50 protein-coding genes (1 of these 50 running past the window's edge) are annotated in these 56,318 nt (G+C 66.1%); 22 read left to right on the top strand and 28 right to left on the bottom strand.

Annotation, left to right across the window (positions count from 1 at the left end; translation table 11 throughout):
* The first annotated feature begins 17 nt into the window (after positions 1-17).
* From A9513_RS02145 to A9513_RS02155, 3 genes are read left to right on the top strand one after another with little or no spacing between them, the layout of a single operon-like run.
* Positions 18-653 (top strand): ankyrin repeat domain-containing protein, encoded by a 636-nt coding sequence (locus A9513_RS02145; protein ID WP_065083865.1) that lies wholly within the window; start codon positions 18-20, stop codon positions 651-653.
* 25 nt (positions 654-678) lie between these two features.
* Positions 679-1,134: a nucleoside deaminase gene (locus tag A9513_RS02150; RefSeq protein ID WP_024762281.1), complete on the top strand. Its 456-nt coding sequence runs from the start codon at positions 679-681 to the stop codon at positions 1,132-1,134.
* Positions 1,135-1,148: 14 nt separating this feature from the next.
* A complete protein-coding gene (locus A9513_RS02155) occupies positions 1,149-2,351 on the top strand; it encodes a CynX/NimT family MFS transporter (protein WP_051445545.1) in 1,203 nt (400 codons plus the stop codon).
* A 50-nt stretch (positions 2,352-2,401) separates the two neighbouring features.
* Here the strand turns inward: A9513_RS02155 and A9513_RS02160 are convergent, their stop codons facing one another.
* The 6 genes from A9513_RS02160 to A9513_RS02185 all read right to left on the bottom strand — a co-directional run bounded on the left by A9513_RS02160 (position 2,402) and on the right by A9513_RS02185 (position 10,513).
* Positions 2,402-2,602, bottom strand: coding sequence for a hypothetical protein (locus tag A9513_RS02160; RefSeq protein WP_024762279.1), 201 nt, complete (start codon positions 2,600-2,602; stop codon positions 2,402-2,404).
* A gap of 118 nt (positions 2,603-2,720) precedes the next feature.
* The gene (locus tag A9513_RS02165) at positions 2,721-2,915 is read right to left on the bottom strand and encodes a hypothetical protein (RefSeq protein ID WP_024762278.1); all 195 of its coding nucleotides are present in this window, start codon (positions 2,913-2,915) and stop codon (positions 2,721-2,723) included.
* A gap of 236 nt (positions 2,916-3,151) precedes the next feature.
* Positions 3,152-4,579 carry an efflux transporter outer membrane subunit gene (locus A9513_RS02170; protein ID WP_065083889.1) on the bottom strand — a complete coding sequence of 476 codons (1,428 nt, stop codon included), beginning with the start codon at positions 4,577-4,579 and terminating at the stop codon, positions 3,152-3,154.
* Between the two features lie 5 nt (positions 4,580-4,584).
* The gene (locus tag A9513_RS02175) at positions 4,585-7,785 is read right to left on the bottom strand and encodes an efflux RND transporter permease subunit (RefSeq protein WP_024762276.1); all 3,201 of its coding nucleotides are present in this window, start codon (positions 7,783-7,785) and stop codon (positions 4,585-4,587) included.
* A 248-nt stretch (positions 7,786-8,033) separates the two neighbouring features.
* Complete coding sequence (gene mexE / locus A9513_RS02180) at positions 8,034-9,269, bottom strand: multidrug efflux RND transporter periplasmic adaptor subunit MexE (protein WP_024762275.1); 1,236 nt, start codon at positions 9,267-9,269, stop codon at positions 8,034-8,036.
* A 329-nt stretch (positions 9,270-9,598) separates the two neighbouring features.
* On the bottom strand, positions 9,599-10,513 hold the full coding sequence (locus A9513_RS02185) for a LysR family transcriptional regulator (protein ID WP_017517481.1): 915 nt from the start codon (positions 10,511-10,513) through the stop codon (positions 9,599-9,601).
* A 314-nt stretch (positions 10,514-10,827) separates the two neighbouring features.
* Between A9513_RS02185 and A9513_RS02190 the strand changes: the two genes are divergently transcribed.
* From A9513_RS02190 to A9513_RS02200, 3 genes are all read left to right on the top strand, one after another.
* Complete coding sequence (locus tag A9513_RS02190; RefSeq protein ID WP_037009194.1) at positions 10,828-11,847, top strand: zinc-dependent alcohol dehydrogenase family protein; 1,020 nt, start codon at positions 10,828-10,830, stop codon at positions 11,845-11,847.
* Positions 11,848-12,150: 303 nt separating this feature from the next.
* Positions 12,151-12,609, top strand: coding sequence for a (2Fe-2S)-binding protein (locus A9513_RS02195; protein WP_024762273.1), 459 nt, complete (start codon positions 12,151-12,153; stop codon positions 12,607-12,609).
* 11 nt (positions 12,610-12,620) lie between these two features.
* Positions 12,621-14,864 carry a xanthine dehydrogenase family protein molybdopterin-binding subunit gene (locus tag A9513_RS02200; protein ID WP_065083866.1) on the top strand — a complete coding sequence of 748 codons (2,244 nt, stop codon included), beginning with the start codon at positions 12,621-12,623 and terminating at the stop codon, positions 14,862-14,864.
* 71 nt (positions 14,865-14,935) lie between these two features.
* Here the strand turns inward: A9513_RS02200 and ptrC are convergent, their stop codons facing one another.
* Entirely contained in the window at positions 14,936-15,133 is a 198-nt protein-coding gene (gene ptrC / locus A9513_RS02205) for a type III secretion system co-regulatory protein PtrC (protein WP_024762271.1), read from the bottom strand.
* Positions 15,134-15,339: 206 nt separating this feature from the next.
* On the opposite strand from ptrC, the gene A9513_RS02210 reads away from it, so the two are divergent.
* Positions 15,340-15,675 (top strand): ribonuclease E inhibitor RraB, encoded by a 336-nt coding sequence (locus tag A9513_RS02210; RefSeq protein WP_024762270.1) that lies wholly within the window; start codon positions 15,340-15,342, stop codon positions 15,673-15,675.
* A gap of 203 nt (positions 15,676-15,878) precedes the next feature.
* Here A9513_RS02210 and A9513_RS02215 read toward each other — a convergent pair whose 3' ends face one another.
* A complete protein-coding gene (locus A9513_RS02215) occupies positions 15,879-16,538 on the bottom strand; it encodes a DsbA family oxidoreductase (protein ID WP_024762269.1) in 660 nt (219 codons plus the stop codon).
* 457 nt (positions 16,539-16,995) lie between these two features.
* On the opposite strand from A9513_RS02215, the gene fusA reads away from it, so the two are divergent.
* Entirely contained in the window at positions 16,996-19,104 is a 2,109-nt protein-coding gene (gene fusA, locus A9513_RS02220) for an elongation factor G (RefSeq protein WP_024762268.1), read from the top strand.
* Between the two features lie 409 nt (positions 19,105-19,513).
* Here fusA and A9513_RS02225 read toward each other — a convergent pair whose 3' ends face one another.
* Positions 19,514-20,989 (bottom strand): ATP-binding protein, encoded by a 1,476-nt coding sequence (locus tag A9513_RS02225; RefSeq protein ID WP_065083867.1) that lies wholly within the window; start codon positions 20,987-20,989, stop codon positions 19,514-19,516.
* Between the two features lie 359 nt (positions 20,990-21,348).
* Here A9513_RS02225 and A9513_RS02230 point away from each other — a divergent pair, with 359 nt between their 5' ends.
* The 10 genes from A9513_RS02230 to A9513_RS02275 all read left to right on the top strand — a co-directional run bounded on the left by A9513_RS02230 (position 21,349) and on the right by A9513_RS02275 (position 29,674).
* Entirely contained in the window at positions 21,349-22,500 is a 1,152-nt protein-coding gene (locus A9513_RS02230) for an acyl-CoA dehydrogenase family protein (protein ID WP_065083868.1), read from the top strand.
* A gap of 30 nt (positions 22,501-22,530) precedes the next feature.
* Positions 22,531-22,902 (top strand): hypothetical protein, encoded by a 372-nt coding sequence (locus tag A9513_RS02235; RefSeq protein ID WP_017516776.1) that lies wholly within the window; start codon positions 22,531-22,533, stop codon positions 22,900-22,902.
* A gap of 18 nt (positions 22,903-22,920) precedes the next feature.
* Positions 22,921-23,406 carry a nuclear transport factor 2 family protein gene (locus tag A9513_RS02240; RefSeq protein ID WP_065083890.1) on the top strand — a complete coding sequence of 162 codons (486 nt, stop codon included), beginning with the start codon at positions 22,921-22,923 and terminating at the stop codon, positions 23,404-23,406.
* On the top strand, positions 23,403-24,554 hold the full coding sequence (locus tag A9513_RS02245; protein ID WP_065083869.1) for an amidase: 1,152 nt from the start codon (positions 23,403-23,405) through the stop codon (positions 24,552-24,554). The genes A9513_RS02240 and A9513_RS02245 overlap by 4 nt, the downstream gene beginning before the upstream one ends.
* Before the next feature lie 10 nt (positions 24,555-24,564).
* Complete coding sequence (locus A9513_RS02250) at positions 24,565-25,848, top strand: aromatic ring-hydroxylating dioxygenase subunit alpha (RefSeq protein ID WP_024762262.1); 1,284 nt, start codon at positions 24,565-24,567, stop codon at positions 25,846-25,848.
* Positions 25,845-26,342, top strand: a complete 498-nt coding sequence (locus A9513_RS02255) for an aromatic-ring-hydroxylating dioxygenase subunit beta (protein WP_024762261.1) — start codon at positions 25,845-25,847, stop codon at positions 26,340-26,342. The genes A9513_RS02250 and A9513_RS02255 overlap by 4 nt, the downstream gene beginning before the upstream one ends.
* A 10-nt stretch (positions 26,343-26,352) precedes the next feature.
* Positions 26,353-27,093, top strand: coding sequence for an SDR family NAD(P)-dependent oxidoreductase (locus tag A9513_RS02260; RefSeq protein ID WP_065083870.1), 741 nt, complete (start codon positions 26,353-26,355; stop codon positions 27,091-27,093).
* A 410-nt stretch (positions 27,094-27,503) separates the two neighbouring features.
* Positions 27,504-28,454: a PDR/VanB family oxidoreductase gene (locus A9513_RS02265; RefSeq protein ID WP_065083871.1), complete on the top strand. Its 951-nt coding sequence runs from the start codon at positions 27,504-27,506 to the stop codon at positions 28,452-28,454.
* Positions 28,455-28,601: 147 nt separating this feature from the next.
* Positions 28,602-29,306, top strand: coding sequence for a ferric reductase-like transmembrane domain-containing protein (locus A9513_RS02270; protein ID WP_065083872.1), 705 nt, complete (start codon positions 28,602-28,604; stop codon positions 29,304-29,306).
* Positions 29,303-29,674: a cytochrome c3 family protein gene (locus A9513_RS02275; protein ID WP_065083873.1), complete on the top strand. Its 372-nt coding sequence runs from the start codon at positions 29,303-29,305 to the stop codon at positions 29,672-29,674. The genes A9513_RS02270 and A9513_RS02275 overlap by 4 nt, the downstream gene beginning before the upstream one ends.
* A gap of 141 nt (positions 29,675-29,815) precedes the next feature.
* Here the strand turns inward: A9513_RS02275 and A9513_RS02280 are convergent, their stop codons facing one another.
* The gene (locus tag A9513_RS02280) at positions 29,816-30,604 is read right to left on the bottom strand and encodes a carbon-nitrogen hydrolase family protein (RefSeq protein WP_065083874.1); all 789 of its coding nucleotides are present in this window, start codon (positions 30,602-30,604) and stop codon (positions 29,816-29,818) included.
* An 88-nt stretch (positions 30,605-30,692) separates the two neighbouring features.
* Positions 30,693-32,375, bottom strand: coding sequence for an NAD(P)/FAD-dependent oxidoreductase (locus tag A9513_RS02285; RefSeq protein WP_065083875.1), 1,683 nt, complete (start codon positions 32,373-32,375; stop codon positions 30,693-30,695).
* 79 nt (positions 32,376-32,454) lie between these two features.
* Between A9513_RS02285 and A9513_RS36370 the strand changes: the two genes are divergently transcribed.
* Positions 32,455-32,580, top strand: coding sequence for a hypothetical protein (locus tag A9513_RS36370; protein WP_255302811.1), 126 nt, complete (start codon positions 32,455-32,457; stop codon positions 32,578-32,580).
* Between the two features lie 17 nt (positions 32,581-32,597).
* Positions 32,598-33,026 (top strand): Lrp/AsnC family transcriptional regulator, encoded by a 429-nt coding sequence (locus tag A9513_RS02290; protein WP_037006486.1) that lies wholly within the window; start codon positions 32,598-32,600, stop codon positions 33,024-33,026.
* 182 nt (positions 33,027-33,208) lie between these two features.
* On the opposite strand, the gene lysA is transcribed toward A9513_RS02290, so the two are convergent.
* From lysA to A9513_RS02350, 11 genes are all read right to left on the bottom strand, one after another.
* Positions 33,209-34,453, bottom strand: a complete 1,245-nt coding sequence (gene lysA / locus A9513_RS02295; RefSeq protein WP_024762253.1) for a diaminopimelate decarboxylase — start codon at positions 34,451-34,453, stop codon at positions 33,209-33,211.
* A gap of 79 nt (positions 34,454-34,532) precedes the next feature.
* On the bottom strand, positions 34,533-35,468 hold the full coding sequence (locus A9513_RS02300) for a LysR family transcriptional regulator (RefSeq protein ID WP_024762252.1): 936 nt from the start codon (positions 35,466-35,468) through the stop codon (positions 34,533-34,535).
* 114 nt (positions 35,469-35,582) lie between these two features.
* Positions 35,583-36,185, bottom strand: a complete 603-nt coding sequence (locus A9513_RS02305; protein ID WP_065083876.1) for a hypothetical protein — start codon at positions 36,183-36,185, stop codon at positions 35,583-35,585.
* A 296-nt stretch (positions 36,186-36,481) separates the two neighbouring features.
* Entirely contained in the window at positions 36,482-39,574 is a 3,093-nt protein-coding gene (locus A9513_RS02310) for an error-prone DNA polymerase (protein ID WP_065083877.1), read from the bottom strand.
* Positions 39,571-40,980 (bottom strand): DNA polymerase Y family protein, encoded by a 1,410-nt coding sequence (locus A9513_RS02315; protein WP_024762729.1) that lies wholly within the window; start codon positions 40,978-40,980, stop codon positions 39,571-39,573. Before A9513_RS02315 ends, A9513_RS02310 begins: the two co-directional genes overlap by 4 nt.
* A gap of 7 nt (positions 40,981-40,987) precedes the next feature.
* On the bottom strand, positions 40,988-41,602 hold the full coding sequence (gene imuA / locus A9513_RS02320; protein ID WP_024762730.1) for a translesion DNA synthesis-associated protein ImuA: 615 nt from the start codon (positions 41,600-41,602) through the stop codon (positions 40,988-40,990).
* Positions 41,603-41,936: 334 nt separating this feature from the next.
* Positions 41,937-44,252: an ATP-dependent DNA helicase gene (locus A9513_RS02330; RefSeq protein ID WP_065083878.1), complete on the bottom strand. Its 2,316-nt coding sequence runs from the start codon at positions 44,250-44,252 to the stop codon at positions 41,937-41,939.
* Positions 44,249-45,898 (bottom strand): VRR-NUC domain-containing protein, encoded by a 1,650-nt coding sequence (locus A9513_RS02335; RefSeq protein ID WP_065083879.1) that lies wholly within the window; start codon positions 45,896-45,898, stop codon positions 44,249-44,251. The genes A9513_RS02330 and A9513_RS02335 overlap by 4 nt, the downstream gene beginning before the upstream one ends.
* 190 nt (positions 45,899-46,088) lie before the next feature.
* Positions 46,089-47,027: a class I SAM-dependent methyltransferase gene (locus A9513_RS02340; RefSeq protein WP_065083880.1), complete on the bottom strand. Its 939-nt coding sequence runs from the start codon at positions 47,025-47,027 to the stop codon at positions 46,089-46,091.
* A gap of 57 nt (positions 47,028-47,084) precedes the next feature.
* Entirely contained in the window at positions 47,085-47,570 is a 486-nt protein-coding gene (locus tag A9513_RS02345; RefSeq protein ID WP_065083881.1) for an ATP-binding protein, read from the bottom strand.
* Entirely contained in the window at positions 47,567-47,971 is a 405-nt protein-coding gene (locus A9513_RS02350; protein WP_024762736.1) for an SgcJ/EcaC family oxidoreductase, read from the bottom strand. The genes A9513_RS02345 and A9513_RS02350 overlap by 4 nt, the downstream gene beginning before the upstream one ends.
* A 271-nt stretch (positions 47,972-48,242) precedes the next feature.
* Here A9513_RS02350 and A9513_RS02355 point away from each other — a divergent pair, with 271 nt between their 5' ends.
* Positions 48,243-48,863 carry a DUF4157 domain-containing protein gene (locus tag A9513_RS02355; RefSeq protein ID WP_024762737.1) on the top strand — a complete coding sequence of 207 codons (621 nt, stop codon included), beginning with the start codon at positions 48,243-48,245 and terminating at the stop codon, positions 48,861-48,863.
* Between the two features lie 2 nt (positions 48,864-48,865).
* Here A9513_RS02355 and A9513_RS02360 read toward each other — a convergent pair whose 3' ends face one another.
* From A9513_RS02360 to A9513_RS02380, 5 genes are all read right to left on the bottom strand, one after another.
* Positions 48,866-50,353: an efflux transporter outer membrane subunit gene (locus A9513_RS02360; protein WP_065083882.1), complete on the bottom strand. Its 1,488-nt coding sequence runs from the start codon at positions 50,351-50,353 to the stop codon at positions 48,866-48,868.
* A 10-nt stretch (positions 50,354-50,363) separates the two neighbouring features.
* Entirely contained in the window at positions 50,364-51,467 is a 1,104-nt protein-coding gene (locus tag A9513_RS02365) for an ABC transporter permease (protein ID WP_065083883.1), read from the bottom strand.
* 147 nt (positions 51,468-51,614) lie between these two features.
* Positions 51,615-52,745 (bottom strand): ABC transporter permease, encoded by a 1,131-nt coding sequence (locus A9513_RS02370; protein WP_024762740.1) that lies wholly within the window; start codon positions 52,743-52,745, stop codon positions 51,615-51,617.
* Positions 52,742-54,541, bottom strand: a complete 1,800-nt coding sequence (locus tag A9513_RS02375) for an ATP-binding cassette domain-containing protein (protein ID WP_065083884.1) — start codon at positions 54,539-54,541, stop codon at positions 52,742-52,744. The genes A9513_RS02370 and A9513_RS02375 overlap by 4 nt, the downstream gene beginning before the upstream one ends.
* Positions 54,541-55,542 carry an HlyD family efflux transporter periplasmic adaptor subunit gene (locus A9513_RS02380; protein ID WP_024762742.1) on the bottom strand — a complete coding sequence of 334 codons (1,002 nt, stop codon included), beginning with the start codon at positions 55,540-55,542 and terminating at the stop codon, positions 54,541-54,543. Before A9513_RS02380 ends, A9513_RS02375 begins: the two co-directional genes overlap by 1 nt.
* A 255-nt stretch (positions 55,543-55,797) precedes the next feature.
* On the opposite strand from A9513_RS02380, the gene A9513_RS02385 reads away from it, so the two are divergent.
* The gene (locus tag A9513_RS02385; protein ID WP_024762743.1) at positions 55,798-56,028 is read left to right on the top strand and encodes a hypothetical protein; all 231 of its coding nucleotides are present in this window, start codon (positions 55,798-55,800) and stop codon (positions 56,026-56,028) included.
* Between the two features lie 237 nt (positions 56,029-56,265).
* Here A9513_RS02385 and A9513_RS02390 read toward each other — a convergent pair whose 3' ends face one another.
* On the bottom strand, positions 56,266-56,318 hold the end of the coding sequence (locus A9513_RS02390) for a hypothetical protein (protein ID WP_065083885.1). The gene runs 136 nt beyond the window's last position; the window shows 53 of its 189 coding nt (coding positions 137-189); the start codon falls outside the window, past its right edge; the stop codon is at positions 56,266-56,268.

The raw sequence follows: 56,318 nt of genomic DNA on the forward strand, positions 1-56,318 counted from the left end.
ATCGCGGGGGAGCGCCCATGGACATGCCGACCATCCAGACCGAGGACGTGCACAGCCGTGCCGCCGCGGACGCACTGCTGGGCGCCGCAAGCGACGGCCGGGAAGCCGAGGTGGCGACGCTGCTCCAACGCGGTGTGCCAGTGGATGTGACCGACGGGCAGGGCAACACGCCGCTGCTGCTGGCCACCGCCCAGAACCGCGTGGAAGTCGCGCGGCTGCTGATCGCCGCCGGCGCCGACGTCAACCGGCAGAACCGCATCCACGACAGTGCCTACCTGCTGGCCGGTGCCGCGGGACGTCTGGATATCCTCCAGCTGACCCTGGCCCACGGCGCCGACCTGCGCAGCACCAACCGCTATGGCGGCACGGCGCTGATACCGGCCTGCGAGCGTGGCCATGTGGACGTGGTAGCGACCCTGCTCAAGGCCGGCGTCGACCCCGATCACGTCAACAAGCTGGGCTGGACCGGGTTGCTCGAAGCCATCCTGCTCAGCGACGGCGGCCCGCGGCACCAGGCCATCGTGAAACAACTCATAGAAGCCGGGGCGAACCTGAACCTGGCCGACAACGACGGCGTCACGCCGCTGCAACACGCCCGCCAGCGCAACCAGACCACCATCGCCAGGATGCTGGAAGTCGCCGGCGCGCATTGATCGAACCGATTCGCTGGAAACTGCCATGTCACACGAAGTCTTCATGCGCGAGGCCCTGCAACTGGCCCGCGACAACATCGAGGCCGGCGGCCGCCCGTTCGGCGCCGTGCTGGTCAAGGACGGCCGGGTGATTGCCCGCGCCGCCAACTCCATCCACCTGGATTTCGACCCCACCGCCCATGCCGAGCTGCTGGCGATCCGCCGCGCCTCGGCGGTGCTGGGCATGTCGCGGCTGGACGGCTGCGTGATCTACGCCAGCGGACACCCTTGCCCCATGTGCCTGGCGGCCATGCACCTGTGTGGCGTGGAAGGCGCGTACTTCGCCTATTCCAACGACGATGGCGAGCCGTTTGGGCTGTCGACTTCCGCCGTGTACCAGCAGATGACCCAGCCGCCGCAATGGCAGGCGGTGCCGCTGCGGGCCCTGCGCCCGAGCGGCGAGGAAGGCCTCTACGATCACTGGCAGGAGCTCCGCTCGTGAGTCGCAGCATCGCCATGGCGAGCGCGCAGAGCGGCAGCGAGCAGAACGTGCGCGCCGGCTGGATCGGCTTGCTGGTGATCGTCGCGCTGGGCATCAACCTGCGGCCGATCCTCACCTCCATCGGCCCGCTGCTGGCCGACATCCACGACGCCACCGGCCTGGGCTTCCAGGGCCTGTCGATGCTGACGGTACTGCCAGTGCTGTGCATGGGGCTGTTCGCCCTGGGGCTGCCGTGGGTCGGCCCGCGCCTGGGCGAGAGCCGGGGCATGGTGCTCGGCCTGCTGGCCATCGGCGCGGCATGCTTCTGGCGGCTGCTGCTGGACAGCGGCTTCGCGCTGATCGCCAGCGCGGTGCTGGCGGGCTGCGGCGTGGCGGTGATCCAGGCGTTCGTGCCGGGGGTGATCAAGCGCTGGTTCCCGCACAAGGTGCCGTCCGCCATGGGTCTCTACTCGGCATCGCTGATGGCTGGCGGCGGTAGCGCCGCAGTCCTGGCTCCGGTGGTTTCGGAACACTTCCATCGCTGGCAGGACGGTCTCGGCGCCTGGCTGCTGCTGGCCATTGTCGGCCTGGTGCTCTGGGCGCTGGCCCGCCCGCGGGAAACGCCGGTGGCGGCGCCGCCCCGGCAGAAGGCGCAGCACTATTTCGGCAGCCGTCGCGCCTGGCTGCTGGCGCTGTACTTCGGCCTGATCAATGGCGGCTACACCAGCATGGTGGCCTGGCTGCCGGTGTATTACCGCCAACTGGGCTGGACGGCCCAGGCCAGTGGACAGCTGATCGGCCTGATGACCATCTTCCAGGTGATCGCTGCGCTGACCATCCCGTTGCTGATCCGCCGCTCGCTGGATCGCCGCGGCTGGCTGTGTCTGTGCCTGCTGATTCAACTGGCGGGCTTCATCGGGTTGATCTCGGCGCCGCTGTACCTGCCGGGTATCTGGGTGGCGATGATCGGCTACGGCCTGGGCGCCTGCTTTGCGCTGAGCCTGACGCTGACCCTGGATCACCTCGCCGATGCCGGCGCGGCCGGTCGGCTGGCGGCCTTCGTACAGGGCATCGGCTTCATCGTTACCGGCATCGTGCCCTACGTCACCGGTTGGCTGCGTGACAGCACCGGGAGCTTCCAGGCGTCGTGGATCCTGCTGGCGGTGTCGGTGGTGCTGATGCTGGGCGTGACGTTGCGCTTTTCGCCCAAGGGATACGCGCGGGCAATGCAGCGCTGAGGCTGGAAGAAATGGAAATGGCGCGGGAGGGCGCCATTTTTTTGCCTGCGTTACACGGAGGTAGCGATGTAGATGCGGTAGGCGATGATCGACAGCATGCTCAGTGTGCCGACCCACATCAGGAACACACCCACCGGGCGCTGGCGGATGGTGAAGCCGATCCCCAGCATGAACATGCCGAAGACGAGGATGCCGAGGGTGATGAAGAGGGACGTGGGGTCCAGGGGGATGAAGTGGGCGGTGGCGTCCATGGCGAATCCTTGTCTGAAAATTCCGATATAGAAAGTCTAGGCCAGGGCGAGGGCGAACTCTTTTGATCCCTGGCAAGTCGCGCTGGATCATAACGGCACGAACTGCTCAGCCCAAGGCTCAAGACTGCGCCAGCAGTTGCCCCTTGTTCGTCAGCACCAGTTGCAGGCCGCGGAACTCAGCCAGCTGCAGGTGCACGAGCCATCTTTTCAGGTCCGGGTGAAAAACGTCGCCGCGCCGCACGCGCCGCAGGAGATCATTCAACTCGTTACCGCGGCGAGGGGCTGGGATTCTGGTTTCATCGGCGTCGGACACTGAGCGGTATTCCTTAAACCTGGCGTCAGTGAATTCTGAATTCGAGCGAGCTTCAGCTTATTTTCTATTGCTATCAGAAAATACTGATCAGCATCTAAGTATCTGACAGATTCCGGAACCGGGTTGCCAATAGCTAGGAAGCGCCGCTGAAGCATGGCCATAAAAAAGCCCCGCGGTCCGGAGCGTCAGACCGCAGGGCCAGAACGGTCGAGAAACTCTCGACCGGGGAGGATCGATCAGGCCGCAGGCGTCGGCTGCCAGCCGCCGCCAAGGGCCTTGTAGATCGCCACGATGCCGCGGTACACGTCGACTTCCGCGAGGGCCTGGGCGTCCTCTGCGGCCAGCTGTTCGCGCTCGGCGTCCAGCAGGTTGAGGAAGTCCACGGTGCCCTCGCGGTATTGCAGGCCGGCCTGTTGCGCGGCATTGCGGCTGGCTTCGGACTGGCGCACCAGCGAGACCAGGCGCTGCTGGCGCTTGCCGTAGTCGCTGAAGGCGTTCGACGACTCTTCCAGGGCCAGCAGGACCTGCTGCTCGTAGGTCGCCAGGGCGCCGTCGGCGTCGGCCTTGGAGGCGCGCAGGCGAGCTCGCACACTGCCCAGGTCGAAAGCCGCCCAGGTGATGCTCGGGGCCACGCCCCAGGCGCTGGCGGCGGACGAGCCGATCTGCGAGCCACGGCCGGCGGTGTAGCCGAGGAAGCCGCCGAGGCTGACCTTCGGGAACAGGTCGGCGGTGGCCACACCGACATCCGCGGTGGCGGCCGCCAGGCGGCGTTCGGCGGAGGCCACGTCCGGCCGACGGCGCAGTAATTCACCCGGATCGCCGATGGGCAGGGCCTTGGCGATGGCGGGTAGCTTTTTCGGCGACAAGTCCACCGTCAGCGCATCCGGGCGCTGGCCGAGGAGGGTGGCGATGCGGTTGCGCTGGCGCACTTCCTCGGCTTGCAGTTGCGGCACGCTGGCTTCGGTGGAAGCCAGGCGCGCTTCGGCGCGTTGCACGTCCAGTTCGCTGCCGACGCCGGCGTCGCGCAACTGGATGGTCAGGTCGCGGGATTCGCGCTGGTTCTCCAGGTTGCTCCTGGCAATGCTCTCGCGAAGCTGCGCACCGCGCAGTTGCCCGTAGGCATCGGCGAGCTCGGCGATCAGGCTGACCTGTAGCTGCTGCAGGTCGGCCACGGTGGCTTCGCTCAGCGCGTCGCTGGATTCCAACTGGCGGCGCACGCGGCCGAACAGGTCGACTTCCCAGATCATGTCCAGGCCCAGGTCGTAACGCTCCTGGTTGACCCGGTCCTCGGTCTGGCCGGGCACCTGGCCCTTGCCGACCTGGCCTTCGGCGCGGCTGGTGACCGTGGGGAAACGGTCATTGGCGACGTCGTCGCGGATCGCCCGTGAAGCCAGCACGCGGGCGTAGGCCACGCGCAGCTCGCGGTTTTCCTTGAGGGACTGGTCGACCAGCTGGGTCAGCACCGGGTCGTCGAACTGTTTCCACCAGGCGTCTTCGTAACGGCTGCGGTCGTAGTTCTGTACCTGGGCATTGCTGTCCAGTTGCGCCGGCGCGGTGTCCGGCTTCTGGTAGTCGGGGCCGACCATGCACGCGCTGAGGGCCAGCGCGAGCAGGGAGGGGACGAACAGTTTCACGGCACTCTTGCTCACAGCATTGTTGATCATGACGCTCATGCCTGATGGGCCTCGTGGTTCTGGGCGATGCGCGCTTGCTGCGCCTGTTTCTTCGCTTCACGGGCTTCCATGAAGCGGCGGATCAGCACATAGAAGACCGGGGTCAGCAGCAGGCCGAAGAAGGTCACGCCGAGCATCCCGGAGAACACTGCGACACCCATGGCATGGCGCATTTCGGCGCCGGCGCCGGACGACAGCACCAGGGGCACCACGCCCATGATGAAGGCGATGGAGGTCATCAGGATCGGCCGCAGACGCAGACGGCAGGCTTCCAGTACCGCGCTCAGGCGATCCATGCCTTCGTCCTGCTTGTCCTTGGCGAACTCGACGATCAGGATCGCGTTCTTGCACGCCAGGCCCACCAGTACGATCAGGCCGATCTGGGTGAAGATGTTGTTGTCGCCACCGGACAGGATCACGCCCGCAATGGCCGACAGCAGGGTCATCGGCACGATCAGGATCACCGCCAGCGGCAGGCCCCAGCTCTCGTACAGCGCGGCCAGCACCAGGAAGGCGAGCAGCACGCAGAGCGGGAACACATAGATCGCGGAGTTGCCGGCGAGGATCTGCTGGTAGGTCAGCTCGGTCCATTCGTAGGTCATGCCATTGGGCAGCTCCTGCTTGAGCAGGCGCTCGATGGCGGCCTCGGCCTGGCCGGAGCTGTAGCCCGGTGCAGCGGCGCCGTTGATCTCGGCGGTGATGAAGCCGTTGTAGTGCATCACGCGGTCGGGGCCGGCGGTGTCGCTGATCTTGATGAAGGTGGCCAGCGGGACCATTTCACCCTGGTTGTTGCGCACCTTCAGCTGGCCGATCTGCTCGGGTTCGAGGCGGAACTGCTGCTCGCCCTGGACGTTCACCTGGTAGGTGCGGCCGAAGCGGTTGAAGTCGTTCGCGTACAGCGAACCCAGGTAGACCTGCAGGGTGTCGAAGATGTCGCTGATCGCCACGCCGTGGGTCTTGGCCTTCTCGCGGTCGATGGCGGCATCCACCTGCGGCACGTTCACCTGGTAGCTGGTGAACACCGACATGGGGTTGAGCTCCGGCAGTGCGCGGGCCTTGTTGAGGATGTTCTGGGTCTGTGCGTAGAGCTCCTCGTAACCGGCGTTGCCGCGGTCTTCGATCTGCAGGCGGAAGCCACCGATGGTGCCCAGCCCCTGCACTGGCGGCGGCGGGAAGATGGCGATGTAGGCGTCCTGGATGTCGGCGAACTGCTTGTTCAGCTCGGCGGCGATCTCGTTGGCCGACATGCCCGGGCCTTTACGCTCGCTGAAGTCTTTCAGCGGGGTGAAGACAATGCCGCTGTTGGGGCTGTTGGTGAAACCGTTGATCGACAGACCCGGGAAGGACACGGTGTGCTCGATGCCCGGGTGCTTGCCGGCGATGTCCGACATGCGCTTGATCACCGCTTCGGTGCGGTCCAGCGTAGCCGCGTCGGGCAACTGGGCGAAGGCCACCAGGTACTGCTTGTCCTGTTGCGGCACGAAGCCGGTGGGGGTGCTGGAGAAGCCCAGGTAGGTCAGGCCGATCAGCCCCGCATAGAGCAGCAGCGCGATGGAGCTGCCACGCAGCACGCGGGTGACGGTTCCGACATAGCCATGGCTGGCGCGGTCGAAGAAACGGTTGAACGGACGGAACAGCCAGCTGCCGAGCAGCTTGTCGAGGATCACCGAGAAGCGGTCCTTCGGCTCGTGGTGACCCTTGAGCAGCACGGCGGACAGCGCCGGCGACAGGGTCAGCGAGTTGAACGCCGAGATCACCGTGGAGATCGCGATGGTCAAGGCGAACTGCCGGTAGAACTGCCCGGTGAGGCCGGAGATGAACGCAGTGGGGATGAACACGGCGCACAGCACCAGCGCGGTGGCGATGATCGGCCCGGTCACTTCCTTCATGGCGCGCTTGGTCGCCTCGACGGGCGTGAGGCCCAGCCCGATGTTCCGCTCGACGTTCTCCACCACCACGATGGCGTCGTCCACCACGATACCGATGGCCAATACCAGGCCGAACAACGACAGCGCGTTGAGCGAGAAGCCGAAGGCGTGCATCACCGCGAAGGTGCCGATCAGCGATACCGGTACGGCAGCCAGCGGGATGATCGAGGCGCGCCAGGTCTGCAGGAACAGCACCACCACCAGCACCACCAGGATCAGGGCTTCGAACAGGGTGTGAACCACCGCTTCGATGGAGCCGCGAACGAAGATGGTCGGGTCATAGACGATGGAGTAGTCCACGCCCTGCGGGAAATCCTTCTTCAGCTCGGCCATCTTCTCGCGCACCAGGTTGGAGATGGCGATGGCGTTGGAGCCGGGACGCTGGAAGATCGGGATGGCGACCGCCGGCTGGTTGTCCAGCAGCGAGCGCAGAGCGTACTGGCTGGAGCCGAGTTCGACGCGGGCGATGTCCTTCAGGCGGGTGATCTCGCCGTCCGGGCCGCTGCGGATGATGATGTTCTCGAACTCTTCCTCGGTGACCAGGCGACCCTGGGTGTTGATCGACAGCTGGAAGCTGGTATCGCTCGGCGAGGGCGGGGCACCCAGGGCACCGGCGGCGACCTGGCGGTTCTGCTCGCGGATCGCGGCGACCACGTCGGTGGCGGTCAGGTTGCGCGAGGCGACCTTGTTCGGGTCCAGCCACACACGCAGCGAATAGTCGCCCATGCCGAACAGCTGTACGTCGCCCACGCCGTCCAGGCGCGCCAGCTCGTCCTTGATGTTGAGGATGGCGTAGTTGGACAGGTAGAGCATGTCGTAGCGGTTATCCGGCGAGGTCAGGTGCACGACCATGGTCAGGTCGGGCGAGGCCTTGTCGACGGTGATGCCGATCCGCGTGACTTCCTCGGGCAGCTTGGGCTGCGTGCGGGTCACGCGGTTCTGCACCTGCACCTGCGCGTTGTCCAGGTCGGTGCCCAGGGCGAAGGTGATGGTCAGGGTCATCTTGCCGTCGGCGGTGGATTGCGAGGACATGTAGAGCATGTTCTCGACGCCGGTGATGGCCTGTTCCAGCGGCGCGGCGACGGTCTCGCCGATCACCTTGGGGTTGGCGCCGGGGAAGTTGGCGCGTACGACCACGGTGGGCGGGACGACTTCGGGGTATTCGCTGATCGGTAGCTGGAACAGCGAGATGGCCCCGCCGATCAGGATGATCAGCGAGAGCACGGCGGCGAAGATCGGCCGCTGGATGAAGAATTGCGAAAAGTTCATGGCTGGTTCCTGTCGCGAACGCTCGGTTCGCCAAACCCGGGACAAAGGTCACCCAAGGCCCTGGTGGGAGAAGGGCCTGGTACATCGATTCAGGGTGAGTTCGTCGATGATCCGCCTGCGCTTGCCCAGGCTGCGTTGGAAGCCGGCTCGGAATGCTCATTCACTACAGTGAACTGCGCTTCCTCACCGCCTTCCGCCTTGCCTGGCCTGCGCTCGGCAGGATCCTCGCTGAACTCGTACGGGTTGGGTCAGCCGCGAGGCGCGCCCGGTTTGACGGACTTTTCGGCCACCTTCGGCGCCTCGAAGCTCTCCAGCGCACGGCGCTGATTTTCGAGGTTGGCGAGGGTTGACTGGCTGGCCATCTCGACACCCTGGGCGTCGACCTGGGCACCGGGGCGAACCCGTTGCAGGCCGTTGACCACGATGCGGTCACCCTTGACCAGGCCGCTGCGGACGATGCGCAGGCCTTCGAGTTTCGGGCCCAGCTCGATGCCGCGGTACTGCACCTTGCTGTCCTTGTCGAGCACCAGTACGAACTTCTTGCCCAGGTCGGTGCCGACCGCTTCGTCCTTGATCAGCGCGGCGGGGTAGGTGCCGCTGCCGACCAGCTTGATGCGGGCATAGAGGCCGGGGGTGAACTGGTTGGCGTCGTTGTCGAACACGGCGCGGCCACGGATGGTGCCGGTCTTGGGGTTGACCTGGTTGTCGAGGAAGTCCAGGCGGCCCTGGTGGGGGAAGCCGTCCTCGCCGGTCAGGCCCAGGTACACCGGGCTGCTGCCACGAGCGTCCGGACCACCCTTGCGGGCGAGGTCGACGTACTTCAGGTAGACACGCTCGTCGGCGTCGAAGTAGGCGTAGACCTTGTCGGTGGAGACCAGGGTGGTCAGCACGCTCTGGCCGCTGTTCACCAGGTTGCCGGCAGTGACTTCGGCCCGCGAGACGCGGCCGTCGATGGGCGCGGTGATCTGGGTGAACGACAGGTTCAGGCGGGCGTTGTCCAATTCCGCCTGGGTCGCGGCGACCACGGCCTTGGCCTCGGTGGCGGCGGCGGTACGGGCGTCGGCGAGTTCCGCGGAAATGGCGTTGGTGGCGCGCAGGCGATCGCCCCGGGAGGCTTCGTTGACGGTACGGGTCTGGTTGGCGCGAGCCTGCTGCAGCTGGGCTTCCAGGCGATGCACCTCGGCCTGGAATGGCCGTGGATCGATCTGGAACAGCAAGTCGCCTTTCTTCACCAGGGCGCCTTCACGGAAGGCGACGCGGTCGATGTAGCCGGAGACGCGTGGGCGCAGTTCGACGGATTCCGGCGCCTCCAGGCGACCGGTGAATTCGTCCCATTCATTGATTGGCTGCTCGATGACATCCGCCACGCTGACCTTGGGCGCGGCCATGTTCTGGGCCGCGTCCTGGCCTTTGCCGCAGGCGCTGAGAACCAGCACGGCGGCCAACGCCAACGGAATACGCAAGGTGTTCAGATTTCGCTCCATGGAAAAGACTCCGGCGATCTAATTGGTTTTGGGATTTCTGATGGAGCGGAGTCTGCGCAACAGGGCGCTTGGGAACTAATCGAACGAGCAGATTTTGATTATCACGCGCAGTGATAAATGCTTTTGCACTATGCGCAGGAATAGATAGAAGGAGTGGGCACGGGGATTGCCCGAAAGCGCTACTGGATAGTTTGGCGTGCTCGGGCTGCCCTCACGCTAACCCTCTCCCTCGGGAGCGGGGCGCGCAGCCAGCGCCGGAGTGAGGGAGTCGCCTCGCACCGAGGTACGGCCTAAGAGGGTTTCTGGAGGAGCGAGTTAGGTGGGCGGTGTCAAAGGCTGTCCGGGTCACCCACGAACATGGTGATCCGCGAACGCAGCCAGCGCTCGGCCGGGTCCTGGTCCTGGGCGCCACGCCAGACCATGGACAGTTCGGCCAGGCGGGTGGGGAAGGGCGGTTCCTCTGCGCGCAGGCCGCCGGCGGCGGTGAGGGCCAGGGCCACGTACTCGGGGACGGTGGCGATGATATCGGTGCCGGCCAGCAATTGGGCGAGGCCGACGAACTGCGGCACCGCCAGCACCACCTGGCGCTTGCGGTCCATCTCGGCCAGGGTCTGGTCGACGAAGCCGTCCAGGTCGCCGGCGTAGGACACCAGCGCGTGTGGGCGCGCGCAGTAGTCATCGAGGGTCAGCGCGCCGGGGATCGAGTCGGCCCGCAGGATCTTCCAGGTACTGCGGCGCAGGGTCTTGCGCTTGGCGTTGGCCGGCAACTCGTCGGTGTAGCTCACACCCACGGAAATCTCCCCGGACGACAGCAGCTGCGGCATCAGCAGGTAGTTGGCGCGGCGCACCACCAGGGTGATGCCCGGCGCCTCGGAGCGCAGGCGGCGCAGCAGCGGCGGCAGCAGGCCGAATTCCACGTCATCGGACAGGCCGATGCGGAACACCGCCTTGCTGGTGGCCGGGTCGAAGTCGGCGGCGCGGCTCAGCGCGGTGGAGATGGAGTCCAGCGCCGGCGAGAGGTGGCCGAAGATTTCCTGCGCCCGCGCGGTGGGCTCCATGCTGCGCCCGGTACGCACGAACAGCGGATCGTCGAACAGACCGCGCAGGCGCGCCAGGGCCGCACTGATCGCCGGCTGGCCGAGGAACAGCTTCTCGGCGGCGCGGGTCACGCTGCGTTCATGCATCAGCGTCTCGAAAACGATCAACAGGTTGAGATCAACCTTGCGAAGGTCGTTGCGGTTCATGGGGACTCCCTGGCGATGGGGGAAAAGTGAGGCCGAGCGTGTCCTGAGTCAAGTCTGTCAGATAAGTCCTTGATCAATTTCTACTTTTTTAATGAGAATCTCGTCCCGGCGGTGTGGTCTGACTCTGTATGAACAGAGCCACCCCGGTCCCGTGGACAGTCCCGGCGCAGAGCCTTGCAGCCGCGCAGGGCAAGGCTTGTAGCGCGGGCCGAATCATCGCCATTTATGTCAACTATCAATGGTGAACGGTGGCGTCACCCCTAAAGCCCGGATAGAGTCCGTGGCTATGAAGCACTACAAAGGCGAGGTATGTGATGTCCCGCATGATCCGTTTCCACCAGTTCGGTGACGCCTCGGTCCTGAAGATCGAGGAGATGCCGACCCCGCAACCGGGGCCGGGTGAAGTACTGATTCGCACCCAGGCGTTGGGCGTCAGTTGGCGCGACGTGCTTTGGCGGCAGAACCTCGCCCCGGATCAGGCCAAGTTGCCGGCGGGCATCGGCTATGAACTCTCCGGTATCGTCGAAGCCGTGGGCGAGGGTGTGGAAGACCTCGAGCCCGGCGTGGCGGTGGCCAGCTTCCCGGCGAATTCGCCGAACCTGTATCCGGCCTGGGGTGACCACGTCATCCTGCCGCGTACGTCGCTGACCCGCTATCCGGATGTCCTGACCCCGGTCGAGGCGGCGGTGCACTACACCGGCCTGATGTACTCCTATTTCGCCCTGGTGGAGCTTGCCCAGATCAAGCCCGGCCAGCGCGTGCTGATCACCGAGGCCGGCCATTGCCTGGCCCCGCAGGCGGTGCAGCTCGCCAAGGCGCTCGGCGCCCAGGTGATCGCCACCACCAGCCATGAGGAAACCCGCGAGTTCCTCAAGGGCCTGGGGGCGGACAAGGTCATCTATACCGAGGAGCAGGACCTGGTCCTTGAAGTCGAGCGCTTCACCAAGGGTGAAGGCGTCGAGATCGTCCTCGACCAGTGCGCCGGCCCGCAGATGAAACTGCTGGGTGACGTCGCGGCTCCGCGCGGCAAGCTGATCCTGTACGGCATCAACGGTGGCAATGACGCAGCCTTCCCGGCCTGCGCGGCCTTCAAGAAGCACCTGCAGTTCTTCCGCCACTGCGTGCTGGACTTCACCGGGCAGCCGGAGATCGGCCTGACCCGCAACGACGAAGCCGTGCAACGGGCGCTGACCGCGATCAACCAGATGACCGCCGACCAGTTGCTCAAGCCGAGCATCGACCGGGTGTTCGATTTCGCCCAGTACCTGGACGCCAACACCTATATGGAAACCTGCCCGGGCGGCGGCCGTGTAGTCATCAAGATGCCGGAGTGATCCGGCCTCCCTGAGGCGAGAAAGCCACTCTTCGGAGTGGCTTTTTTGTGCACACGAGATTCTGCGTTGTCCCAGCGGGAATTGGCCTGCCCGCTAGCCCTCGATTCAGGCCGCACGGCTCATATGCCGTCACACCCTGAGCAGTATCAGGCAAGCCTCAAGAGAACCAGGCAAACCGCTCGGCGCCTTCCTGGCGTATCGTCGCGGCACTGGTCGGCGCTTGCGCCTAGGCTGAATCCATTGCGTGACGAAGCGGCTGTGCTTCGCCCCATCCCATCACCCGCAGAAGAGGTGAAACCCCTGATGATTACCGTGAACCTGAACGGCAAGGACCATGAACTCGATGCCCCCGGCGAGATGCCGCTGCTCTGGGCCATCCGCGACGTCGCCGGCCTGACCGGCACCAAATACGGCTGCGGCATGGCGCTGTGCGGCGCCTGCACCGTACACATCGACGGCCAGCCGACGCGCTCCTGCGTCACCCCGCTGGCAGCGGTGGCCGGCAAGAAGATCACCACCATCGAGGCGGTGGCCGAACAGCCCGCCGGCAAGGCGGTGCAGGAAGCCTGGCGCAAGCTCGATGTGGTGCAATGCGGCTACTGCCAGTCCGGGCAGATCATGTCGGCCACCGCGCTGCTGGCCTCCAACAAGGCGCCCAGCGATGCGGATATCGATGCCGCGATGAGCGGCAACATCTGCCGCTGCGCCACCTATGCGCGGATCCGTGCGGCCATCCACGACGCCGCCCAGACCTTGGCCTGAGGACCGACACCATGCTCGAACCCCGTATCGACCAGCAGCCGGCCGAGGCCGGCAGCATCCTCAACGTCAGCCGCCGCAGCTTCCTGCGCGGCGCCGGCGGCCTTGCGCTGGGCATCTACTTCGCACCGTTGCTGGGAAAATTGGGCGACGCCCAGGCGGCCAGCGACTTCGAACCCAACGCTTTTGTCCGTATCGCCCCTGACGGCACCGTCACCGTGATCGCCAAGCATGTCGAAATGGGCCAGGGCAGCTACACCGGTCTCGCCACCCTGGTGGCCGAGGAGCTGGATGCCGACTGGAATCGCGTGCAGGTCGAAGGCGCTCCGGCCGATGCCAAACGCTACGCCAACCTGGCTTTCGGCAATCTGCAGGGCACTGGTGGCAGCAACGCCATGGCCAACTCCTTCGAGCAGATGCGCAAGGCCGGCGCCAGCGCCCGCGCCATGCTGGTGGGCGCGGCGGCGGAGCAGTGGAAGGTGCCGGCGGCCGAGATCGAGGTGCACGACGGCGTCGTCAGCCACGCTGCTTCCAGACACAAGGCCAGCTTCGGCGAGTTGGCCGAGGCGGCGGCGAAACAGCCCGTGCCGACAGACGTTAAGCTCAAGGACCCGAAGGACTTCAAGCTGATCGGTCAGGTGCAACTGCCACGCAAGGACAGCCCGTCCAAGACCGACGGCACCGCCCAGTTCACCCAGGATGTGCACCTGCCGGACATGCTGGTTGCCGTGGTCGCCCACCCGCCGCGTTTCGGCGCGGTGCCGGCCAAGGTTGATGCCAGCAAGGCCAAGGCGGTGCCAGGCGTGGTCGATGTGGTCCAGTTTCCGGGGAGCGAACGCCGTTTCGCTGGCGTTGCCGTGCTGGCGAAGAACACCTGGGCTGCGCGTCAGGGCCGCGATGCGTTGCAGGTCGAGTGGGATGAGAGCAAGGCCTTCAAGATGGGCAGCAAGGAAATCTTCGCCCAGTATCGCGACATGGCCAGCAAGCCGGGCCTGGTGGCGCGCAATGACGGGGATGTCGCCAAGGCGCTGGAGAAACCGGCGCACCTGATCGAGGCCGAGTATCAGTTCCCCTATCTTGCCCACGCCGCCATGGAGCCGCTGAACTGCGTGGTCTTCCTCAAGGAAGACGGCTGTCAGATCTGGAACGGCGAGCAGTGGCAGACCGGCGACCAGATGTCGGTGGCGCAGTTACTGGGCATGCAGCCGGAGCAGGTGAACATCACGCAGCTGTACGCCGGCGGCAGCTTCGGCCGCCGCGCCAACCCGCACTCGGACTATGTGCTGGAAGCGGCAGCCATCGCCAAGGCGGCTCGCGACCAGGGTGTGAAGGTGCCGATCAAGATGGTCTGGACCCGCGAAGACGACACCCGTGGCGGCTATTACCGTCCGGCCTTCCTGCACCGCGCGCGACTGGCGGTGGACGCCCAGGGCAATCTGGTGGGCTGGGAGCAGCGGTTGGTGGGGCAATCCTTCATCGTCGGCACGCCGTTCGAGAAGTTCATGGTCAAGGATGGCGTCGACAAGATCGCCGTGGAAGGCGCCGCCGATCTGCCCTACGCCGTGCCCAACCTGCGTGTCGAGCAGGCGCTGGCGGATAACGTGACGGTGCCGACCCAATGGTGGCGCTCGGTGGGCCACACCCACACGGCGTTCTCCACCGAAACGCTGATCGACGAAGCGGCCATAGCCGCCAAGCAGGACCCCTACGAGTTCCGTCGCAAGCTGCTGGAGAAACACCCGCGGCATCGCGGCGCGCTGGAGCTGGTGGCGCAGCGGGCCAATTGGCTGGCGCCGCTGGACAAAGGCAAGGACGGCGAGCAGCGGGGCCGCGGCATCGCCGTGCACGAGTCATTCGGCAGCTTCGTCGCCCAGGTGGTGGAGGTGACCTACAAGGCGGACAAGAGCTTCAAGGTGGACCGCGTGGTCTGCGCAGTGGACTGTGGCCTGGCGATCAACCCGGACGTGATCAAGGCGCAGATGGAGGGTGGCATCGGCTTCGCTCTGTCGGCGGCGTTGCACAGCGCCATCACCCTGACCGACGGCAAGGTCGACCAGTCCAACTTCCACGACTTCCAGGTATTGCGGATCAACGAGATGCCGGTGGTGGAGGTGCATATCGTGCCATCCGCCGAGCCGCCCACCGGCGTGGGTGAACCGGGGGTTCCGCCGCTGGCGCCTGCATTGGCCAATGCGCTGTTCGCGGCGACCGGCAAGCGCATCCGCAACCTGCCGATTGGCAATCAGCTACAGGCGTGATGCCTGGCTGGTAACACAAATGCCCCGCACGAGCGGGGCATTTGCTTGGCAGGGTCTAGACTTTCCCGAGATCAGGCGACCAGGGCCTGCTGTTCGTGCCCTTCGCAGATCAGTTCGCGCAGCACCCGGCGTTCTTCGGGCAGGGTGGCGGCGTTGTGCAGCGCCAGGCCGCCTTCCTCGTCGAGCACAGCGATCTGGGTCTCGAAGTGCAGCTGCAGCTCGTCCAGAGTGATGTAGGTGATGCGGTACGCCGCCTCGGTGCTGTGCATGGTCGCAGGCTCGATGTGGGAGGGCGCAGGCCCGATGGAGGCATCGTCGCGCCGAGCGGGCAAGGGCGGAAGTGAAACACCGTGATGGTGAACATCACCAAAGGCGATGGTGTCGGCGAGATTTTCCGGCATCTGTCATGCAGGACGGGTATCCTGCGCGGGCGTGCCCACACCGGGCATTTTGTAAATCGAATTGGAGCAGTGACATGAGCCGCGACAAGCAGCTTTTCCCGGAAGACGAAATCGGCGATGCCCTGTGGGCCCTGCAGGAAGACGGCGAAGACCTCTCCCTCGAGCATGAGGTGGAGTTCGCGGTGATCTTCCCGGACGAGCAGTCCGCCCTGGACTTCGCCATCATGCTGCTGCAGAACGGGCAGAAGGTGGCGTACTCCGAGTACGACGGCAACGACAAGCTGCCCTGGCAGGTACTGGCCTACCCGGTGATGGAGCTCTCCCACGAGCACATCAGCGGCTACGCGGCGCTGCTGTCCGAGCACTCCGCTGACCTGGGCGGTCAGATGGACGGCTGGTCGGCGCTCTGATTGGTTGATGCAGCATGAAAGACGGCGCCTTCGGGCGCCGTTTTTCTTTGGTCGTTTGAGCATTGGCAGTGGGACCACTCTCCCCTCAGAGAGAGGGTGGGTAAGTGGCTGGCCCGGGGTACAAATCTTCCCGCATGAGACGAACGTCCGTATGCGGCGCATCACCCGCCAGCGTTATCCCTCCTACGTTCCTGCAAAGGTAGTCACTCCGGTAGTGGCGCCTGCCGCGCGACCTGGCGCAGTGCCTGCTCGTAGTAGTCGGTGCTCTGCGCCCCGGATATCAGCTGGCGGCCATTGAGGATCACCGCTGGCACGGCGCGAATGCCTCGACTGGTGTAGAAATCTTCTTCGGCCACCACCTCGTCGCCATAGGCGTCGCTATCGAGGATTTCCCGGGCGCGCACGGCGTCCAGGCCGACGCTGACAGCCACTTCCAGCAGCACTTCCGGGTCGCTCGGGTCGCGGCCTTCGCCGAAGTAGGCATGCAGCAAGGCCTGTTTCAACGCCACGTCGCGATGCGACTCGGCGGCCCAATGCAACAGGCGGTGGGCGTCGAAGGTATTGTAGATGCGGTTGCGCTTCTTCAGATCGAAGTGCATGCCGACTTCCTCGCCCATGGAACGCAAATGCTCCTGGTTGCGGGCGATTTCCTCGGCGCTGCTGCCGTACTTGCGCTGCAGGTGCTCCACCAGGTCTTCACCCTCGGCAGGCATGTCGGCGTTGAGTTCAAAGGGCTTGATGTGCAATTCCACGGTCAGTTCGCCATCCACCCGGCGCATGGCCTCCAGCAGGCCATTGAGGCCGATGGCGCACCAGGGGCAGACGATATCGGAGACGAAATCAATGGTGATGGCGTCGCTCATGGGGGCGAACTCCGGCAAATGGGCGAGCGCCTAGCATGGACCCGGATGGGCGTTCCAATCCAGTGGCGATAGCGCCGGGCGGTGATTCGGCCCGTTGGCCAGGCCTTGGCGCCCTTGTCTCGGGCGTGGGTCTTCCATCGGGGCGACATCCCTGTCGCGAAGGGAGTATCAGGGGGCGGGAGAGGGCGACGACGAACGCATTGGCTGCTTCGGGTTATCACCTGAGAACTACAATCATTTCATGGGTTTCCCGCCATGCGGTGAAATGCCGGAGCGACGCAGCCGGTCGGACTGCGACATCCGCGACGCTCCGGCACTGGAATTGCCACGAAGACGCGCTACCTTGAGCCTGTTGCGCTCAGAAAATTCTGATGCCGCACTCCCTCCCGCCGTCCCGCGCAGGCAACGGACCCGCAGCAGCAGGCCCGGCAGTCAACCAGCAGAAACGGAGCACACCATGGCTCGCAATACGCCCATCGAGCTTTACCGCAATATCGGCATCGTCGCCCACGTCGACGCCGGCAAGACCACCACGACCGAGCGCATCCTTTTCTATACCGGTGTGAACCACAAGATGGGCGAGGTGCACGACGGCGCGGCGACCATGGACTGGATGGTGCAGGAACAGGAGCGTGGCATCACCATCACCTCGGCGGCCACCACGGCGTTCTGGCAGGGCTCCTCCAAGCAGTACCCCAACAAGTACCGCTTCAACATCATCGATACCCCCGGGCACGTCGACTTCACCATCGAGGTGGAGCGCTCCCTGCGCGTGCTCGATGGCGCGGTGGTGGTGTTCAGCGGCGCCGATGGCGTCGAGCCGCAGTCCGAGACCGTCTGGCGCCAGGCCAACAAGTACCACGTGCCGCGCCTGGCCTACGTGAACAAGATGGACCGTCAGGGCGCCGACTTCCTCCGGGTGGTGGCACAGATCAAGCAGCGCCTGGGCCACACCCCGGTGCCGATCCAGCTGGCCATCGGCTCGGAAGAAACCTTCTCCGGGCAGATCGACCTGGTGAAGATGAAGGCCATTGTCTGGAACGACGCCGACCAGGGCACCAGCTACACCGAGGAGCCGATCCCGGCGGAGTTGCAGGCGCTGGCGGACGAGTGGCGCGCGCACATGGTCGAGGCTGCCGCCGAAGCCAACGACGATCTGATGAACAAGTACCTCGAAGGCCAGGAACTGACCGTCGAGGAAATCAAGGCCGGCTTGCGCCAGCGCACCCTGGCCAACGAGATCGTTCCCGCGGTGCTGGGCTCCTCGTTCAAGAACAAGGGCGTGCCGCTGGTGCTCGACGCGGTGATCGACTACCTGCCGGCGCCCACGGAAATCCCGGCGATCAATGGCACCGATCCGGACGACGAAGAGAAGCACCTGGAGCGTCACGCCGACGACAGCGAGCCGTTCTCCGCGCTGGCCTTCAAGATCGCCACCGACCCCTTCGTCGGTACCCTGACCTTCGCCCGCGTCTATTCCGGCGTGCTCAGCAGCGGCGACGCGGTGCTCAACTCGGTGAAGACCAAGAAGGAACGCGTCGGCCGGATGGTGCAGATGCACGCCAACCAGCGCGAGGAAATCAAGGAAGTGCGCGCCGGCGACATCGCCGCGTTGATCGGCATGAAGGACGTCACCACGGGCGACACCCTGTGCTCCATCGACAAGCCAATCATCCTCGAACGCATGGACTTCCCTGACCCGGTGATCTCCGTGGCCGTGGAGCCCAAGACCAAGGCCGACCAGGAGAAGATGGGCATCGCGCTGTCCAAGCTGGCCCAGGAAGACCCCTCGTTCCGCGTCAAGACCGACGAGGAAACCGGGCAGACCATTATCTCCGGCATGGGCGAGCTGCACCTGGACATCATCGTCGACCGCATGCGCCGCGAGTTCAACGTCGAGGCCAACATCGGCAAGCCGCAGGTGGCCTACCGCGAGGCGATCCGCAGGAAGTGCGAGATCGAGGGCAAGTTCGTCCGCCAGTCCGGCGGCCGTGGCCAGTTCGGTCACTGCTGGATTCGCTTCGAGCCGGGCGACGAGGGCAAGGATGGGCTGGAGTTCGTCAATGAGGTGGTCGGCGGCGTGATCCCGCGCGAATTCATCCCGGCGATCCAGAAGGGCATCGAGGAACAGATGCAGAACGGCGTGCTCGCCGGCTACCCGCTGATCGGCTTGAAGGCCTCGGTGTTCGACGGCTCCTACCACGACGTCGACTCCAGCGAGATGGCGTTCAAGATCGCCGCCTCCATGGCCACCAAGCAGCTCTCGCAGAAGGGCGGCGCGGTGCTGCTGGAGCCGGTGATGAAGGTCGAGGTGGTGACGCCGGAGGACTACATGGGCGACGTGATGGGCGACCTGAACCGCCGGCGCGGGCTGATCCAGGGTATGGAAGACACACCGGCGGGCAAGGTCATCCGCGCCGAGGTGCCACTGGGCGAGATGTTCGGCTATGCCACCGACGTGCGCTCGATGTCGCAGGGGCGGGCGAGCTATTCGATGGAGTTCACCAAGTACGCCGAAGCGCCGGCGAACATTGCCGAGGCGATTATCAAGAAGGCCCACGGCTGAGGTTTCCCTGAGCCAATGACGGCGCCTGCGGGCGCCGTTTTCGTTGGTGTGGTCCGGTATGACTCTTTTGGTAGGGCGCATAACGCGCCAGCGTTATCCGCCGCATGGCCATCGGCGCATAACCCGTTCCGGGTTATGCGCCCTACGGTGCTGGTGTTTAGCGCCGCATTTGAGTGTTCGGATGTATTGGGTTTCGCCCCCTCGGGCGAGTCACTTTTCCAAACGCCGAAAAGTAACCAAAAGGCTTGCCCTGGACATCCGGTTTTTCGCTTGGGGCGAAAAATGCCCTCGTTGAACGGGGCACTCGGAGTGTGTGGGCGTTTCTCTGGAAGTCTTCGAGTGCCAAAATCCGATCTTCCCGTGTTGGAGCGGGCCACGCCCGCGATCCGCCGGCAAGGCAGGCGGCCGCTCACTCCGCCAACGGCAACCCAAAGCAGAACATCGCCCCGCACGGCTCGACGTTCTCCGCCCAGATATCCCCGCGATGCCGCGAGACGATGCTCTGGCACAGCGCCAGGCCGATGCCGTTGCCGCTCACCTTCGAGGTGAAGAAGCCATCGAACAGGCGCTCCTTGGTCCCGGCATCGATGCCGGGCCCCTGGTCCAGCACGCACAGCCGCGCGCTGCCGGCGTCGCGCGAAGTACGGATGCGCAGCAGGCGGCGCTCCTCGGGGAGGTTGAGCATCTCTTCGATGGCGTTGAAGGCAAGGTTGAGGATCACCTGGCCGACCAGCACCTTCTCGCAGCTCACCCACAGCGGTTCGTCGCAGCGCTCCAGCTCCACGCGCACGTTGCTTGGCTGGGCTTTCAGACTGATGAAGTACAGCGTCTCGCCCAATAGCTCGTTGAGGTCGATGCGCTGTTCGGCCTGCTCCAGTTTCACCACGTACTCGCGCACGCTCTTGATGATCAGCGAAGCGTGCTCGATCTGTCGCACGGCGCTGTCCAGGCCCCAGGCGGCGGAGGCTTCGGCCTTCTGCTCGCGGTCCAGGCGGATCAGCGCGCCCTCAATGAAATTGCGCGTCGCTGCCAGCGGCTGGCTGAGTTCGTGGGCAATCGCCAGGGCCATCTCGCCCATGGCGTTGTAGCGCGCCAGGTACTCCAGCTTCTGGTCGCTCTGGCGCTGCGCCTGTGCGGCGCGGACCTGCTCGGTGACGTCGCGGAACAGCAGCAGGTGGCCGACCAGGTCGTCCTCGATCTCGATGTAGCGGCAGGTCGCGTGGTGCCAGCGCCATTCGCCGTCCAGACGTTGCAACTGATAGCTGACGGAGTACGGCTCGCGGCTGGGCGGCTGCATCGCCAGGTGGTGTTCCAGGCGCGGGCGCGTGGCGCTGTCGCAGCGGCCGAGGAAGTTGTGCGCCAGCCAGTCGTCCTGGCTGCCGCCCAGCAGGGGCAGGGCGGATTCGCTGAGGAAACGCAGGTTGCCGTCGGCATCCAGCACCGCTACGCCTTCGGCGAGGTCCTGCATGAAGGCCTTCAGGCGGCTCTCGAAACGTTGCAGGTCGCGCTCGACCTGCTTCTCCCGGGAGATGTCGCGGAACTGCACCATCAGCACGTCGCGCTCCTGCAGGTGCACGCGGGTGGCGACGGCTTCGGAAAGGATTTCCACACCCTGCTTGGAGCGGTAGCACCACTCGATGGTGCGCTGGCCGGTACGCGCCGCGCCTTCCAGCCAGCGCAGGCCCACCGAGCGGCGGTACTGCGGGGCCTTGGCGGTCATGTCCGGGGCTTTGAGCGGCACCAGCTCTTCCAGGGTGAAACCGAGCACCGCCAGGGCGGCGTTGTTCGCCCAGAGGATTTCCTTGGTCTGCGCATCGTGAAGGATTACGCACAGCGGCATGGCCTGGAGCAGGGCGAGGAAGTCGTCGGGCCGGGGCTGGAACATCGGGGAGTGGTCTCGGTGGGCAGTGGCGCCTTTATACCTTGCAGCGTAGCGCGATGGGACTGCGGAGTAACTCGCCGCCGACTAGGGGATTCCCTTAGTCATGGGGCTGCACGCACCAATGGTTGGCCGGGCAGGGCGGTTCATACACTGGCCCCAACGACGACCTGCCCGCATCGAACGGGCCGATGGCCTACACGACCTGTTCCAGGTCTCGCCGAGCGCAGTTCAGGCAAGGCGGAGGCGCGCGAGGAAGCGCAGTTTGCATTTGCAAATGAGCATTCCGAGTGCGCCTCCAACGCAGCCTGAGCAAGCGCAGGCAGACCGGGAGCAGGTCGATAAGAACAAACGGAGATAATGCCATGCTGCGTGCCGCCCTCGCCGAACCGCTCGATGCGGACGGCCGTGCCCTCGAATTCCAGCGCGTACTCGATGAAGTGCGCCAACGCCGCGACGAGTTCGACAGCCGCTCCCACGTTCCCCGCGACATGATCGAACGCTTCCGCGACGTGGGCATCTACCGCGCCGCGACCCCGCGCTGCTTCGGCGGCGACGCGCTGCCGCCGGCCCAGTTCCTGCGCCTGGTCGAACGCATCGCCGAAGCCGACGGCTCCGCTGGCTGGGTGGCCAGCTTCGGCAGCGCCAGCACCTACCTCACCGCGCTGCCGCGCCATACCCTCGCCGAGCTCTATGCCGACGGCCCGGACCTGGTGTTCGCCGGCGGCCTGTTCCCGATCCAGCCGGCCACGCAGGTGGAAGGCGGCTGGCGCGTCAGCGGTACCTGGAAATTCGCCAGTGGCTGCAAGGGGGCCGACGTGCTCGGCGTCGGCATCGGCATCGGCGGTCCGGGCGGCAAGCCGCGCACTGCGCTGCTGCGTGCCAGGGATGTGGAGATCGTCGAGAACTGGAACGTGGTCGGCCTCAAGGGCACCGGCAGTCACGACCTGAAGCTGGACAACGCCTTCGTTGCGGACGACTGGACGTTCATTCGCGGCGGCGAATCGAACATCGACGAACCGCTGTACCGCTATCCGACTATCGCCTACGCCGCCCAGGTGCTGGCCGTGGTCAACCTCGGCCTGGCCCGTGCAGCGCTGGACGAGATCACCCGCATGGCGTCTTCCAGCGGCGTGACCGGCGCGCCCAAGCTTGGCGATCGCGCCTACGTACGCATCGAAATCGGCAAGGCCGAAGCCGAATTACAGGCTGCGCGCGGCTTCTTCTATGACGCCACCGAGACCGTCTGGGATTCCATCCTCGCCGGCAACGCCGTCAGCCCCGAGCAGGTCAGCCAGCTGCGCCTGGCCGCCGTGCATGTGTCCCGCGCCGGTGCTGACGTGGTGCGCCGCGCCTACAGCCTGGCCGGCACCACGGCGATCTACCTGAACCACCCGCTGCAGCGCTACCTGCGCGACGCCATGGTGGTCACCCAGCACGCCTTCCTCAGCGATGGCATGTACGACGGCGCCGGTGCGGTGCTGCTCGATGTGCCGCCGTTCCCCGGATACATCTGATTCAAACCCATAAGAACAAGGACTCGAAGCATGACCCGTCCGACCACCGAACCCTTGCGCGTACTGTTCTGCATCGGCATCGCCCAGCCGTTCTTCGACCTGCCCACCGGTGAAGGCATCACCGTGTGGAAAGGCTTCTCGCAGATGATGAGCGACCTCGGCGCGCTGCCGGGCATGAACGTGCTCGGCGTGCTGGACGACGACCGCCTGATGGTCGGCCCGTCCACCACCTCGCCCTGGACCGTCTACATCATGGCCGATGTGGATTGCCACCAGACCGTGATCGATGCCTGCAACCTGTTCCGCACCACGCCGGTGGGCGAGTACAGCCTGTGGAAGTACGCCAAGGTCGAGGCGCGCATCGGCCGCCCGCTGACCATCCCCGAAGCCGCGCGGACCTGAGCCATGAACAGCCTGAGCATGGCCGAGCTGAACCGCCGCCTGGAGGTCCTCGAAGGGGAAAGCCAGGTGCGCCGGTTGATGGCTCGCTACATGGACCTCTGCGACGTGCCGCACGCGCCGGTGGCGATGAGCGAGCTGGCCGAACTGTTCAGCGAGGATGCGGTGTGGGAGGGCATCGGCACTTCCACCGCGCAGACCTTCGGCCATCATCAGGGCCGCGAGGCGATCGCCGCGTTCGTCTTCGGCTACCTGCCGCCGTCGCCGCACTTCACGCTGAACCTGCATTTCCTCACCAGCGAGTCGATTCGCGTCGACGGCCGCACCGCGCGCGGGCAATGGATCATGCAGCAGCTCTCGACCTATGCCGAGGGCCACACCGAGCTGTTCGGCACGCGGCTGGACATCGATTTCCGCGAGATCGACGGGCGCTGGCAGATCAGCCATTTCCGCACGCAGCGCCTGTCGCAACGCGCGCTGGGTGGTGCAGGGGAGGGCCGTTCGTGAGCACTTTCGTCAGCGAATTCATTCTCGGCGGCGACGGCAAGCGCGTCGCGGTCAAGGACAGCATCGACATCGCCGGCTACCCGACCCGTTGCGGCACCCGCGCACTGGCCGATGCCGCGCCGGCCGAATGCAACGCCTTCGTGGTCGACGCCGTGCTGAACGCCGGCTGGCAGATCGTCGGCAAGACCAATCTTCACGAACTGGCCTTCGGCGTCACCGGCATCAATGACTGGACCGGCACGCCGATCAACCCGATGGCGCCGGACCGCGTACCCGGCGGCTCGTCCAGTGGCTCCGCGTCCGCCGTGGCGGCGGGCCTGGCGGATATCGCTTTGGGTACCGATACCGGCGGGTCGGTCCGTGTGCCAGCGGCCTGCTGTGGTATCGCCGGGCTGAAGCCGACCTTCGGCCGCGTCAGCCGCGACGGCGTCCATCCGGCGCAGAGCAGCCTGGATTGCGTCGGCCCATTCGCCGCCAACATGGCCGACCTGATCGCCGCCATGCAGGTGATCTGCCCCGGTTTCGGCGAAGTGCAGTTGCCGAGCGAAGGCGCCCGCGTGGCCTTCCTCGAAGTGCCGTCCGCGCCGCACATCCAGGCTTGCCTGGGCGCCGCCGCCGACCGTGCCGGCTGGCGCCGCAGCCACCTGTTCCTCGGCGAGTTCGAGGCGGCCTTCCAGGCCGGGCTGGTGGTGATCAATCACGAAAACTGGGCCGCCTATGCGGCGCTGACCGGCAAGGGCCTGATCGGCGCCGATGTCGAGCAGCGCCTGCTGCTGGCCAGCCGCACCACCGACGCCGAGCGCGCCGAGGCGGAGAAAGTGCGCGAGCACTTCACCCGTGCCATCGACGCCGCGCTGGAGGACTTCGAAGTGCTCTTGCTGCCGACCATGCCCGACCTGCCGCCGCTGCTCAGCGATGCGCGCAACGGCAAATCGGTGGCCGGCATGACGCCCCTGGTGCGGCCTTTCAACCTCAGCGGACACCCGGCGCTGACCGTGCCGGTGGACCTGGATTGCGGCGGGCTGAAAGTCGGCCTGCAGATCGTCGGCCGCAAGGGCGACGACGAACGCGTATGCGCCTTCGGTGCGCAACTCGAACACAGCCTGGCCGCCACGCGGCCTGCGCAAAAACATAAGAAATCGGCATGAGGAGATGGGCATGAGCGCTCACGAATACCGGCTGATCGCCCGGTCGCGCAGCGTCGAAGAGCTGGTCGGCGACGACCGCGTCGATGTCTCGCTGTACAACGACCCGCAACTGTTCGAAGCGGAGATGGACAAGATCTTCTACCGCACCTGGGTGTGGGTCGCCCACGAAAGCGAAGTGCGCAACGCCGGTGACTTCAAGACCACCAGCGTCGGCCGCCGCCCGGTGATCGTGGTGCGCGACAAGAAGGGCAACATCAACGTCCTGGAAAACCGCTGCCGCCACCGTGGCGCCACCGTCTGCGAGAAGCACAAGGGCAACGCCACCGGCTTCACCTGCCCGTACCACAGCTGGTCCTACGCGCTGGACGGCAAGCTGCGCGCGCTGCCGTATCCGGACGGCTACGAGGACATCCTCGACAAGGCCGAGCTGCCGCTGACCAGCCTGCGCGTGGAAAGCTACGCCGGCATGGTGTTCGCCACCTACAACGACGAGATCGAGCCGCTGGAGGACTTCCTCGGCGGGGCCAAGCACTGGATGGACCTGTTCATGAAGCAGGGCGCCGGCTACCCGATCAAGACCCAGGGCGAACACAAGTTCACCTTCCGCGGTAACTGGAAGATCCAGCTGGAGAACACCACCGACGGCTACCACTTCCCCATCGTGCACAAGTCGTTCATGTCCTCGGTGGATGAAGAGACCGAGGAAATGCTCTCGTTCATGAGCGACGAGCAGGCGGTGACCCACGCCCTGGGCAACGGCCACAGCGTGATGGTGATGGTCCCCGAACACGTCGACCTCGACCACGACGACGGCACCGAGCAGCTGCAGGAGCGCTTCGCCCACGTCACCGCGGAACTGTCGAAAACCATGGAGCCTGCCCAGGTGCGCCGCATCGTCCGCTCGCTGCACGGCGCCGGCTTCAACCTCAACCTGTTCCCCAACGTGGCCATGTCCATGTCGTTCTTCCGCGTGCTGCGGCCGATCTCCGTCACCGAGACCGAGATTCGCCACGTCGCCCTCGGTATGGACGGCGGCCCGGAGATCGCCAACCGCGAGCGCATGCGCATCCACGAGCACTTCCAGGGTCCGTTCGGCTTCGGCAGCCCGGATGACGCCGAGGCCTGGGACCGCGTGCAGCGTGGCTCCTACGCCGGTGTCGATGCGCCGATCCTGGTCAACCGCGGCCTGAACCGCGAAGTGGTCGCCGAGAACGGCGACAAGGTCTCCCACGCCACCGACGAAGGCGGCATGCGCGAGGCGTACCAGATGTGGAAAAGGATGATGAGCCAATGAGCAACGACACCCTGAACGGCTTCTCCGGCCCGCTGGCCAAGGCCATCGAATTCGTCTGGCGCGAAGCCGAACTGCTGGACCGCAAGGACTACGCACAGTGGTCACAGCTGTGGAGCGAGGACGGCATCTACGTGGTGCCGATCGACGCCGAGGGCGATGACTTCGCCGCCAGCCTGAACTACGTCTTCGACGACGCGCGCATGCGTGCCCTGCGCATCGAACGCCTCACCGGCGGCCATTCGCCGTCGGCGGTGGACGCGGCGAAGACCGTGCGCACCGTCTCGCGTTTCACCCTGGTGGAAGCGGCGGGCGATGTGGTCGAGGTGAATTCGGCGCAGGTGCTCTACGCCTACAAGCGTGGCGTGGCGACGCCGTTCATTGCCGACCTGAACCACCGCATTCGCTTCACCGACGGGCAAGCCCGCCTGGAGCGCAAGGTGATCCGCCTGATCAACGCCGAAGACGCGCTCAACGCGCTCGGCTTCCTGCTCTGAGGGCCGCGCCATGCAACGAGTAGCCCTGGTAACCGGCGCCGCACGCGGGCTCGGCGAAGTCATCGCGCGTCGCCTGCACGCCGCCGGCCTGCGCGTGGCGCTGGCCGACCTGAGCGAGGAGGCGGTGCAGCGCCTGGCCGATGAACTCGATTCCGAAGGCCGCACGGCCATCGGGCTGAAGCTGGATGCGCGGGAGAAGGCTGACTTCGAACGCGCCCGCGACGTGCTCACCGAACGCTGGGGCGGCACCGACATCCTGGTGAACAACGCCGGGATGTCCAAGGTTGCCGCGCTGATGGAGATCAGCCCGGAGGACTTCGACGCCTCCATGGCGGTAAACCTGCGCGGCACTTTCGTCGCCTGCCAGGTGTTCGGCACGCACTTCGCGGCACGCGGTTTCGGCCGCATCGTCAACATTGCCTCGCTGGCCGGGCAGAACGGCGGCACCGCCACCGGCGGCCACTACGCTGCAGCCAAGGGCGGCGTGGCGACCCTGACCAAGGTGTTCGCCCGCGAACTTTCGGCGCAGGGCGTGACCGTCAACGCCATCTCGCCGGGGCCGCTGGATTTGCCGGTGGTCTACGAAAGCGTCGCGCCCGAGAGCCTGGAACAGATCCTCAAGACCATCCCCGCCGGCCGCCTGGGCGATCCGACCTTCATCGCCGACAGCGTGCTGTTGCTGTGTGCGGAGAATGCCGGGTCGGTGACGGGCGCCTGCTGGGATATCAATGGTGGGTTGTTCATGCGCTGAGGTTTGGGCTGGGCGGACGGCGGATAATGCTGCGCGTTATGCGCCCTACGCTTGGCCTGAGCTTGAGTGGGGGAGCTGAAGAGCCCCTCTCCCTAACCCTCTCCCGCAAGCGGGAGAGGGAACTGATCGGCAGGGCTGGAAACACCGCGCGCTCCAGGCACTGCGAACCGCTCTCTCCCTGCAAAAGAGGGGACCGTACGGCGCAGGATGGCACTTCCGCATCAGCCGGCACGGACCACTCCCTCTCCCTTCAGGGAGAGGGCGGGGGAGAGGGAACAACCGTCCACTCCCAAATTTTCCGAGTGGGCCCCGGCCCGCTCCATTAACCAACCGAAACACCCGTCCGCTCGTAACAAAGAGGCCGGGAAAGGGGCCACAGAGCCCGCACCCAATGCCTTGCAGGTAACGCCATGATGAAGGTCAGAATCGAAAGGATCGTCGAGGAAGCGCAGGACATCCGTTCCCTGCGTCTCGTACGTTGTGATGGCCAGCCGTTCGACGCCTATGAGCCCGGCGCCCACGTCGACGTCACCGGACCCACCGGGGTGACGCGCCAGTACTCGCTGTGCAGCCCGCCGGACGACTGCACCGCCTACCTGGTGGCGGTGAAGAAGGAGGGCGCGTCCCGTGGCGGCTCCAGTGCCCTGCACGACGTGCAGGAAGGCGCGGAGCTGGACATCGGCGCGCCGCGCAACCTGTTCCGCCTGGCAGCGGAAGCCCGCGAGCACGTGCTGTTTGCTGCGGGCATCGGTGTCACACCGCTGTTGAGCATGGCCTACCGGCTGAACGCCAAGGGCGAGCCTTATCGCCTGCATTACTTCGCCCGGTCCGCCGAGCACGCGGCCTTTGTCGAGCTGCTGGCCAGCGAGGCCTTCGCCGGCAAGGTCGAGCTGCATTACGGCGTCGAACCCGCTGACCTCGACAGCGTGCTGAGCGAGTGCCTTGCGCGTGCGCCGCAGCACGCCCACGTCTACACCTGCGGCCCGGCGCCATTCATGAACAAGGTGGTGGAGATCGCCGCGCGCAGCCGCCCGGAAGATGCCATTCACCTGGAGCACTTCCAGGCCGACCTGGCCGCCAACGCGGCGCCGGCGGGTTCCTTCGAAGTGGAACTGGCCAGCTCCGGCGTGGTGCTCCATGTGCCGGCGGACTCGACGCTGGTGGACGTGCTGCAGGCCCATGGCTGCGACATCGATACCGAGTGCCGCGAAGGCATCTGCGGCACCTGCATCGTCGAAGTGCTGGAGGGCGAGCCGGAGCACCGCGACAACTGCCTGTCGAACAAGGAGAAGGCCTCCAACAAGCAGATCTGCGCTTGCGTCTCGCGGGCGAAGTCGGCGCGGTTGGTGCTGGACCTCTAGTGGGGATCGGCCTTTGTAGGACATGGCTCCTACAACATCAGATCGGCGGGTGATGGCAGCGCTGGCAATTCGTCTGGCAGGCAGCGACACTCGCGCGCCGCCGGCAATTGCTAGCCTGCGGCGATAGTCCCCCGTTCGGAGTCCCCCATGCCTGCGCTGATCGCGCGCCTGGCGCTCGGCTGCCTGCTGCCGGTCGCCATCCTGCTCGGCCTCGGCGCCATGCCGGGGCTCGGCTATGCCTGGGATTTCGCCAACGCTGCCGGGTTGCTCGGCGCCAGCCTGCTGGGGCTGCTGTTCGTCATCGGCGGCCGCCCCCAGCCGCGCCCGCTCTATGAAGGCAAGTTCTTCCTGCGCCTGCACCGCGACCTGGGCTTTGCCGCCATCGCGTTGCTGCTGGTGCACATCGTCGTGTTGCTGGTCGATGAGCCGTTGCTGATCGAGGACCTGCTTCCCTCCGCGCCGGGATACATGTTGGCCGGGCTGGCGTCGGCCATCCTGATGCTGCTGCTGGCGATTTCCAGTCTGAATCGCGTGCGTCCGCGCTGGAGCAGCCATGCGGCGTCGTTCCGTCGCTGGCACTACGGTGGCAGCCTGCTCGCCCTGTTGCTGATGGCCGTGCACGTGCTTGGCGCGGGTTACTACAGCGCAGGAGTCTGGAAGAGCGCGTTGCTGATAGCTCTGATGCTGGTGGCCGCCGCCTGGCCACGCCTGCCCAGACCAGCCAATGGCCTCAGCGGGCGCAAGCGCAACACCGCCCAGCGCGCCACCTGGTTCGCACTGGCAGCCAGCGGGGTGATCCTCGGAGTGTCGGTGCTCTACAGTTTGTTGGCGAATGTGGAGCTGCCGTTGTGAAGCGCACCTGGATCGGTCTTTCCGTCGCCGCCGTCTTGCTGCTGTCATCGGGGGCGTGGTTCGCCCATGAGCACTGGCAGCGAAGTCGCCCGCTGATGCCGCTGGCGTTCCCCCATGAGCCGCACGCTTCGGTGAACTGCATCACCTGCCACCACGACTACAAGGATCAGTCGCCTTCGGTTTCCGGCAACCGCACCTGCATTCTCTGCCACAAGCAGAGCCCGGCGCTGGCCGTGCGAATCGAGGCGGATTTCCATCAGCTCTGCCAGAGCTGCCATCTCGAACGCTTGCAGGCTTTCCACGCCAGCGGGCCGGTGCGCAGCTGCCAGGCGTGCCACCGCAATACTACGGAAATGCCGAACCTGTAGGAGCGAGCTTGCTCGCGAACCCGCCTGACGCCGAAGCTGCTGAAGAGTCTGCTCGCGAGCAAGGACTGGGCATCCCCCTCGGTCCTACAAGAGAAGTTGCAGCACCGATGGAGAAAGCCCGGCGGAGTGCCGGGCTTTTTATCAGCTGCGATAGAGCACCGGCCGCCGCAGGTGCACATAGCTGTACCCCTCGCGCGCCAGGGCGATGCGCTGCGGGTCCAGTTCGGCCACCAGCAATTCCTCGCTGTGCTTGGCCTTGGTCAGCACCTGGCCATCCGGGGCGATGATGCTGCTTAGCCCGCAGTACTCGATTTCGCCCTCGCTGCCGACGTAGTTGGCGTAGGCGAGGAACACCTGGTTCTCGTAGGCGCGGGTCGGCACCAGCACCTGGGCGACGAATTCGTAGGGGTGCATGTTGGCGGTGGGCACCAGCACCAGGTCGGCGCCGGCCAGGGCAAGGGTGCGCACGGCTTCGGGGAATTCCACGTCGAAGCAGATCAGCAGGCCGATCTTCCAGCCGTCCAGCTCGAAGATCGCCGGCGGCTCGTCGGAGGCGCTGAACTGGCTGCGGTCGAGATCGCCGTAGAGGTGGGTCTTGCGGTAGTTGGCGCGGCGTTCGCCCTGGCGGTCGATCAGTTGCACGCTGTTGAAGATGGCGCCGTTGGCGTCACGTTCGGGGTAGCCGTAGAGGATGCCGAGCTTGTGCTCACGGGCGATCTCGGCGATGCGCAGGGCGGACGAGCCGTCGCAGCTTTCCGCCAGCTCCGCGACACGCTTGGCGCCGATGTTGTAGCCGGACAGGAACATCTCCGGCAGGACCAGCAGGTCTGCGCCGTTCTGCACCGCCTGCCGCGCTGCCTGTTCCAGACGCTGCAGGTTGCCGGCGACGTCTTCGGGGCCGGGAGGGCACTGGTAGAGGGCGAGGTACATGAGGGTCTCCTTGAAAAAAAGCACGAGCGGGTCAGGCAGTTTGCACCCGATCCCACTCGTGCGCGAGACGGTTTTCGTCAGCCGGGCTTCAGTCCGGCAGCGCCATCGGGCCCAGCTCGGCGAAGCGATCGCCAGGGCCGGGGTTCTCCGGATGAGTCGCGCCGCCGAAGTGCTTCATGATGCCCCACACGGCGTTCAGCGAGGTCTGCACCGCGCCTTCCACCCAGGCCGGGGTCCAGGACACATCGTCGCCGGCGATGAAGATGCCGCGCTGTTCGGCGGGCATGTCGTCCTGCATGAAGTGCGCGTACATGCGCTGGTTATAGCGGTAGTGGCCCGGCAGCGCGCCCTTGAAGGCGCCGAGGAAGTGCGGGTCGGCCTCCCAGGACACGGTGATCGGATTGCCGATGATGTGCCCGGCGATGTCGACCTTCGGGTAGACCTTCTTCAGCGCGTCCAGGGCCAACTGCACGCGCTTCTCCACCGGGTGCGGGAGCATCTTCATGGCGTCGCTCATCCAGGAGTAGGACAGGCAGATCACCCCGGGTTTGTCGTCGCCGTTGTCGAACAGGTAGGTGCCGCGGGTGAGGCGGTCGGTGAGGGTCATGCTCATCACGTCGCGGCCGGTCTGCGGGTCCTTGTCCTTCCAGAACGGCCGGTCGACCATCACGAAGGTCTTCGAGGACTGCATGTAGCGGGTGCGGTCCAGGGCCATCCACATCTTCTGCGAGAACAGCGCTTCCTCGCACTCGATCTGGGTGGTCAGCAGCCAGGTCTGGCAGGTCGCCAGGACGGCCGCGTAGTGGCGGGTATCGCCCCAGTAGTCGGTGACGGCGAAGGTGCCATCGGTGGCGCGGGCGATCTTCTTCACGCCCGGGCGCGGCGCGCCGTTGTGCAGCGAGGCCAGGGAGGTGCCGGCTGGCCAGTGCGCGCAGTTTTCCGGTACGTGGCTCCAGATGCCGCGCGGCACCTGCTCGACGCCGCCCACCACCAGATGCTGGTGGTCGTCGCAGTTGGTCATCACCACGCGGAAGATTTCCAGCATGGAGTTGGGGAAGTCCGAGTCCCAGCCGCCGGTGCCGAAGCCGACCTGGCCGAAGATTTCGCGGTGCTGGAAGGACAGCCGGGAGAAGGCCTTGGAGCTGGCGACGAAGTCGTAGAAGGTGCGGTCGTCCCACTTGGGCACCAGCTCGTCCCACAGGGCCTTGAGCTTGACCGTGTCGCGCTCGCGGATGGCGTCCTGGATCTCGGAGAAGCGCGCGCCGTCTTCCAGCGCGTCGGCCCAGGCCTGGGCGACTTCGCGGAAGATTTCCGGCAGGTCGTCGATCTTCTCCGCGTAGTGGCTGGTGCCTTCCAGGTCGACCACGGTGCTGCCCGACGCCGGGGTCAGCGGGTTGGGGAAGGGTCTGGTTTCCAGGCCGAGCTTGTCGACGTAGTGGTAGAAGGCGGTGCTGGACACCGGGAAGCGCATGCCGCCCAGCTCGGCGATGATCCCGTCGGCGCCTTCGAAGGTCTCCGAGCGCAGGCGACCGCCCATCTTCGCAGCTTCGTAGACCACGGGCTTCAGGCCCATCTTCATCAGTTCGTAGGCCGCCACCAGCCCGGAGATGCCGGCGCCGACGATGGCCACTTCCTGGCCGTGTTTATCGGCCGGGATGCTGCCCAGGCCGGCGGGGTGCTCGATCCAGTCGTCGAAGGCGAAGGGGAAGTCCGGGCCGAAGATGGTCACCGGTTTCTTGCCGGGGGTCTGCGGATGGCGGTTCTTGTGCATTGGAATCTCCCGGTTATCAGTCTGCCGGTCTGTCTCGACCAGCTTGGCAAGGCATTGCGTGGCCCGCAGGAGCCAGTCGATGAGCGGCGCGCGGGCAAAGAAATGGCGAGCTGGTGGGCTCGCCTTGACGATCACTATTGCAAAGCTTGTCGTTGAAATGAATCCGGCAATCTGCAAGATTGGCGAAAGCTTTCAGGCAGATTGATCAATCCAATGAGCAATATGACGAAAAACGCCGATGCGGCCTTGTTGAACCTGTTGCGCGCCAATGCCCGCGAGTCGATTTCCGAGCTGGCGCGCAAGCTGGGGGTTTCCCGCTCCACGGTGCAGAGCCGTATCGAGCGGTTGGAGCAGCAGGGGATCATCAGCGGCTATTCGATCAAGGTATCGGACAGCTACGCCCAGTCGCTGGTGCGCGCCCACGTGCTGGTGACGGCGCTGCCCAAGCTGTCGCACCAGGTGGTGCAGGCGTTGGAGAAGATCATCGAGGTGAAGACACTGCACTCGGTGAGCGGCAACTTCGACATGATCGTGATCGTCGAGGCGCTGTCGATCCGCGACCTGGACGCCGTGCTGGACCGCATCGGCGCGCTGGATGGGGTGGAGCGGACGATGTCGTCGATCATTCTGTCGACGCGCATCGATCGGTGAGGGGGCTGTTGTCCTTGTAGGAGAACTTCGCCCGCTCCTCGCCGGCGGAGCCAGCGTGGAGCGGGTTCGCGAGCAAGCTCGCTCCTACGAAAAGCACTCCGAAACCGGGATGGAACTGTAGGAGCGAGCTTGCTCGCGAACCGCCCAGCGCCGATGGCCTCTGTAATGGGCCACGCCCGCAATCAGGCCAGGTCTTCTTCCAGCGCCAGCAGCTCTTCCACCCGCTGGCGGCGGCGGATCAGCCTGGCTTCGGTGCCTTCCAGCAGCACTTCGGCGATCAGCGGGCGACTGTTGTAGTTCGACGACATGGACGCGCCGTACGCGCCGGTGTCCTCGATCAGCAGCAGGTCGCCGACCTGGACGCGCGGCAGGGCGCGGGGGATGACCACGCCGCCGTCACCCTGGGTGAACACGTCGCCGGACTCGCACAGCGGGCCGGCCACCACGGTGTCGATCACCTCGCGGCTGGCCACGTCGCCGGCCAGCACGCGGATGCCGTGGTAGCTGCCGTACATGGACGGGCGCATCAGCTCGTTGAAGCCGGCGTCTACCAGTACGAAGTGGTTGCGGCCGGCGTCCTTGGTGGCGCGCACTTCGCTGAGCAGGCAGCCGGACTGGGCGACCAGGTAGCGGCCCGGTTCGATCTCCAGGTGCAGCGAGTGGCCGACCACGGCCTCGGCGGCCTTGCGCGCCTTGTCCCACAGCTGGAAGTAGTGTGCGGTGTCCACTTCCGGGTCGCCGGCGCGGTAGGGGATAGAGAGGCCGCCGCCGGCGGAGATGCCCGACAGGTCGTGGCCGGCGTCCTTCACCTGCTGCACCAGGCCGAGCATGGCTTCGCCGACCTGGGCCAGGTGACCGTAGTCCACGCCCGAGCCGATGTGCATGTGCAGGCCGACCAGGCGCAGGCCGCGTTCGCGGATCACGTCCAGGGCGGCGCGCAGGTCGCTGTGCCAGATACCGTGCTTGGAATGCTCGCCGCCAGTGTTGGTCTTGTTGCTGTGGCCGTGACCGAAACCGGGGTTGATGCGCAGCCACACCGGGTGGCCGGGAGCGACTTCGCCCAGCTGGCGGAGCATGTCGATGGAGCCGGCGTTCACCGGGATGCCGTGCTCGACCACGGTTTCCAGGGTGGTGCGGTCCAGCAGGTCGGCGGTGAAGACGATCTCGGATTCATCCTCGCGGCACGAATAGCCGGCGGCCAGGGCGCGCAGCAGTTCGCCCTGGGAGACAGCGTCGACCTTCACGCCCTGTTCGCGCATCAGGCGCAAGATGTGCAGGTTGGAGCAGGCCTTCTGGGCGAAGCGGATGATGTCGAAGCTCTTCAGACGCTCGATCTGACCGCGGATGGTGGCGGCGTCGTAGATCCACAGCGGGGTGCCGAATTGCAGGGCGAGCTGTTCGGCGCGGGGCAGGGCGAGGAAAGTCATGAAAGGGCTCCGAATATAGATGGCGCTAGTCTACCGGGCCTTTGATTGGCTGAATAATGCCGCTTGTTATTCAATCAATTCATTTTTGATATAGGGTGCAGCCCACACCGGCTTCGCGCAGGCGCTGTACCAGCACGCCCGCTTCTGCCTGGAGTGCCGCGACGAAGCGCTCGCGCAGCGGGGTAGCAGGGCGATACAGCGGCTTCGCCACGCTCACCTGGAACGGCAGCGAGAAGGCCAGCGGCCGCAGCTGGATGCCCTGGCCCTGGAACATCAGCGCGGTGATCGGGTTGACCACGGCCAGGCCCAAACCGGCGCGGACCATGCTGCACACCGAGACGGCGCTGTGGGTTTCCACCTGCATCTGCCGTTGCACGCCGACGCCGAGGAACACGGCGTCGATCAGGTGCCGGTAGCGGTCGCTGGTGGCCAGACTGACGAAGGGCAGGCCGGCGAAATCCGCCGTCTCCAGGCGCTCGCGGGCCAGCAGCGGATGGCCGTCTGGAAGGATGCATACTTCGTCCACCGCCAGCAGCGGCTGCAATTCGGTGCCGCGCGGGGCGGCGTCGTTCTCGATCAGGCCGATATCGTGGTGCTGGGCGCTGAGGGCTTCCTCCAGGTGCGGCGATTCCAGGGCCGCCACTTCCAGGCTGATGGCCGGGTTCTCCCGGCTGAAGCGCTTGCAGGCTTCCGGCAGCAGCGCCTGGGACAGCGCCGGCAGGCAACCGATGGAGAACTTGCCCTCGGCGAACTGCCCCAGGCTGTCGGCGAAGGCGACGATGCGGTCGAGTCCGGTGAAGGAGCGCTCCACCTCCTCGAACAGCATCAACGCCCGCGCCGTCGGCGCCAGCCGCCCGCGCTCGCGCAGGAACAGCTCGAAGCCGACCAGTTGCTCGAGCCGAGCCAGTTCGCGGCTGACGGTGGGCTGGCTGGTATGCAGGAACGTTGCTGCGCGGGTGACGCTGCCGGTGGTCATGACCGCGCGGAAGACTTCGATGTGGCGGAGGGTGATCATGGAACTCGTACTGGCAGTGGAGGAGAGCAGGTTGCCAAGCTGCAACCTTCAAATCAATCCACCGATGGGTATTCGCCTGGTTGTCGCTCTTCGCGTGTGAACCGCCGGAAGGAGCTACAGGCCGGCTCGACAGAAGTTCTTCATAAAGTCTTCATCGGGCTTGGTAATCCGTCTTTTGAGCTCGTGGCTGATCGATTTGATGTAGTTCAGCTCTTCCGGGGACTGGGTCGTGGGAATCGAACGATAGGCTGACTTGGTCAGGAGCTTGAGCTTGGATACGGATGGTGCATCGATGTTTCGCAGATCGACGACGAGGAATGGGGTTCTGTCCATTATCCCGGGGGTGAGCAGGTCAGCGAAGAATTCATAGACCTGTCCATCCGTGAGAATGGAAAGGCTAGCGGCGCAGGCGTTGTGGGCTCGGGAGAGGGCGTTGCGCTGGAATGCACCCATGCGCGTTCCATGCTCGACCTGTTTGACCAAACAATGGATGGACTGATCCAGGACGATAGCGTAGGCGAGCTGTTCAACCCGATTTTCGCCGATCCGGCAGGAGTAGTCGCAGATGATCTCGTCGGGGTTGTCTATGCCGTACTCCAGGATGGAGCGGAGGAAGGCGTGAACCGAGCGAGTGCCTGTCGTGTTGGAGTTTTTGTTGGAGATACTTTCCTGACGGGCCTTGCCCGCGAACGCATCGAGTTTCTCGAAGAACTTCATACCACATCCCTTCGCAGCCGCTATTTCTTCGGCGTTTAATCTTCTTGATGGTGATCCTAGACCAAGCTGGATTATCGGCCGTCGATCTCGATGTGAGGGCGGAGATATTGTTCAATCCGCTTTTTCCTACCGGCGCCTCTCTATATTCGGATGATGTCTGATATCAAAATGATGTTTCGTTTTGTCGGCACGGTGCGGGTAAATGCATCTTTTTCTTTCGCTGAACGTTTGGTTCGAGAAACTCCAGTACGGCTCTTGAAAGTTCCAAGCCTGAGCTGAGGCCAGGATGCAAGCGGTTAGTGGAAGTCCCGACTCCGCACATCCAACCCCTCCAGCAGTCTACTCAAATCCGTCAACCGCCCGGCGATCACATGGCGCACGCCGTCCTTGGCCTCCAGGGTGCCGTCCACCTGCATCAGGCGGGCGCTGAGGAAGGGACGGCGCTGCTGTTCGGCAAGGTCGCGCCAGACGATCACGTTGATCATGCCGAACTCGTCTTCCAGGGTGATGAAGGTGACACCGCTGGCCGTCCCCGGCCGTTGCCGACCGACCACCAGGCCGGCGACGCGCACCGGGCGATCGGCTTCGAGCTTGAGCAGGTCCCGCGAGCTGCGGCAGCGACGGGCCTTGAGGGCGCCGCGCAGCAGGGTCATGGGGTGCGGGCCGAGGGTGGTGCCCAGGGTCGCGTAGTCGGTCAGCAGGTCTTCGCCGCGGCTGGGCAGCGGCAGGCTGACCGGCGCTTCCTCGGTGACCTGGCCGGCGAACAGCGGCAGTTGCGGCTCGACCCCGGCAACCGCCCAGCGCGCCTTGTGCCGGTGGCCGGCGAGGCCGCGCAGGGCGCCGGCGTCGGCCAGCTGTTCACGGGCACGGTGGTCCAGATGGGCACGCAGGCAGAGGTCGGCGACGTCGACGAAGGGACGTAGTTCGCGCGCCTGGGCGATGGTGTTGGCGACATCCTCGCGTAGCCCACGCACCAGACGCAGGCCAAGGCGGATTGCCGGCTGGCGTTCGGCGATGGGTTCCAGGGTGCAGTCCCAGTGGCTGTGGCGTACGTCCACCGGGCGGATATCCAGGCCGTGGCGGCGGGCGTCCTGCAACAGTTGGTCGGGGCTGTAGAAACCCATGGGCCAACTGTTGATGAGGGCGCAGGTGAAGGCCGCCGGTTCGTGGCATTTCAGCCAGCAGCTGGCGTAGGTGAGCAGGGCGAAGCTGGCGGCGTGGGATTCGGGGAAGCCGTAGCTGCCGAAACCCTTGATCTGCTCGAAGATGCGGGCGATGTATTCCTGCTTGTAGCCCTTGGCGGTCATGCGTTCGAACAGTTTCTTGCGGTGCGGCTCAAGCCCGCCGTGGCGTTTCCAGGCGGCCATGGAGCGGCGCAGGTGATCGGCTTCGCCGGGCGTGTACTCGGCGGCGATGATCGCCAGTTGCATTACCTGCTCCTGGAACAGCGGCACGCCGAGGGTGCGCTCGAACACCGGCTTGAGCTCCTCGGAGGGGTAGACGACCGGCTCTTCCTTGTTCCGCCGCCGCAGGTACGGATGCACCATGTCGCCCTGGATCGGGCCGGGGCGGACGATGGCCACTTCGATCACCAGGTCGTAGAAGGTCTCGGGCTTGAGGCGCGGCAGCATGGCCATCTGCGCGCGGGATTCGATCTGGAACACGCCCACGGTGTCGGCGCGGCTGATCATTTCATAGGTCTTTTTGCACTCCTGGGGCAGCGAAGCGAGGGTGTAGCGTTCCCCGCGATAACGCTCGATCAGGTCGAAGCAGCGGCGCAGGGCGCTGAGCATGCCGAGGGCGAGCACATCGACCTTGAGCAGCCCCACCGCGTCGAGGTCGTCCTTGTCCCACTGGATCAGGGTGCGCTCAGGCATGGCGGCGTTTTCCACCGGTACCAGGGTTTCCAGCGGCTGCTGGGAGATCACGAAGCCGCCGGGGTGCTGCGACAGGTGCCGGGGGAAGCCGACCAACTGGCCGGTCAGCGCCAGCACGCGGCGCAGGATCGGATTTTCCGGGTCGAAGCCGGCCTCTCTCAGGCGCTCGGGCGGCGGCGCTTCGCGGCTCCAGGCGCCGCAGCAGTCGGCCAGCGCGCCGACCTGGTCCGGCGGCAATCCCAGCGCCTTGGCCACGTCGCGCACCGCGCCGGCGCCGCGGTAGGTGCTGGCCACGGCGGTGAGCGCCGCGCGCGTGCGGCCGTAGCGGCGGAACACGTACTGGATGACTTCCTCGCGGCGGTCGTGCTCGAAGTCGACGTCGATGTCCGGCGGCTCATTGCGTTCGCGGGAGATGAAGCGTTCGAACAGCAGGTGTACGTGTTCGCGGGTCGGGTCCAGCTCGGTGATGCCAAGGGCGAAGCAGACCACCGAGTTGGCCGCCGAGCCGCGTCCCTGGCAGAGAATGCTCTGGCTGCGGGCAAAGGCGACGATGTCGTAGACCGTGAGGAAGTAGCTGTCGTACTCAAGCTCGGCGATCAGCGCAAGTTCATCCTCGACACGCTGGCGGACGGCGGCATCGGCGCCGTCTTTCCAGCGGCACAGGATGCCTTCCTCGGTCTTCTCCCGCAGCCAGGTGGTGGGCGTGTGACCTTCGGGCACCAGCTCGCGCGGGTACTGATAATCCAGTTGACCGAGATCGAAGGTGCAACGCTCGGCAATCTTCAAAGTCTCCGCCAGCAAATCGTCCGGATAGATCGCCGCCAGCGCCTCCCTCGGCCGCAAATGCCGCTCGCCGTTGGGATAGAGATACTGGCCGGCCTCGTGCACCGGCAGGTGCTGGCGGATGGCGGTCATGCAGTCCTGCAGGGCGCGGCGGCCGCGGATATGCATGTGCACGTCGCCGCAGGCCACGGCGGGGATGGCCAGGCGCGCGGCCTGTTCGCGCAGGCGATGCAGCTTGCCGGCGTCGTCCGGGCCCTTGTGCAGCTCGACGCCCAGCCACAGGCGCTCGGGGAAGCTTTCGCGCAGCCACAGGCCGTCCTGATCCTGGTCGTCTCGCGGCAGCCAGATCGCCAGCAGGTAGTCGAGGTTGCCGTCGAAGTCCGCGCGTACCAGGCGGTAGCTGCCTTTCTCGGCGCGGCGCCGGGCGTGGGTGAGCAGGCGGCAGAGGTTTTCGTAGCCAGCGAGGTTCTCCGCCAGCAGCACCAGTTTCGGGCCCTGCTCGATGTTCAGTTCGCTGCCGGTGATCAGGGGAATCTCGGTTTCCTTCGAGGCCTGCCAGGCGCGGACGATGCCGGCCAGGCTGCATTCGTCGGTGATCGCCAGGGCGCGGTAGCCCAGCTTCTTCGCCCGCTCGAACAGCTCGGCCGCGCTGGAGGCGCCGCGTTGGAAGCTGAAGTTGGACAGGCAGTGCAACTCGGCATAGTCGATGCCTTCGACCGGCGCGCTCATGCGAACCAGCCGTGCAGCAGCAACGGGCCGTCGTCGCCCACCGGGCGGAACACCCAGGCGCGCTGCCCGCTGCGGGTGCGTACCTGGTAGTAGTCGCGGCGGATGTCCTCGCCGTCCCACCAGCCGGACTCGATGCGCTCCGGGCCGGCCAGCAGGGTGGGGGCGAATTCGCGCAGCGGTTGCGGTTCTGCCAGCAGCCAGCCGGGGCGCGGGACCTCGGTAATGGACAGACGCGGTGTGGAGTTGCCCTGCCAGGCGCGCTCCGGGCGGTGTTCGGCGCAGGCGCCGAGGCCGTGCACGGCGTCGTCGCCCAATCGAGCGCGCAGGCGTTCACGCAGCTGTTCCCAGGGTTGGGATTGCTGCGGACGGTCGTCGAACAGCTCGCGGTGTTGCGGCACGAAGGGCGGCAAGTCGTCGGCGATGAGCCGCACGCTGTGTACCGGGGCGCGCAGTTGCAGTTGTTCCAGGCGGCCCCGGCTCAGCTCGAAGAGCATCGCCGCCTCGCGCTCGGCGCTGAGCAGGCCCACCGGCATCTGGGTGTCCGGGCCGTCGTGGTGCTCCAGGTGCAGGACGAAGCGCTGCACGCCGCTGTCGCGCCCGGCGAGGAAGGCGCCCAGGTCGCCGGTCAGGCGGTGCAGCGGGAAGAGCAGGGCCTGGGTGGATTCCACGTCGAAGTTCAGCTCGATGCGCGACTCGAAGCTGTCCGGTGGCCGGTGGAACTCCAGGGCCAGCGGGCGCTGGCCGAGCAGGGTGTCGACCTGGCGCAGTACCTGCGGCGGGAAGCGCCGGGCCAGGCTCTCGCGTGGCAGGGCAAGCAGTTGCTGCAGGCTGCGCAGGCCCATGCGGTTCAGCGAGGTGGCGGCGTTGCGCTCCAGGCCGAGGCGGTCCAGTGGCATCCTGCCCAGGTACTGACGCAGTTGCTCGTTATCGTGGATGGCCAGCCCATCGTGGCCATTGGCGAGGATGCGCGCGGCGGCCGGATTGGGCGCAGCGGTGATGCGGTGGCGAAAACCCAGGGCGTTCAACTCTTCGCGCAGGCGCGCCTCGAAGCGTGGCCAGGGGCCGAACAGTTGCAGGCTGGACTGCACTTCCATCAGCAGCGCACGCGGGTAGTGCTGGCTGACCTGCGAGCTGAAACCATAGGCCCAGGCGGCCAGAAGGTCCTGCCAGCGCTGCACTTCGCGCAGGTCGTACTCGGCGGTTTCGAAATCGCGGCTCAGGGCCTGGGCGGCGGTGAGCGACTGGCCGGGCTTGAGCCCCAGCGCCCGTGCCGCCGGGTTCACCGCTTGCAACACGCGGCGTTGCGCTGGTCCGGTGAGCAGTGCCAGGGCGGCGTCCGGCTCGGGACGGCCACGGAGCGCGCCGTCCATTGCCAGCTGTGGCAGGAGAATGCAGGCCCAGAGCATGACGGCCTCAGTGCCAGGGCAACGGGATGGGCCGCGTCGGCGCCAGGCCGCCACGGCACTTGAGCACGCGCAATTGCGCCGGGTTGGCGTCCAGTGCCAGGCGCAGGGCGGCGGGCGAGGGATTGAACCCTTCACGCTGCGAGCGGTAGGCGATGGCCAGCGTCTGCCCGGTTTCGGCAGCCACCTGCAGGCGACGCAGGGCACGGTCGTCGGCCTGTTGCGGCCAGCACAGCACGGCACCACAACTGCCCGAGCGCAGGCACTGTTCGGCAGCCCAGAGAGCGTCACGGCCAGCGGCGCGGACGATACTCATCTGATCTAGCTCCACGCCAGCCGCCTGCCAGGCGGCCGGGTAGGGGATGTGGGGCGGTGCGACCAGCACGATACGTTCGCCGGCTGCGCTGAGTCGTGCCAGGGTCGGCCAGATCAGTTGCAGTTCGCCGACGCCTTCTGCTGCCAGAAGGATTTCGCTGAGGGCGGCTTCCGGCCAGCCACCGGTGGGCAGGGCCTGATCCAGCGCGGCGTGGCCGGTGGGTTGCTGGCTGGGCGGCAGCCCCTGGGGCTGACCTTTCCAGACCTGCCGCCGGTGGAACAGGGTGTCGAGCGCAACCACGCTGCCCATCATGCACTCTCGACCGGCGAACGGCGACGGTCATGCGCCTGGCAGGAGTGCCAGGGAAGAAGATGGTATGGATAGTGCATGGGATGGCTCGAAAATAACTGTATGGATATACAGTTTATCGAGTGGGGAGATGCCGTCAATGGCGGTTGGTCCGATGGTTGTTCGGACGCGCCGGATCTCTTCGAAGGGCCGGCTCCAGCGTTTCTGCTCGCGTTGGAGCGGAGCTTCTCCGCGGATGGTCGACAGGCGATGTACTGAAGAAGATCTCTGTGGCTGCCATATCCGCCGCGACGGCCTTCGCGGATAAGGACCGTCTAGGGAGAACAGTGCAGGGTCAAAGCAGCAAAAAACCTTGCGGCGTTTTCGAGCGCGGCGGATCGGCAACGAACCTCAGCCGCTCCGGCTTCCACCACCCCGGCAGCAGGCGCCGCACCGCCGGCTGGTTGAAACGGTCATCGAGCAGGTAGATCACCCCCGAATCCGTGGGCGTGCGGATCACCCGTCCGGCCGCCTGGACGACCTTCTGCAGGCCGGGGAACAGGTAGGTGTAGTCGTAGCCGTCGCCGAACATCGCCTGCATGCGTTGCTTGATTTCCTCGTTGACCTCGTTCACCTGCGGCAGGCCCAGCGTGGCGATGAAGGCGCCGATCAGGCGCTCGCCCGGCAGGTCGATGCCCTCGCCGAAGGCGCCGCCGAGCACGGCGAAGCCGATGCCCTGCGAGTGCGTGGTGAAGCGGTCGAGGAAGGCCTGGCGCTCGAGCTCGTTCATGCTGCGCGACTGCACCCAGCGCGGAATATCCGGGTGCTCGGCGGCGAAGCGTTCCAGCGCCTGCTGCAGGTAGGCGTAGCTGCTGAAGAAGGCCAGGTAGTTGCCGGGGCGCGTGCGGAACTGCCGGGCCATCAACGTGCTGATCGGCGACAGGCTGGCCTCGCGGTGCTGGTAGCGGGTGGACAGGTTGCTCAGCGCATGGACTTCCAGTTGCTCGGCGCGGAAGGGCGATTCCACTTCGCGCCAGGTGGTGTCTTCCGGCAGGCCGAGCAGGTCGGCGTAGTAATTGGCCGGGTTCAGCGTGGCGGAGAACAGCGTGGTGCTGTGGGCCGCCTCGAAGCGCGGTTCGAGGAAGGGCGCCGGCACCACGTTGCGCAGGCACAGGGTGGAGAGCGTGCGCTGGCCGCTGCCGTCGTGGCGGGTGATGTCGAACAGCGAGTGCGGTCCGTAGGCTTCGGCCAGCCGGCAGAACAGCATGGCGTCGAGGTAGAAGCGCAGCAGTTCGGCCTCGTTGCCGGTGGGCTGGTCGGTGAGGTGGTCGGTGATGGCGCTGACGGCTTTCTGCAGCGCGGCGATGAACAGGTCCGGCACCGTCGGGTAGATCTGGTAGTCGACCTCCTGGTCGCGGTGCATCTGGTTCCAGTGGCGGCCGACGCGCTCCAGCACGCCTTTCAGCCCGGCCGGGGCGACCTTGCGCAGGGCGTTGAACTCGGACTGGTCCAGCTCGGCGCTGTACATGCCGCGGCCGCGCTCGATGAGGTTGTGCGCCTCGTCCACCAGCAGGGTGACCTTCCACTCGTTGAGCACGGTAAGGCCGTAGAGCAGGGCACTCATGTCGAAATAGTAGTTGTAGTCGCCCACCACCACGTCGGCCCAGCGGCACAGTTCCTGGCTCAGGTAGTAGGGGCAGACCTGGTGCTGCAGCGCCACGTCGCGCAGTGCTTCCTGGGTCAGCCAGCGATGCTTGAGCGCGGCCTCGCGGGCGGCGGGCAGACGGTCGTAGAAACCCTTGGCCAAGGGGCAGGAGTCGCCATGGCAGGATTTGTCCGGGTGCTCGCAGGCCTTGTCGCGGGCGACGTGCTCCAGCACCCGCAGCGGCTGCGCGGCGTCCTGCTGGCGCAGCGTCGCCAGGGCGTCGAGGGCCAGGCGCCGGCCGGGAGTCTTGGCGGTGAGGAAGAACAGCCGGTCCAGCTTCTGCCCGGGGAACGCCTTGAGCTGCGGGAACAGCGTGCCGAGGGTCTTGCCGATGCCCGTGGTGGCCTGGGCCATCAGCGTCTGGCCGTCGCGGGCGGCGCGGTAGACCGATTCGGCGAGCATGCGCTGGCCCTGGCGGAAGTCCGCGTAGGGGAAGCGCAGCGCCTCCAGGCCTTGGTCGCGTTCGATGCGGTGGGCGCTTTCCTGCTCGGCCCATTTCACGAAGCGGCTGCATTGCAGCTCGAAGAAGGTGCGCAGGTCATCGGCGACGAAGCGCTCGCGGAATACCGTTTCCTTCTGGGTGATGACGTTGAAGTAGACGACGGCGAGATCGATGGCGTCGGTCTCCAGCGTCTGGCACAGCAGCCAGCCGTACACCTTCACCTGTGCCCAGTGCAGCAGCCGGTGGTTCTGCGGGATGCGCGCGACGTCGCCGCGGTGGGTCTTGATCTCTTCCAGCAGGTTGGCGTCGGGGTCGTAGCCATCGGCGCGGCCGCTGACCACCAGCCCCGGATACTCCCCGCGCAGCGGCAACTCGGCGATATAGCCAAGGCCCCGGCGCGAGACCACCGTGGCGTGCCCGGCCATGCCTTCCTGAGCGGTGGGCGCGGGGGTGAAACGCAGGTCGAGGTCACCTTCCTTGGCGGTGAATTCGCACAGCGCGCGCACGGCGACGGCGTAGCTCATTGGCTTTCGTCCGCCTCACCCTGCCAGCGCACGTAGCAGACTTCCACTGGCATGCCGTGCTCGGCGCAGAAGGCCAGCCAGCGCTTCTGATTATCCTGCAGGCGGTCGCCGGGGCCTTTCACTTCGATCATCCGGTAGCGCGCCTCGCCGGGCCAGAACTGGATCAGGTCGGGCATGCCGGCGCGGTTGGCCTTCGGGTCGGCCAGCAGGCGCGCGAACCACAGCTTCAGGTGCGCCGCCGGCAGGCAGTGCAGGGCCTGTGTCAGCAGACTCTCGTCGAGCAGCTCCCAGTGCACGAAGGGCGAGAGGATGCCGTGCTTGGCGGCGTAAGTCTCACGGATCGCAGCCAGATAGGCGTCGCTGTCCAGCAGTGCCAGGCGCGCGGCGAAGGCTTCGGCGCGGCGGCTGACGAAATCGCCGCGATACAGATCGCTGGGCCCGGCCTGGAAGGGGTGGAAGAAGGCGCCGGGCAGCGGGGCGAAGATCACGTCCCAGCAGAGCAGGCCGAACAGGCTGCAGACCAGCGCGTTCTCCACGTAGTGCACTGGCGCCTCTTCCTCGTGGAGCACGGATTGCACGGCGAATTCGACGTTGACGTCGGGGCGCGGCAGTTCCAGGTCGATACGCAACGGTGGTACGGGCTTGGCCGCCTTTTCCTTCGGCAGCCCGAGTTGGCGGACCAGTCGCGTCAGCGCGCGCTCCACAAGCTGCAGCTCGCCGTCGCTTTCCGGCGCGGTCAGTGCGGCCTGGGCCAGGGCATGCGCATCCTCGAAGCGCTGCAGGCGTTCCAGCACGCGGATCTGCCGCTGCCGCGAGCCACCTGCGGAAGTTTGCCGATAGAGCGCGAGGGCGGCGTCCAGCTCGCCTTCACGCTCCAGCTGATAGGCCATGCGGTACAACAGGCGGGCGTGGCGGGCTTGCAGGTAGGCGTTGTCGCTGCGGAACTCGCCCAGTTCGACCAGCAGCTCGGCGATGGATTCGCCGGCGTCGAAGCGGACGGCGCCATTCCACAGGTGGATGTAGGCCTCCAGTTCATCGCGGCGGCGGAAGGCGCGGGAATCGGGGGTGAAGGGGACGGTTTCGTAGCGGAAGATGCCGAGGTCGGCGAGGACGAATTCGGACCAGTCCTGCTGCAGGTTGCCGAAGAACAGCAGGCGCAGACGGTCGCAAAGCGGCGTCGCCATGAGGGTATAGAGGCGGTCGAGGTCCGGGTACCAGCTGTCGAATGGCTGCACCTGCTCGTGATAGGCGTGCAGGTACTCGTACAACTCGGCCTTCTTCAGCGAGCCGCGCGGCAGGTCGTCGCGGAAGCGCGCGAGCAGTTCGTCCTTGAGCAGCAACGGCAGCAGTTCGTCCAGTGCCAGCGGGTAGTCGTCGCTCAGCCAGCCCAGCTCCAGCAGCGGCGCGGCGGCCTCGGGGATATCGCCGATCTCGGCATAGCTCAGTTTGCTGGCGCGAAAGTGCGGCCCCTTGCGCATGACCAGGCGTACCAGCAGCGCCCGCGAGGGCAGCGGCAGCGCGCGGAAGTCCGCGATGAACCGGGCTTCCTCGGCGTCGAGCAGGTCGGCGTAGCGCTCGTCGATCCAGTCGAGGGCGCGGTGGAAGTTGGTCAGGTAATAGAGGCTGGGGTCGAGCGGCGCAGACATCGGCGGGCACTGGTTTTACATACAGTGCCAAGGATGGCGTGGTGAAGGCTTGGCCGCAAGGGGTAGTGCGGCCTTTCATCGGGAGGTATGGCATGCGTAGGGCGAATAACCGTTCACGGTTATCCGCCGTTCAGGTGCCCCGGAGCGATGAAACGGCGGATAACGCCGTTGGCGTTATGCGCCCTACGGATCAATCGAGACGAAATACCAGTGCCTTCAATCCGCTGTCTTCCTCGATGTCGGCGAATTCCGGCGGGTTCTCCAGGCGCTCGATGAAACGTAGTTGCGGCGCCTCGGTGGCCATGCCCTGGAGCAGGAAGTCGACGCCAACGGCCGGGTCGTTCACGCAGGCCAGTACGGTACCGCTGCCGTCCAGCAGTTCCGGCAGGCGGCGCAGGACGCGGGCGTAGTCCTTGTCGAGGACGAAGCTGCCTTTCTGGAAGCTCGGCGGGTCGATGATGATCAGGTCGTAGGGGCCGGACTTCTTCACCTTGCCCCAGGACTTGAACAGGTCGTGGTCGAGGAAGCTCACCCTGGACAGATCGTGGCCGTTCAGACGGTGGTTGTCGCGGCCACGGCTGAGCGCGGCGCGGGCCATGTCGAGGTTGACCACCTTCTGCGCGCCGCCGGCGATGGCCGCCACGGAGAAGCCGCAGGTGTAGGCGAACAGGTTGAGTACGCGCAGGCCGCTGGCGTTGGCCTGTACCCACTGGCGACCGTAGCGCATGTCGAGGAACAGGCCGTTGTTCTGCTTGCGGCCCAGGTCCAGCTGGTAGCGCAGGCCGTGTTCGCTGATCTGCCAGCCGTCGAAGGCTTCGCCATGAAGCACTTCCATGGTGCTTTCCAGGGTGTAGCGGTGCTGCAGCATCAGGCTGCGGGCGCCGGTGGCGCGCCAGGTTTCGCTTTGCGCCAGTTCGACCAGCATCGTCCTGAGTGCCGCCAGCTCGCCTTCGGCAGGTTCGCGGAACAGCGAAACCAGCAGCACGCCTTCCAGCCAGTCGGCGGTCAACTGCTCCAGCCCCGGCCAGCGCCGACCGCGGCCGTGGAACAGGCGGCGGGTCTCCGCGGGGGCGGGGTTCAGGGCCGCAAGCAGTTGCTCGCGCAGGGTAGCGATGGCGTCGGTGTTCATGCTTCGGGTCTTTCTACACAGGCTGATTCGGCGGATCGGGGCGGCGATTCTACGCGCTCAGCCGCCATGGCGCTGCACCCGCAGTTTTTCCTCCGGGCGCGGGGCGACGAAGTAGCGGTTGAGCGCCTCGTAGCCGGCCGGGTCCAGCGGGGCCGCCAGCGGGGCGATGGCATGGCGCGCCAGCAGGCGGCTGCGGCAGGTGGCCGGGTCGATGTCGAGGAAGTGCAGGCAATGCGCCGCGCCGGCCTGTTGCGCGAGGTCGATCAGCCAGCGGCGGTCGGCCAGGGTATTGGCGGGAATATCCAGCACTACGCTGGTGCCGGCGCGCAGCAGGCCGACCACGTGCGGCCCCATCACCTTGCGTACACGGCGGGCGTAGAGCTGGTAGTCGTCGGGGCTGCTGATGCCCCAGGGGAACAGTTCGGCCAGCCACTGTTCCTCGGCCAGCATCACGGTGCCCGGCGCCTGGGCCAGCTCCCGCGCCAGGCAGGACTTGCCCGACGCCGCCTTGCCGCACAGCAGGTGCAATGTGCCGGTATTCATGTCGTGGCCTCCAGCAGGTCGGTGCCGTAGGAGTTGTCCACGGCGCAGCGCCAGGCGCCGTCGGCCTCGCGGCGAAAGACGTAGGTGGCGCGGCGGGTCAGTTTGCCGTGGCTGGTGTCGAGCAGGGTCTGCGCCACGACCAGGGCGGTGTCGCCGGTCTCGAGGATTTCCAGGCGCCCCTGGCGCACCCGCAGGTTGTGCCCGAAGTGCTCGGCGATGGCGACGAAGGCCTGGCGGATCTGCCCCTTGCCGCGTGCGAACAGGCCGGGCTTGACCACCAGCAGGGCGTCGTCGGTGTAGAAGTCGATCAGCGCGTCGAAGTCCTCGCGGCCGATGGCTTCGTCGGCGGCCTGGATGAGCGCTTGCAGCGGGTGCTGTGGTGGGGGGAATGCCTGGTCCATCGGTGTCTCCTTGATCGGAGCCTCGGACGGCGGGCATTAAAAAACCCGCCGGGAGGCGGGTTTGGTTGTTTGCGGAATGCGCTAACCCACCATCGGAGCGATGGTGGTAATAATCTGCTGGAAGGTACGGTTGGCGGCATTCATGGGGCAGAAGCTAGCAGAAGTCTCACCGGTCGCGCCAGCCCTCTTTTTTTGCCGGCGGCATGGCATGATCGCGCCGGCCTGTGGTCCAAAAGGCCATGCCTTCCTCCACGTTGTAGCGGAGCCATTCATGTCATCCCTTTGCCCAACCCGCATCCTGCGCGCCCTGGCGCTGCTTGCCGGATTGGCCGTTTCCGTCGATGCCCTGGCGGTGACTTGCCCGTCAGGGCAGCGCCAGGTCTGCCTGGATACCTGTATGTGCCTGCCAGACCTCGGCGCCGTGCTCGGCCCAGTACTCACCGACACCCGCAAGGTGGCGGCCCAGGCGCTGGGCGTGTGGCTCCAGCAGTCCCGCGATCAGGCTGTGCAGGGCGGCACCGAACCGATGCCGCTGGAAATCCGTGCTCAGTTGCAGCCCTACTTCGCCGATGACGTGCTGATGGCTGCGCGTTATTCCATTGGCGCACTGGACGACCTGAACGCCGGCCAGGCGATCATGCAGAACCCCGACACCGAGGCTGTCACCCTGGTGGACGTGATCGTCTTCCGCAGCGAAGAGGACGCGCAGAAGGACGTCGCTCTCTGGGCCCACGAGCTGTGGCACGTGAAGCAGTATCAGGAATGGGGTGTGCAGGGCTTCGCCACGCGTTACACGGACGATTTCGACGCCGTGGAGGCTCCGGCCTACGAGATGCAGCGGCGGGTCGCCAAGGACCTGCGCGACGGCAAGGTCACCGCACAGAAGAACTGACCTCAGCGGCTGGCGCTGGCCTCGGGCGTCGGCGTGCCGCCGCCCAGTGCCTTGCACAGGGCAATCAGCGTCAGGCGCAGCTGGGTGTCGCTGTCCACCACGTTGCGGCGTGATTGCAGGTAGGCGCGCTGGGCGTCCAGTTCCACCAGGAAGTCGGTCATGCCGCCGGCATAGCGCGCCTTGGCCATCCCATAGGCGATATCGCTGCTGCGCAGTTTTTCCTGCAAGCGCTGGTTGCGCTGGCGTTCGGCGCCGTAGTGGCTCAGCGCGTCGTCGACTTCCTGCCAGGCCTTGAGCACGGTCTGCTGGTAGGACACGGCGGCTTCCTGCTGTTCCAGCTTGCGCAGATTGATCTGCGAGCGACGCCGGCCGTTGTCGAAGATCGGCAGAGAGAGGCTCGGGCCGACCGTCCAGGTCCGGCTTCCCCAATCGCCGAATTTGCTGTCTTCCACCGACTCGTAGCCGAAATGTGCGCCCAGGCGGATGGTCGGATAGAGGTCGGCCACGGCCACGCCGATGTTGGCGGTGGCGGCGTGCAGTTGGGCTTCAGCGGCGCGGATATCCGGGCGCCGGCGCGCCACTTCCGAGGGCAGGCCGAGGCTCAGGTCCGGTGCCTGCGGCGCAGTCTGCGCGACGGGTTTCAGGTCCTCGCGCAGGCTGCCCGGCTCGGCGCCGATCAGTACGCCGATCTGGTTGATCGCCGCGCTCTCGCTGGCCTGCAGTGGCGGCAGGCTGGAACGCAGCTCGGCGAGCTGGCCGCGCTGGCGTTCGACGTCGAAATCATCCACCAGCCCGCCATCAGCCCGCACCTGGATCAGCTGCATGGATTCCTCGGTGGCGGCGATGTCCTGCTGCGCCACGGCGATCTGTTGCTGCACGCCGCGCAGCTCGAAGTAGCTGCGGGCCAGTTCCGCCGAAATGCCCAGGCGGGTTTCCTCCAACATCGCCTGCTGTGCATCGACACTGGCATCGGCGGCCTCGATGGAGCGACGGATGCGACCCCACAGGTCGGGCTCCCACGAAGCGTCGAAGCCGGCCTGGTAGAGCGTGAAGGGTTCGGCCAGGACCTTGGCGATCTGGCCGCTGTCACCGGTCGGTGCGATGCGCTGGATCATCAGCGCGTTGGAGCCGTTCTCGCTCAGGCGCTGGCGATTCACAGCGGCCGAAGCGTTGACGTCGACGCCGCGCTGGGCCGCCACCATCTGCCGCTGCAGGCGGCTCTGGGCGAAGCGCAGCACGGCAGTCTTGAGGTCCGGGCTGGCCTTGTCGGCGCGGCGTTGCAGGTTGTTCAGCACCGGGTCGCTGAACAGGGTCCACCAGTCCTCGCTGAGCCGGGTACTGCCCTCCACCGGGTGCAGTTGTCCGGCGCCGGCGTGGGCGGCCTGCCAGCTCGCCGGTGCCTGGGTTTTCGGCGCTTCGTAGTCGGGGCCGACGGCGCATCCACCAAGGGTGATAACGACAATTGCAGCGGGAGTGAGGTTGCGCTTCATCTTCTTTCTCTCACGCAAGCCGGTGGCGGAACAGCCACGAGGCGAGTGGCAAGGTGACCGCAGCAACCACCAGCATGGGGATCAGGTTGAGCCCCACGTCGGCCAGGGTCGCGCCTTCGAGGTACACCCGCTGGATCAGGTCGATGCCGAAGCGCAGCGGGTTGGCGTAGGTCACGATCTGCAGGAACTCGGGCATGTTGCGCACCGGCGTGGCGAGGCCGGACAGCAGCGTCAGCGGCATGATCAGCACGAAGGTGTAGAGCATCGCCTGCTGCATGTTCAGCGACACGGCGCTGATCGACATGCCCAGCCCGACGCAGGCGATGGTGAAGACCGTCAGCCCGCCATAGAGGTTGATCAGCGAGCCGGCCATGGGTATTCGGAACCAGAACAGCGCCATCAGCAGCACCAGCGTGGCCTGCACCAGGCCGATGAGTAGCGGTGGGATGGCCTTGCCGAACATGATTTCCAGCGGCGTGTAGGGTGTCACCAGCAACTGGTCGAAGGTGCCCTGTTCGCGTTCGCGGGCGACCGAGAGTGCGGTGAGCATCAACGTCTGCATCATGCTCAGGGTGGCGATCAGCGCGGGGATCAGCGGCCAGCGGGTTTCCAGGTTGGGGTTGTACCAGGAGCGGCTGACCACGCTGATGGGCGCCGAGGCCAGGCCCTGTTCGCGGTTGAACTGGTCCACCACCACGGCGAGCCCGGCAGCGGCGGAGCCGGCGGTGTTGGAGTTGCGGCCGTCGAGGATGACCTGTATCGGCGCCGGGTCGCCCTGGGTCAGGCGGGTCTGGAAGTCCGACGGGATGTGGATCACCAGCAGCGCCTTCTGCTCGTCGATCACCGTCTGGATTTCCTCGACGCGGGTCAGGGTCGCCACCCGGTGGAAGATGCCGCTGCCGTCCAGGCGCGAGGCGAGGCGGGTGGAGGATTCGCTGTGGCTGAGGTCGAGGATGGCGTAGGGGGCGTCGTTGAGGTCGAAGGTCACGGCGTAGCCGAACAGCACGCTCTGCATCAGCACCGGCGCCACCAGCACGATGCGGTTGGCCGGGTCCTTGAGGATCACCAGCAGTTCCTTGCGCCAGAGGTTGAGGATGCGCCAGAGAAATTCCATGTCGTCAGAACCTGCTCAATGTCTGCCTGCGCTTGCCCATACTGTGTTGGAAACAGGCTCAAAATGCTCATTTACGGCACGTAAACTGCGCTTTTTCGCCCGTTTCCGCCTTGTCTGGGCTGCGCTCGGCGAGACCTTGAACACGTTCTAGTCCAGCCGCTTGCGCGTCACCAGCCGCGCCAGGCCCAGCAGCGCGACGGCGTAGGCGGCGAGGATGGCGCAGTTCTTGAAGATCATCGGCCAGAAGTCGCCGGCCAGGAACAGGGATTTCACCAGCTCCATGAAGTAGGTTGCCGGCAACAGGTTGCCGATCACGCGGATGGCGGTCGGTACGTTGCGCAGGTCGAAGATGAAGCCCGAGAGCATCATCGCCGGCAGGAAGCTGGCGAGCAGGGCGATCTGGCTGGCGAGGAACTGGTTCTTGGTCACCGCCGAGATCAGCAGGCCGATGCCCAGCGCCACCAGCATGTAGAGCATGGAGGAGATCACCAGCACGATGAAGGAGCCGTAGATCGGCACGTCGAACAGGAAGCGTGCGGCGAGCAGGCACAGCGCCAGGCCGATCATGCCGATGCCGAAGCAGGGGATGATCTTCGCCAGGAGGATTTCCACCGGGCGCACCGGCGTGACGAACAGTGCTTCCAGCGTGCCGCGCTCCCATTCGCGGGCCATCACCAGGGCGGTGAGGAAGGCGCCGACCAGGGTCATGATCAGCACGATCAGCCCCGGCACCAGGTACCAGGTGCTGGTGTTGGCGGCGTTGAACCACATGCGCTGGACGATGGTGACCGCGCCAGCCTGGCTCGCTGAGCCGGCGCCACGGTCGGCCTGCTTCTCGGCGTAGCCCGCCAGCGCGCTGCTGACGTAGGTGGAGACACTGGCGGCGCGGGTGGCGTCCGAACCCTGAACCAGGACCTGGATCTGCGCATGGCCATCGTTGAGATTGCGAGTGAAATCGGAAGGGAACTGCACCACCGCGTCGACCTCGCGGGCTCGCATCAGCTTCTCGCCTTCGGCGAACGAACGCACCAGGTGCGGCTCCAGGTATTCGGTGCGGCTGATCCCGGCGGCCACATCGCGGGCCACGGGGGAGGGATCGTCGAGGACGATGGCGACGATGGCGCGTTTCACGTCCAGCGACAGGCCGTAGCCGAAGATCAGGATCAGCGCGATGGGCAGGCCGATGCCGATCAGCAGGTTGCTGCGGTCGCGCACCAGTTGCCGCACTTCCTTGCGGGTCAGCGAGGCCAGGCGCCGCCAGAAGCCGCCGGCGCTCATGCCGTGCCTGCCTTGGCGTGCTGGCGGTTGGTCTCCACAATTTCGATAAAGGCCTGCTCCATGTTCAGCGTGCTGCCCTTGCCGCCGGCCTGTTCGCGCACTTCCCGCGGCGTACCCATGGCCAGCAGCTTGCCGGCGTCCTGGATGACGATGCGGTCGCAGTACTCGGCCTCTTCCATGAAGTGCGTGGTGATGATGATGGTGGTGCCGGACGCCGCCAGCGCCGTGATGCGCTGCCAGAAGCCGCGGCGGGCGAGGGGGTCGGCGCCGCTGGTGGGTTCGTCGAGGAAGAGGATTTCCGGTTCGTGAAGCAGGCCCACCGCCATCGCCAGGCGCTGCTTGAAGCCGCCGGGCAGCTGGCCGCTGGGCGAATCCTCCTGCCCGGCGAGGTCGAATTGGCGGGAAACCTCGGCCATCCGCTGCTTCAGCTGCCTGCCGCCCAGGCCATAGGCGCCGCCGAAGAAGCGCAGGTTCTCCGCCACCGAAAGGTTGCCGTACAGGGAAAACTTCTGCGACACGTAGCCGACCTTGCGCCGCGCCTGGGCCCGCGCGTGGCGCAGATTGACGCCGGCCACCTGCAGCGTGCCGCTGGTGGCCGGCAGCAGCCCGCAAAGCATGCGGAAGGTGGTGGTCTTGCCGGCGCCGTTGGGGCCGAGCAGACCGAAGATTTCCCCGCGGTGCACGCTGAAGCTGGTGCTGGCCACGGCGGTGAAGTCGCCGAACTTGCGCACCAGGTCCTTCACTTCGATCACCGTTTCGTCGCTGTCGGCGTGGCCCTCTCCGTGGCGACGGGTGCCGGCCTTGAGCGATTCCATGTCGACTTTCTCGGCATCGCTGCGGGCGCGCAGCAGGAACATGAAACCGTCTTCCAGGCGCGCGTCCACCTGGTGTACCGGGGCTCCATCGAGTAGCTGGTCGAGCTTGCCCTGATCCGCGTCGGGCTGGCGGATGAAGCGCACTTCGCCCGATTGCGGCACGGCATCGACGATGTTCTGGTGGTCGTCCAGCAGCCGCGCCTGCAAGGTGCGCGCAGGTTCGTCCGGGGGCGGGGTGGCGATGAAGCAGAGGTTGTCGGCGTGCTCGCGGATCGATGCCGGGTCGCCCTTGGCCATCAGTTGGCCCTGGTGCAGCAGGAAGACTTCGGCGCAGCGCTCGGCCTCGTCCATGTAGGAGGTGGAGACCAGCACGCTGAGTTGTTCCTGTTCGATCAGTTGCTGGATGATTTCCCACAGCTCACGGCGCGACAGCGGGTCGACGCCAACGGTAGGCTCGTCGAGCAGCAGCAGGTCCGGTGAGCGCACCAGGGTGCAGGCCAGCCCGAGCTTCTGTTTCATGCCGCCGGAGAGCTTGCCCGCCGGGCGGTCGGTGAAGCGGGCCAGATCGGTCATCTCCAGCAGGCGCTGGTAGCGTTCCTGGCGCGCCTTGTGCGGCACGCCGTGGAGGTCGGCGTAGAGGTCGAGGTTCTCCTGCACGCTCAGGTCTTCATAGAGGCCGAAGCGCTGCGGCATGTAGCTGATGCGGTCCTGAACCTGCTGCGGGTGGGCGTGGACGTCCAGGTCCAGCACGGTCAGGGTGCCGGAATCGGCTTGCAGCAGCCCCGCAACCAGACGCAGGAAGGTGGTCTTGCCGGCGCCGTCCGGACCGACCAGTGCGGTGAGCTGGCCGCGCGGGATGTCCAGGCTGATGTCCTTGAGTGCCTGCACGGCCTTGCCCGACTTCTTCACCAGGAAGTGCTTGGCCAGGCCCTCGGCGCGGATGACCGGGCCTTCTTCGCGGCCTGCCGGAGTCGTGGTCATCAGCGTTGCTCGTCGGCGAAGCGCACCGTGGCCGGCATACCCAGGCGCAGGCGATTGTCCGGATCGGCCACCAGCACACGGACTTCGTAGACAAGGCTGGTGCGTAGTTCTTCGGTCTGCACGGATTTTGGAGTGAACTCGGCCACCGAGGAGATGAAGCCGACGTGGCCGTCGATGGCCTGGTCCGGATGGCTGTCGGTGAACACCTGTGCCTTGAGCCCCGGCTTGATGCGGCCCAGGTTGGTTTCGCTGACATAGGCCCGGATCCATTTCGGATCGGTCAGCGCCAGGGAGTACACCGGGCGTTGCGGCGAGGCCAGGTCGCCGGGCTCCAGCAGGCGCGAACGTACGGTGGCGTTCTGCGGCGCCTTGAGGTCGGCCTCGTCGAGGTTGTGCTGCAGCAGCGCCACATCGGCGCGGGCGGCGGCGAGCTGGGCTTCGGCCTGGGCGATGTCTTCCGCGCGCGGACCGATCTGCGCCAGGCGCAGGGACTTCTGGCGGTCTTCCAGCTCGGCCTGGGCGACCTTCTGCTGCGAGGTGGCGCTGTCGATGTCCTGCTGGCTCACGGCACGGCCGCCCGGGCTGCTGGCGCGGATATTCTGCAGGCGGCGCAACTGTGTGTTGGCGAGGTCGAGCTGGGCGCGGGCGGCCTTGTCCTGGGCCTTGGCGCGGTCGATGTCCTCGGGGCGCGAGCCGTTCTTCAGACGCAGCAGGTTCTGTTCCTGGGCGGCGATCTGCGCCTGGGCCTTGTCGATCTGCAGGCGCAGGGTGCGGGTATCGAGGCTGGCCAGCACGTCGCCGGCTTTCACCGGGTCGCCTTCCTCGACATTCATCTTCGCGATGCGCTCGCTGCCGGTGAAGGCCAGCGACACCTGGCGGATGTCCACGTTGCCGTAGAGCACCAGGCGTTTGTCGTCACTCGCGCGCGAGTGCAGGTACCACCACACTCCGCCCCCCAGCAGCAGCGCCACGAGCGCCACCAGCACCAGCTTCTTAGGCATTCAGGCCTTCCCTGTTTCGTAACAGCCCGATGAAGGATAGACAGTTCCACGCCAAGCATGGGGACCTGTATCAATGGCGAAACGCTCTGGCCTGCTGGCCCGGCCGTTTCGATGAGCATTCGGCAGCGACAGGGGATGAAGGTTTCAATTCGATGGCGCCGCCGTACGGGCTTCCCTTGTACGTTTCGTCAGTTCCCGCGTCATGGGGCGGATTGCCTGTTAGCGTGGTGTGACACCCCTCATGGAGATGCCGCCATGGGCAACCAGAAGACCGTCCTGAGCCAGCATCCTGGGTCGTGGCGCCTGCGCGCCCTGCGGATGCAGTGGTTTGGCCTGGTGTTGCTGTTCCTGGCCGCAGCCCTTGCGGCGTTGACCGATTTTCTGCAGCAGGACGGCGGCGTGGCGACCATCATCGCTTTCGCCGTGGTCGGGTTGCTGGCGTTGGTGGTGGCGCGGGTGATCCTGATGACGCCCACGCCCGCGTAGGTGCCACTGTCTTCTTCTGGGAAATTGCTGCCCGTGCATGCCCTTACCCTGGCCCTGGCTGCGCGCCCCGCTAATCAGTGAGTGGGGCAGTCCGAGCAGACTGAGGCAAAGGTTTCATCCTGCACCGAACGGCCCACTCGCCATGAGGGCGAGGGCTGGGGTGATAGCCGGGCCAGGCGCAGAGGCTTCTCGCAAGAGCGGACCCTGGCTTGCGCCAACGCCGGCGTTCGGACTGCTTCAGCGTTGCGCAATCGACTGCCCCTGGGGCTGGATCTGCTGCTGCGGAATCC

Origin of the sequence: Pseudomonas sp. AU12215, from assembly GCF_001675465.2 — a bacterium.
GTDB lineage: Bacteria > Pseudomonadota > Gammaproteobacteria > Pseudomonadales > Pseudomonadaceae > Pseudomonas > Pseudomonas nitroreducens.

Excerpts from the sequence above, each read along its gene's own strand:
- A9513_RS02145 (WP_065083865.1), top strand. The coding sequence starts at position 18 with ATGGACATGCCGACCATCCAGACCGAGGACGTGCACAGCCGTGCCGCC.
- A9513_RS02150 (WP_024762281.1), top strand. The coding sequence starts at position 679 with ATGTCACACGAAGTCTTCATGCGCGAGGCCCTGCAACTGGCCCGCGAC.
- A9513_RS02155 (WP_051445545.1), top strand. The coding sequence starts at position 1,149 with ATGGCGAGCGCGCAGAGCGGCAGCGAGCAGAACGTGCGCGCCGGCTGG.
- A9513_RS02160 (WP_024762279.1), bottom strand. The coding sequence starts at position 2,602 with ATGGACGCCACCGCCCACTTCATCCCCCTGGACCCCACGTCCCTCTTC.
- A9513_RS02170 (WP_065083889.1), bottom strand. The coding sequence starts at position 4,579 with ATGATCAACAATGCTGTGAGCAAGAGTGCCGTGAAACTGTTCGTCCCC.
- A9513_RS02175 (WP_024762276.1), bottom strand. The coding sequence starts at position 7,785 with ATGAACTTTTCGCAATTCTTCATCCAGCGGCCGATCTTCGCCGCCGTG.
- mexE (WP_024762275.1), bottom strand. The coding sequence starts at position 9,269 with ATGGAGCGAAATCTGAACACCTTGCGTATTCCGTTGGCGTTGGCCGCC.
- A9513_RS02185 (WP_017517481.1), bottom strand. The coding sequence starts at position 10,513 with ATGAACCGCAACGACCTTCGCAAGGTTGATCTCAACCTGTTGATCGTT.
- A9513_RS02190 (WP_037009194.1), top strand. The coding sequence starts at position 10,828 with ATGTCCCGCATGATCCGTTTCCACCAGTTCGGTGACGCCTCGGTCCTG.
- A9513_RS02195 (WP_024762273.1), top strand. The coding sequence starts at position 12,151 with ATGATTACCGTGAACCTGAACGGCAAGGACCATGAACTCGATGCCCCC.
- A9513_RS02200 (WP_065083866.1), top strand. The coding sequence starts at position 12,621 with ATGCTCGAACCCCGTATCGACCAGCAGCCGGCCGAGGCCGGCAGCATC.
- ptrC (WP_024762271.1), bottom strand. The coding sequence starts at position 15,133 with ATGCACAGCACCGAGGCGGCGTACCGCATCACCTACATCACTCTGGAC.
- A9513_RS02210 (WP_024762270.1), top strand. The coding sequence starts at position 15,340 with ATGAGCCGCGACAAGCAGCTTTTCCCGGAAGACGAAATCGGCGATGCC.
- A9513_RS02215 (WP_024762269.1), bottom strand. The coding sequence starts at position 16,538 with ATGAGCGACGCCATCACCATTGATTTCGTCTCCGATATCGTCTGCCCC.
- fusA (WP_024762268.1), top strand. The coding sequence starts at position 16,996 with ATGGCTCGCAATACGCCCATCGAGCTTTACCGCAATATCGGCATCGTC.
- A9513_RS02225 (WP_065083867.1), bottom strand. The coding sequence starts at position 20,989 with ATGTTCCAGCCCCGGCCCGACGACTTCCTCGCCCTGCTCCAGGCCATG.
- A9513_RS02230 (WP_065083868.1), top strand. The coding sequence starts at position 21,349 with ATGCTGCGTGCCGCCCTCGCCGAACCGCTCGATGCGGACGGCCGTGCC.
- A9513_RS02235 (WP_017516776.1), top strand. The coding sequence starts at position 22,531 with ATGACCCGTCCGACCACCGAACCCTTGCGCGTACTGTTCTGCATCGGC.
- A9513_RS02240 (WP_065083890.1), top strand. The coding sequence starts at position 22,921 with ATGGCCGAGCTGAACCGCCGCCTGGAGGTCCTCGAAGGGGAAAGCCAG.
- A9513_RS02250 (WP_024762262.1), top strand. The coding sequence starts at position 24,565 with ATGAGCGCTCACGAATACCGGCTGATCGCCCGGTCGCGCAGCGTCGAA.
- A9513_RS02255 (WP_024762261.1), top strand. The coding sequence starts at position 25,845 with ATGAGCAACGACACCCTGAACGGCTTCTCCGGCCCGCTGGCCAAGGCC.
- A9513_RS02260 (WP_065083870.1), top strand. The coding sequence starts at position 26,353 with ATGCAACGAGTAGCCCTGGTAACCGGCGCCGCACGCGGGCTCGGCGAA.
- A9513_RS02265 (WP_065083871.1), top strand. The coding sequence starts at position 27,504 with ATGATGAAGGTCAGAATCGAAAGGATCGTCGAGGAAGCGCAGGACATC.
- A9513_RS02270 (WP_065083872.1), top strand. The coding sequence starts at position 28,602 with ATGCCTGCGCTGATCGCGCGCCTGGCGCTCGGCTGCCTGCTGCCGGTC.
- A9513_RS02280 (WP_065083874.1), bottom strand. The coding sequence starts at position 30,604 with ATGTACCTCGCCCTCTACCAGTGCCCTCCCGGCCCCGAAGACGTCGCC.
- A9513_RS02285 (WP_065083875.1), bottom strand. The coding sequence starts at position 32,375 with ATGCACAAGAACCGCCATCCGCAGACCCCCGGCAAGAAACCGGTGACC.
- A9513_RS36370 (WP_255302811.1), top strand. The coding sequence starts at position 32,455 with ATGAGCGGCGCGCGGGCAAAGAAATGGCGAGCTGGTGGGCTCGCCTTG.
- A9513_RS02290 (WP_037006486.1), top strand. The coding sequence starts at position 32,598 with ATGACGAAAAACGCCGATGCGGCCTTGTTGAACCTGTTGCGCGCCAAT.
- lysA (WP_024762253.1), bottom strand. The coding sequence starts at position 34,453 with ATGACTTTCCTCGCCCTGCCCCGCGCCGAACAGCTCGCCCTGCAATTC.
- A9513_RS02300 (WP_024762252.1), bottom strand. The coding sequence starts at position 35,468 with ATGATCACCCTCCGCCACATCGAAGTCTTCCGCGCGGTCATGACCACC.
- A9513_RS02305 (WP_065083876.1), bottom strand. The coding sequence starts at position 36,185 with ATGAAGTTCTTCGAGAAACTCGATGCGTTCGCGGGCAAGGCCCGTCAG.
- A9513_RS02310 (WP_065083877.1), bottom strand. The coding sequence starts at position 39,574 with ATGAGCGCGCCGGTCGAAGGCATCGACTATGCCGAGTTGCACTGCCTG.
- A9513_RS02315 (WP_024762729.1), bottom strand. The coding sequence starts at position 40,980 with ATGCTCTGGGCCTGCATTCTCCTGCCACAGCTGGCAATGGACGGCGCG.
- imuA (WP_024762730.1), bottom strand. The coding sequence starts at position 41,602 with ATGGGCAGCGTGGTTGCGCTCGACACCCTGTTCCACCGGCGGCAGGTC.
- A9513_RS02330 (WP_065083878.1), bottom strand. The coding sequence starts at position 44,252 with ATGAGCTACGCCGTCGCCGTGCGCGCGCTGTGCGAATTCACCGCCAAG.
- A9513_RS02335 (WP_065083879.1), bottom strand. The coding sequence starts at position 45,898 with ATGTCTGCGCCGCTCGACCCCAGCCTCTATTACCTGACCAACTTCCAC.
- A9513_RS02340 (WP_065083880.1), bottom strand. The coding sequence starts at position 47,027 with ATGAACACCGACGCCATCGCTACCCTGCGCGAGCAACTGCTTGCGGCC.
- A9513_RS02345 (WP_065083881.1), bottom strand. The coding sequence starts at position 47,570 with ATGAATACCGGCACATTGCACCTGCTGTGCGGCAAGGCGGCGTCGGGC.
- A9513_RS02350 (WP_024762736.1), bottom strand. The coding sequence starts at position 47,971 with ATGGACCAGGCATTCCCCCCACCACAGCACCCGCTGCAAGCGCTCATC.
- A9513_RS02355 (WP_024762737.1), top strand. The coding sequence starts at position 48,243 with ATGTCATCCCTTTGCCCAACCCGCATCCTGCGCGCCCTGGCGCTGCTT.
- A9513_RS02360 (WP_065083882.1), bottom strand. The coding sequence starts at position 50,353 with ATGAAGCGCAACCTCACTCCCGCTGCAATTGTCGTTATCACCCTTGGT.
- A9513_RS02365 (WP_065083883.1), bottom strand. The coding sequence starts at position 51,467 with ATGGAATTTCTCTGGCGCATCCTCAACCTCTGGCGCAAGGAACTGCTG.
- A9513_RS02370 (WP_024762740.1), bottom strand. The coding sequence starts at position 52,745 with ATGAGCGCCGGCGGCTTCTGGCGGCGCCTGGCCTCGCTGACCCGCAAG.
- A9513_RS02375 (WP_065083884.1), bottom strand. The coding sequence starts at position 54,541 with ATGACCACGACTCCGGCAGGCCGCGAAGAAGGCCCGGTCATCCGCGCC.
- A9513_RS02380 (WP_024762742.1), bottom strand. The coding sequence starts at position 55,542 with ATGCCTAAGAAGCTGGTGCTGGTGGCGCTCGTGGCGCTGCTGCTGGGG.
- A9513_RS02385 (WP_024762743.1), top strand. The coding sequence starts at position 55,798 with ATGGGCAACCAGAAGACCGTCCTGAGCCAGCATCCTGGGTCGTGGCGC.